The sequence below is a fragment of the Candidatus Enterococcus willemsii genome, from assembly GCF_009933335.1.
GTDB lineage: Bacteria > Bacillota > Bacilli > Lactobacillales > Enterococcaceae > Enterococcus_F > Enterococcus_F willemsii.
Genome location: NZ_MAEL01000017.1, coordinates 1 through 50,006 on the forward strand (window position 1 = coordinate 1; position 50,006 = coordinate 50,006).

Below are 50,006 nucleotides of genomic sequence, written 5' to 3' on the forward strand. Positions count from 1 at the left end.
TTCTTGTTTCCTTTATCTTTTTATTCTGCTAATCTTTGTTATTTTTCAATAGCAAGATGAAGCCTTTTGGTGCGATTTTCGCTTCCGCTACACCATTTGCTAATAACACTTCACCTGTATCTTTTATCGTATATACTTCAGAACCAGTGTTAAAGATTCCTTGAATGACCACGCCATCTAATTCGCGTGTAAAGATAATTTCGCCCGTCTCCTCAGAAACAGACTGCCAAATCATCTTCCCTTCTGAAAAGACTTTTTGATAGTCTTTTCGAATCGCAATCAACTCTTTGACAAATTGATGCAAATCAAGGTCTTGTTGCCCTTCTTCCCAAACCATACATTTACGACAATCAGGATCCATTTCACCCGTCATACCAATTTCATCACCATAATACAAGCAAGGCACACCTTGTTGAATATACGTAAACGCCATGACTTGTTTCATCAAGTCCTTGTCGCCTTTGGTTTCGGTTAACAGACGTGGTGTATCATGTGAATCTAAGACGTTGAATTGCATTTGATTGGTCTGCTCACGATACAACATTAATTGATTATTCATTTCAGAAACCATCTTGCTCATTGTCAATTCGTTTTTGACAAAATATCCCATAATCGCATCCGTAAAGGCATAATTCATCACTGCATGGAACTCATCTCCTTGCAACCAACTTTGTGAAGAATGCCAAATCTCGCCTAAAATATAAAAATCTTCTTTGGCCTCATCACAAACTTGACGGAATTTTTTCCAAAAGGCATGATCTACTTCATTGGCAACGTCTAAACGCCAAGCATCAATATCAAATTCTTCAATCCAATATTTGGCAATATTTAATAAATAATCCTGTACTTCTGGATTTGCTGTATTTAATTTTGGCATATGTGGTGTAAAGGCAAAAACATCATACGTGATATCTGTCGCTTCTTCAAAGAAATCCCCTTCTTTATAACTCGCCGGGAATTCATTGACGTGGAACCAGTCCGCATATTTTGATTGTTCCCCGTTTTCTAAGACATCTTGCCATTGCGGAGAAGTATCACCCATATGATTGAATACCGCATCTAACATCACTTTCATCCCACGCTTATGGCATTCATCGACTAACTTTTTAAAAGTCTCCGCATCACCAAACGCTGGGTCAATTTTTAAATAATCAATCGTGTCATATTTATGATTGGAGAATGCTTCGAATATTGGACAGAAATAAAGGCCGTTGATACCTAAATCTTCTAAATAATCCAAATGATCAATGACACCTTGCAAATCCCCACCAAAAAAGTCTTGATAATCAGGTGCTTGTGAACCCCAAGCAAGCGTTCCTTCTGGGTCATTACTTGGGTCACCATTCGCAAAACGTTCTGGAAAAATTTGATACCACACCGTTTGTTTTACCCATTCAGGCGCTTTGAAACGATCAATTTCTTGAAAGTACGGCATTCGAAAATAATTATTTGGCATTTCTAGGAACTCATCCTCTAACGGATACACCCCATGATCGCCATAAAAAGCGGATAATTCATCGTAACCAGTAACTGAAAAAGCATAAGATAATCGTTTAAACGGTGCAGTTACTGTCACAAACCAATAATCGTATAAATCAGTCGTTAAAATGCGTGTCATTGGCAATGACTGTTCGTACCATTTCTCTTCACTTAATTTATAAGGATCACCGTGAATCAACGAAGCTGCCCGAATATCTCCTCGAGCAGTCCGCAAACGGATATGCATGGTGTCTTTTGTATACAAATAGGCAAATTCACTGTCTGGGCGATGATAAATAGCTGCTGTGTTCATAGATAGTCTCCTTTATTTGTTGTCTTCTCAAAACCAATCATTTTCTTATTTTGCGTTGACTGCTTCATTCAACACAGTCCGTTTAAAGCGCGTTTTGACATAAAGTGTAAGGGACATCCCAATTAGCCACAAGGATTGGATGCCAAACAAAATAAAAATATCCGTCGTCAAAAATCCTACCAGCATCGCAAGTAAACTTCCGCCACTGACTAAGCTTAATGACAAAGTCACACTTTCTTTCAATGAATGAATAGCTGAAGCTTTTTTAGTTAAATAGAATAACACAGATATACCTAAAATTAGCAAAGCATTCATTGCAAAAAGAATCCCACCGATGTTTAAAATAGTCGATAAAAAGATTGGTCCTGAATTTTGATGATACATTTCGGTTTTTAATCCTTCATAAATCGTTGCTTCTTTCAATTTTCCAATAAATTCATCCGTATAGACTAACCGTAAATCGTAAAAAGCTTGATCTTTCTGAAGAGTTACTACTGCATAATCTTGGGTAAAATCAAGTGCTAATTTATCTTGGGTCAGCGCCTCTGGTAAATTTGTGCCAACAATCAGTGTGCTTGTTTGATATATAATCTTTTCACTGGTCTCTGCTAACTGCCCCTCATTAAAAGTCAGTTGCTGAATTTGTGTGCTTGCATCAGAATCAATTTGAGTAAACTCAGTAGGCAAAAAAGCATCGACCAATTCTGTCCCTCTTTGAACAAGTCCTAAAGACAGTGGAATCATCACTAATGATTGGATAAAAATGAAAATAATCCCCAATTGCCACCATTTAAATTTATTTCTATTTGAAAAAATTTGTTTCACTGAAAAAATTGACTGAAAAAAATTTATTGGAAAATGTTTGTTCATACTTACCTAACCTTTCGTACCTCCTGATGTTAATCCTGAAACAAAATTCTTTTGTAAGAAGAAAAACAGAATAACAATTGGCAGAGAAATTAATATTGCTCCTGCTGCAAATAACGCGACACGTTGATTACGAGCATCACTAATAAATGTTTGTAAACCGACGGCAACCGTGATTTTTTCTGGTGATCTTAGCAAGAAACGTGCAAGCATAAAATCACCAAATGGTCCCATAAATGCCCATAGCGCTTGAACTGCTAACATAGGTCTTACTAAAGGTGTAACAATCTGTGCGAAAATTCGAAAATGCCCTGCACCATCTAATTTTGCAGATTCATCCAAATCAATCGGTACCGTATCAAAGTATCCCTTCATTAACCACGTATTCATTGGAATCGCTCCACCAACGTAAATTAAAATCAAGAACCACGCACGGTCTAGCCCGCCAGATAATAATCCCATAACAAAGAATGCAGTTAACGCAGCCATTGTCGGTACCATTTGCACAATCAGAAACATTACTAAACTTTGTTTTCGACCGGCAAAACGGTAACGACTAAACGTGTATCCCGCAAGTGTTACGATTAATACTTGAATAACCATTGTCGAAACAGCAATAATTAACGTATTTTTGTACCACTGAGGATAAAGGGTGTCTTGAAACAATCGACGAAAATTGTCTAACGTCCAATTTGCGCTAAAGTCCAATCGAAAAGCAATCATATTTCCAGGTTTAAATGCGGATGTCACCGTAATCAATAATGGATAGATAATGATGACTGACATTAAAATCAACACAGCATATGTGCCTATTTTACCAAGCAGCTTTTTTCTTTTCTCTGATGAATAGTTTGTCTTCATAATCTAGTCCTCCATATTAAATGCATTGGTCCGTTTAAATACAATCATTGAAATCCCAATTACAATCGCTGAAATCATCAATGTGATCGCTGCAGCCACAGAGTATTGTGGTGAACCGCCAGTCGTTAATTTATAAATCCATGAAATAAGAATATCTGAGTTTCCGGCATTATTTCCTAAACTCCCTGGTCCCCCTTCATTGAAAAGATAAATATTAGCAAAGTTATTGAAATTCCCTGTGTATTGCGTAATAAAGGTTGGAGCAGCAACTAAAAAGATTGAAGGCAAAGTGATATTTTTAAAACTTTGAAGCGCGTTGGCACCATCCATTTTTGCTGCTTCATATAAATCATCTGGAATTGATTGAAGAATCCCTGTAACCATTACATAAATATAAGGGAAACCTAACCAACCTTGAATCATAATAATCGCTGTCTTCGTCCAAAATGGATCGGTTTTCCAAGGAAGAGCTGAAATATCAACAAATGGTAAATGATTCAAAAAGGGAATCACCTGTGTATTAATGGCACCCGCAGTGTCATTAAAAATATTTGAAAAACTCATAATTGTAATAAACGCTGGGACTGCCCAAGGAAGTAAGAAAATCGTCCCAAAAATACGTTTGAATTTAATAAATTTTTGATTGGCAATGACCGCCAAAAATACCCCCAATGAAATTTGCAAGGTCGTAGATAACACGGTCCAAATAATTGTCCATGAAAAAACTTTTCCAAAAGTCGCACGATACGAAGCTAATGTAAAAATGTTTTTAAAATTATCAAATCCAACCCAATCAATTAATGTCGCTGGTGGGATATGTTTGAAATCATAGTTTGTAAAAGCCATAAATAAAGTGACTAGTACTGGAAAAATAATTGCAACTGTCATCACAAAATATGCTGGAATCGTTAATAGATACGCAAAACCATTTTCATAAACGTTTGATAGTGCCTCTTTAATCGTTACATTGACTTTTAATCCATCTCGCCATGCTTTCGCTACTTTATTGGCATCTCGCAAATTAATAAACCAGAATAGTAAAAAGATTACTGTGATAATAATCTGCAACGTTCCATTAATTAATAAGAATAGGGAATGATCTTCCATCGGCGTTGTTCCTAAAGAAACAAACTCTTGAAAAGCTTGTATTCCGAATTGTAATAGTTCAATGACAAAGCCGATTGTAATTGCTAAAAAGACAATCCCTTTCCATAATTGGCGGTTATATATCTGACCAAGACCTGGAATGATTGATAGTAGCATGGCTATTCGAGGATTTTTTTCTGCTGTTTTCATTGCGTTACCTTGCCTTTCTACTAACTTTTTTATATGAGGAAATTGGGAATAAACTAATTTATCCCCAATTCCATCTAGTTAAAATTAATATTTTTGTTCGATTGATTCTTTAATTGTTTTTACTGCATTGTCTGCTGCTTCTTTTGGCGTCATGTTTCCTGAGCCAGCATCAAATAACATATTTTGTCCGCCAGCCCAAACTTCAGCCATTTCAGGAATATTTGGCATTGGTTCAGACACTTTGTATTGCTCAATAACAGCTTTTGATACTTCATCATCAGAATTCAAGATTTTTTCTTGTGATTTGCTATTTGCTGGTACTTCTGAACGCATTTCATACAATTTATCTTGGTTTTCTTCTGTTGTTAAGAATGTGACAAATTCTTGCGCAAGCTCTTTATTTTTCGAGAAGTTACTTACAACCCAAGCTTTTCCTCCACCAAATGAAGCATATTCACTACCATTTTTCAATGTTGGGATTTTTGTTACACCAATATTGATTCCAGCTTCTTTATAAGCATTGGCATCCCATGGGCCACTAATAATAGCTGCTGTTTTATTAGAAGTAAAGTAGTCGGTAATCAAATCATTGTTCGCAGTCACATCTAGCATTCCTTCTGGCCAGACATTTTGGAACCAATCCGTTGCATACGTAATTCCTTCAATTGCACCTTTGTTATTTAAACCAACGTCTTGTGAATTGGTACCTTCATCACCAAAGATGTAACCTCCATAACCAGATATTAAACCATACGTAAAGTACAAATCTGTCCATTTGGCTAAGAAACCTAAATTGTATTTGCCTTCATCATATTTCGGATCTTTTGACAATGCTTCTAAGTCAGCGAATGTTTCCGGTGCTTCTGATGTCAAATCTTTATTGTAAAATAAGACCAAAGCTTCTGCTGTAGCTGCTTGACCATATACTTTATCATCTAAAGTTACTTGACGTTTATCGATATCAGTATAACGACCGTCATCTGGCAATTCAATTTCTGCTAATGAGCCTTGAGAACCTCCTTGTCCTACTCTATCAAATGGCGACATCGTCACATCTGGACCTAAACCGGCAGGACCATCCAAAGGTAACGCGTCCATTTGCTCAAACATATCTTTTTCAGTTACTTTCACTTCTACATCATGTTCTTTTTCAAACTCATCTTTGACTTCATTTACATAATCGACATAGTCTGCTCCGACAGAAATATTCAATACACTTGAATCACTTCCGCCACCTGACGCAGCACTATCAGAAGAATCAGTACCTCCATTGCCACAAGCTGCCAACGCCATTAATGTTAATGCTGATACTCCCATAAAGCTCGCTTTTTTCCAAGTTGTTGTCATGATAGTTCCTCCTAGATTTTTTTCAGAATTAAATAACTAAATGCTGTCATTTCAAGTGTTTTATTTAATGCGATTATCTCTTCATTTATTAAGTTGATGAACGTTCCTCCTTCCAATTCTTTCGGAAGAGAAACCTGATTATTACCATGTGTATTGAATAGAAAATATAGTTCGTCATGGTCAGAGAATTTTTTGAACATTACAGTATTTTCTTCAGTTAGTAAAAATGTATAGTCTCCCGCATATCCAAATTCTGGGTATTGGTTACGTAATTTTATTAGTTGTTCCAGATTGCTTGTAGGCAATGATTTATCCCAATTCATACATCTTCGGCTATCTGGATCATCATGTCCTTCTAAATAAATTTCACTGCCATAATAGTAACAAACAGATCCAGGTGTCGTTGCCAACAACGCAAAACACATATCCACTTTCTGATAATTACCACCTGCTTGCGTGGTAATTCTTGGCGTATCATGGCTATCTAACAGCGTGAACATACCAGCATTTTGATTCTTAGTATAACGGGTATAGTTGTTCACGAATTGTTCGACAAATTCCTTACCGTTGATTCGGTTCGTTGCTATCCATTCTTGAATAGGCTTGGCTAATTGATAGTTCATTACACCATCAAATTGATCCCCATTTAACCAAGCGTTGCTGTCATGCCAGATTTCACCACAAATGTACGCATCTTCTTTCGCTTCTTTGACGACTTTCCTAAATTCACGCCAAAACTGATGATCAATTTCATTGGCAACATCTAATCGCCAACCATCGATATCAGCTTCCACTATCCAATAGCGAGCAACTTCTAATAAATATCTTTTGACTTCAGGGTTACTTGTATTTAATTTAGGCATATGATAAGAAAAATTTAAATAAGAATCATCTTCAAAATAGAACCAATCATAGTATTTCGATTTTTCTTTCTTTTCCATCGCATCCTTAAACTGGTAGGATGTCCAACCAATATGATTAAATACTGCATCTAGCATAATGCGAATCCCTAATTTATGCGCCTTATCAACCAATTCGCGTAAATCTTCTTTCGTACCAAAGTGAGGATCAATTTCAAAATAATCTTCCGTATCATATTTATGTGAAGTCGGTGATTTAAAAATTGGTGTCATATAAATACCTGAAATACCCAACTCTGCTAAATATGGTAATTTTTCAATAATACCTCGTAAATCCCCACCATAAAATTCATGCTCTCCAAGAATGGCGGTTTCTTCATTTGACCATTCATGAGTATTTTCCGGATCATTTGTTGAATCACCATTCTTAAAACGTTCGGGAAAAATTTGATACCAGACAGTTTTCTTAACCCAATCTGGCGCCGAAAAAATATCTTGTTCATGAAGGTACGGAAAAGCAAAATAGCTATTAATATCATTGGCAATGTATGAGTCATCTGGTGAGAAAAACCCCCGTTCTGTATAGATGAACTGCTCTTGTTCATCTTCAACTAAAAAACCATATCTCGCTTTTAATTCATAAGGTTCTACTTCTGTAAACCAATAATCATAAAGCTCTGTTGAAAATTCTTTTTTCATTGGAATTTGTTTCTTCTGCCACATATAAACGCCTTGTTCATTAGGAAGCCAGCCAGTCTCATGATCGATTTGTAGCGTAACAGCAGTCAAGTCATCTCGTTTACTTCTTAAACGCAAATGTAATGTTTTGTTATCGTAAGCGTATGCAAAATTGCTTTTAGATTTGTGTAAAATTGCTTGTCTCTCCACAAAATTCCTCCTAAATCTTAAATTCACAATAGGTTAATAACGTATTGTTACTTTCATATACATTATGCAATCGCTTGCTTTAATAGTCAATAGAAAATTTTATCTTTTTTATTTAATTAACATTAATTCATGTACAAAAAATAGCAAACTCCTTTATACGAAGCCATTTTCTCTTCATATAAAAAAACAGACATAACGCAACCGATTGCTAAAAGAAACACTTATCCAATAGAATTTCCTACAAAAAAAGCATTGAACATACATCTCTCATGTTCAATACTTTTTCATATATCTATTTTTTATTCACTATCCACTAGAATACATACACTTTGCGCAGAAATGGCAATTGTCGAACCATCCACTCTTCCTTTGGGTTCAATTCCCGCCGAATCATTATCCGCTACAATTTGCCAATTCATTGTAATATTCTCTTCAGTTGGCAACTCAATCTCCTGCTCTTCGTAGCTACTATTAACAATTACGAGCAGTTGACGCCATTTTTCATCTGGATGAGTATTAGGAATCACATAAGCAAGTAAATTTTCTGTCTTATCCAAGAAAATCATCGTTTGGGCTGTTTCATCCGTTCCATCTCGAAGTGGTGCATAGTGTTGTCTAATTTGCCACATACCTTTATAAAACTCAATTAAATCGTTGAAGTCGGCAACTTGTTGCCAATTCAATTGGTTAATTTCCAATGCTGACACATAAGAATTTTCATCACCGAACTTCGTACGTGCGAATTCTTCTCCTGCCTGAGTAAAGATACCTCCTTGACTAGTAAATAAAACCACAGCTGCCAGTTTATTCATCATGACAAGCTCTTCATTTCGTTCATATGAAGTTGCACCTGTCGTTGCTACTAACTTATCCCACAAACTTAAATTATCATGTGCAGAGATGTAGGCAATTACTTGTGAGGATGCTTTAGACCAACCAGTAGTTGCGATATCAGTAGACAAGGGCATGCCTTTAATTCCCGCTTCTAATTCCGAATCAAAAAATGTACGTACGCTTTGACGTTTGCCGTTTTGACCTTGAACAAAAGCACCATCCGATTCTTCAAAAACATAGCCTTTTAAGCTATCACGCAAATCATCATTAAAGACGGCAATTCGTTCTGAGAGTTGCGACACATTTTTCTTATTTGCTGGAAGATTGGGTGCCTTTATTTGATTGGACCCTGCATCCCAAGGTTCACCATACATCAATACATAACTTAAACCACGATTATCTAAAGCTTGACGAATTTGATTCATTGTTTCAACATCATGTAGCCCCATCAAGTCAAAACGAAAGCCATCTAATTGATATTCTTCCGCCCAGTAAATAATAGAGTCAATCATATATTTCCGAACCATCGCACGTTCAGAAGCCACCTCATTGCCACAAGCAGAGCCATCCGCAAATTGTCCCTTCTTATCTTGACGATAATAATAATCTGGTACCGTCAAATTAAACCATGAATGTTCCGTCAATGAAGTATGATTATAAACTACATCCAAAATAACACCGATATTTTCTTCATGGAGTGACTGAACCATTTGCTTAAACTCTTTAATACGCACATATGGATTTGTTGCATCTGATGCATAACGACCTTCCGGCACATTATAGTTTTTCGGGTCATACCCCCAATTATAATCTGTTGCCAATTCATGATTATCTGAATCAAAAGCCGGCAATAAATGCACATGAGTCACACCGAGTTCTTTTAAATATGCTACACCAGTTGCTATTTTTCCTTCACCATTCAATGTCGTTTCTTTCTCAGTAAACGCCAAATATTTTCCACGATTTTCGGCTGTGACACCGCTAGTTGGAGAAGCGCTGAAGTCCGCAACATGTACTTCCCAAATATATGCATCCGTCATTGATTTTCTTATCGGTTGCGTCGTTTGCCAACCTTCAGGATTTGTCTTATCCATATCAATAATTGCTGCTCGATTACCGTCTATCCCGACAGCTTTCGCATACAAGTCTACCGTTTCAACCGTTTGATTGCCACGTACAATCTCATAGGTATAAAACAATCCTTCCAAATCATTCGGGATGTCTACTTGCCAAACATTTTTATGCTTTGTCATCGCATACGTTTCAATCAATGAATCGTCATGCGCATCTCCTGTTTGATACAAACGTACACGAACTGCTTGTGCATCTGGTGCCCATAATTTAAATTTTGATTGTTCGGGAGTATAATGCAAGCCTAAATCAGAACCATCATAAGCTTGGGCCTCTAATGTAGCAAGTTTCTTCGTAATAGAATTTGCCGAATGCTTTTGCGTTCGTCGAAGAATCAAAGTACCTGCCCCAACCGTAGCGGCTGCCGTTAATCCCCAAAACCATTTATTCTTCATCTATAATCTCCTATTCAAATTTTTTAAAAATAGCTAGTAACAAATATGTCCGTAAAAAATGCCAAACACTGATACCGATAAAAATTCCTAAATACATACCCGACACAAATAAGTAAGGTGATACCATCAAACCGATTGGCAGAATGGATACAATTAACAATAAAAGACTCCGGAATGGATACTTGATTGAGATTTTCACCAAGTTCTGAATCATCTCTTTCAATGAATTTTGGTACCGAGCCAGATAAAAAAATACATATTGGCAACTATTTGCAACGAATAAAGTGACAATCAACACACCAATTGTCATCCAGTTATTTAATAATTGAAAATTAATTAAATACAGCCAATTCGTTACTAACACCCCTGAAACCACCATTAGCAATAGCCAAGTAATGGTGCTTTGCTTCAAATTTTTCCTAAAGGAGGCAAAAAAGGTGCTGACAATCTGGGTTTCATCCGATGAAATCATTCGAGTAGTTACCGTAAAACCTGCTGTTTGAGCAGCGCCAATTGTAATAATTGGCAAGCTGGTCAACAACATTAATAAATTTAAGACAAGTAAACACCAAACTTTCATCATCACTCGATAAAAAGGTCCTTCTACTCGAAAAAATGTTTGCATAGTTCTCTACTCCTTCACTGCACCAACCACAATTCCTTGGACAAAATATTTTTGTAAGAACGGATAAATCACTAACAACGGTACAATAGCGACCACAATTTTAGCCGCATTTAAATTCCGATCAGATACTGCAAGCAAGCTTTGCAATTGTTCAGAAGACATTCCTGTAGAATTTTGCAAGGTTTCTGCGATATTAACCGACAACGATTGAATATAGGTCATTAATGGATAATTAGCGGTTTTTGTCATATAAATCAAACCACTCATAAAATCATTCCAGTTGCCGACAATACTAAACAAAGAAACGGTCGCCAGCGAAGGCAATGAGATTGGAATATAGATTTTCGTTAAAATTTGCCACGGATTCGCACCATCTAACCAAGCTGATTCTTCTAAAGATTTTGGTACACCACGGAAAAAATTCATCACTAAAATGACACTACCGATTGGCACGGCCCCTGGTAAAATTAACGACCAGACACTATTAATCAATCCTAGATTACGGACAATTAAATACGTTGGAATCATACCACCGTTAAATAACATGGCAAAAATAATTAAACTCATAAAAAATTTACGTGAACGAAACACTTTCTTCGATTTAGACAATGGGTAAGCCATCGTCACAATAATCACGATATTAATTATCAAGGAAGCAACAACACGGAACACCGAAATCCCAAACGAACGCCAAAATTGAGTATCCCCCATGATCCGTTCATAAGCAGCCACGGTAACATCCACTGGCCACAGCGCTACGCGATTCCCTGCAACTGCTGTAGAACTACTTAGTGACAAAGCCACTACATTCAACATTGGTATCAAACAAGACAATGTTAATAAAATAACGATTGTGTAAATAATAAATTGACGGAGACCAAATTTTTCTTTCATCTACCTTTTCCCCCTTTGTTAGAACATGACACGGTTCGTTGATTTTTCAGCAATTTTATTGGACGTTAAAATTAAAATCAAACCAACAATCGAACGAATCAAACCGACAGCTGTACCTAAACTATAATCACGACCAATTAACCCAATTCGATAAATATAAGTGTCTAGGACATCACCACTTGCATAAACAGGTGGAGAATACAGGTTATACACTTGGTCGAAGCCAGCATTTAAAATATTTGGTAAAGCTAAAATTGTCATTAAAATAATAAATGGCATCATACCTGGCAGTGTCACATGACGAACCTTTTGCCCCCAGTTTGCGCCATCCATCGTAGCTGCTTCATATAATCCGGGATCAATTGACGTAATCGCTGCTAAGAAAATAATCGAATTATAACCAAACCCTTTCCAAACATCAGTCCAAATTAATAGATGTGGAAATACTTTGTTACTCCCCAAGAAATTAACGGCATCTAACCCAATACTCTCAAGAAGTTGATTGACAGAACCATCTAAATTAAATAGATTAACAACAACCGATCCTAAAATAACCCAGGATAAAAAATGAGGTAAATACACAATCGTCTGCATTGATTTTTTCAGCCATTTCAGACGAATTTCATTTAGTAAAATAGCAAAAACAATCGGAAGTATTGTATTTAAAATAATTTTACCGACAGCAATAAAGACTGTATTATATGTTACGCGCCAAATATCAGGTAAATTAAATAAGTATTTAAAATTATCTAACCCTACAAATTCAGACCCAAATACTCCCCGTGCTGGAACAAAGTCTTGAAATGCCATAAACAAACCAAACATCGGGCCATAAGCAAATACTAATAAAAACAACATTCCTGGAATCAACATTCCTAAATAAAATACTTGGTCTTTGGCAAACCATGATTTTTTCTTTTTCGCTTGTTTCATTGCGTCTCCTCCTTATCGAAAAAGGAGTATCTGCCAGATTTCACAGACACTCCTTCTGTCATTATTTTCGCTCGTCAACAATCGTTTGTGTTTCTTCTAAGATTGCCGTTCCTCCTTGATCATTCCAAGAAGAAACATATTTATCAAAGTTGTCTAATGATTCTTCACCCGTGATAAATTTGATAAACATTTCCTCTTCTAATTTATCAACTTGTGCGCCATTGCGTTCACGTGATTTCAAGGTTTGAGGAATAACAATTGGATTCACTTCATTGATTGTTTTTTCTTCACGAACCCCATTCATAATGTCATTAAGTGCAAGCACACGAGAGGAGTAAAGCGCCCAATCGCTTGGTTCAGCATCTGCTGGATTATCCATATAAGTTTTAATTTTCTGTGCATTATTTTTAACGATAAATTTCGTAATATCATCAATCGGTATTTCCCCTTTTGCGGCTTTGGTTGCTTCAACAGCATCACTAATCTCACTATAGTTCGGGAATAATTCAATATTGATTGGTTTTGCTGTTCCATCAACTGCTAGTTGCGCGTATTCGTATAGCTCTGGAAACTCATTTTCCATATCCTCTGAATAAGCGACTTCATCAAATAACAGGTTGACCATTTCAATTAATAGTTCTGGTTTTTCGAAATCTTTGCTGATAACGACAAATCCACCTGTCGCTGATTTATCAACCGCATTAATTTCGCCGTTTTCATCTTCAATTGCAAATGGTGTAAATTCAGCTTCTGGATTAGATGTTCGTGCTTGAACTAAGCCCCAATCTGGTATATGCCATGGTCCAGGTACAATCCCTAATTGTCCATTAACCATCATGGCATTAATATCATCATAAGTGCGTGTTCCAAACTGAGGATCCAACAAACCATCTTGGAATAATTTATTTAAATAGGTCAGCGTTTCTTTTGTTTCTTCAGAATTCGAACCATAGCTAACTTTGCCACTCTCATCTTCCAAATAAACTTTTGGATACGCATTAAAGGCATTAAACATCGGTGCAGCAGTATAAGCAGAGCCACCATGATCACCAGCACTTACCCAATTGGCTAAAGCAAGCCCCATTGATTTGCCAGTTTCACCTGGATCTTCTTCCTTGAAGCGTTTTGCTGTTGATTCCAGTTCATCCAAACTAATCGCATGATTCTTATCTTTATCTAATTCAATCCCTAATTTGTCTAACCAATCTTGACGAATCCACACAAGATTCGGACCAAAATCATTTGTCGTTCCTGGAATTGCCATTAAACGATCATCAATCGTTGCCATATCCAAAGTAAATCCATCATAAGAATCATATATTTCTTTGATTTTATCGCTCGCATGCTCTTCGTACACATCGGTTAAATCAGCAATCAAGTCATTATCTACCAATTCTTGCAGTTCATCTCTGGAAACGACCATCATATCAGGAATATCACCTGAAGCAATTGCCAAAGAAACTTGTCGATTGTAATCATCTCCATTGGCTTCAAATGCACTCTCCAATTCAATATTTAATTTATCTTGAATCACTCTGCGGTACGCATTGTCTTCATAAGAATCACCTTCAGGTAGCTTTGAATTAGGCGCTGTTTGTTGCCCAACAGTCATAATGATGTCGCCATCCGCATTAGTTTTTGCTTCCTTCGGCTCATCACTATTACCACAAGCAGCCAAAGCTAGTGGTGCAATAGCTAGCATCGATAGTAAGACTTTCTTCTTCCAGTTTTTCATTTTGTTCCCCTCCGTTGTTTGATAAATCTATTATACGCAATCGCTTTCATTAGTTGAATAGAACTTTTTCCACTTTCGTTGTCTAAATCCCACAATGTAAAGCGTTTACAAAACGTTGATAGATTCTTATTTGTATGTTTGTGAAATTCAAGCTATAATTTTAATGTTCATTTTTTTATTAGGAGGACGTATCTATGTATCATGTTTTACTTGCTGACGATCACTTTGATCAGCGTGAACTATTTCGTTTTTTATTAGAAAAACGTCAAGAACAATGGACAATTTATGAAGCTACCAACGGGAAAGAAGCCTTAGAATTTGTCGAAACACACCCAATCGATTTATTAATAACTGACGTCCAAATGCCTTTTATCTCAGGAATTGAATTAGCCGAAACAATTCGTCGGAAAAATACCACACTTCCGATTCTTTTCATTAGCGGATATGATGATTTCCAATATGCAAAAAAAGCCTTGGATTTGCAAGCAGTTAACTATCTTTTGAAACCGATTAATCCGCAAGAATTCCACACACAAGTTGATGAGTTAATTCATCGAGTCCAAGAGATTAAAAATAATATACGACAGCAAAAAAGAAGGCGCTATCAACCGATTCTACTAAAATTATTGAATGGGGTCTCCTTTGATCAACTGACACCAGAAGATCAAAAGACAATTGAAGAACTCATGGTAGCAAATACTTATCTGATGACTATTGATACGAGTAATTATGATACCGATGAGTTAAAGGACTATTTAGAAATCTATGAACCTCCTTTAATCTTCGTGCAAACAAATGTCACTCGTTTTGTGTGTCTACTCTCGAATGTTTCCAAACAGCAAGCGCAATTATTTCAACGAACTTTCACACAACAACTACAAGCAACACAAATAATTGATTGTACGGTGAGACTTTCTAAAAGTTGTCCTCATCCAACCGCTCTTTTTCGCACGTATCAGCAATTACATGCGCACATTACGCATGGGTTTTATCAAAAAACAGCAAATGAGCATTTAGCTCAAGAATTACCTACAAATGATAGCACGCAGGAAACAAAAGTAATGACTGAGTTACATGACTTATTACAACAACAAAACATGGAAGCTATCACGCAACTATTAGCAACGTTATTTACCCAATATGAGGAGTCTGCCACTGAATCTCCTAGTATTGTCAAATTTTTCTTTGCACGTTTGTATCGTATACTCATCGATTTTTTAGAATCAAATAATATAGAAGTGCAAAATGGCTTTCAATCCATTTTGGAAGCGACAGCATTTATTCAACTACCACCTATATTTGATGACATACTGACCGTGGTGCATCATCGATTTTTGAATCTAAATCAAACAACCAATGACTACGTCCGCGAAACGAAAAATTATATCTGGAATCATTATTCGGAAGAATTGAACTTAGAAGTATTAGCAACAAATGTCCACCTTTCTCCCAAGTACTTAAGCAATTTATTTAAACAAGAAGAAGCGATTGGACTCATTAAATATCTCAATAAAGTACGTATCGAAAAAGCACAAGAATTATTATTAACTTCTCACTACCGCGTACGTGAAATCAGTCAATTAGTTGGTTTTAATAGTTATTCTTATTTCATCAAAAGCTTTCAAAAATATACAAGCGTAACACCTGAACGTTACCGTAAAGCCAAAGGAATGATTACTCATGAAACATAAATTCGTTCATTTTTTCCAAAATCTTTCGTTTCAACGAAAGATTATTGCTATTTCTTTTCTAGCAAGCATCATTCCTTTGCTATTATTAACTTTCTTTAGTATTGGTATCATTCAACATTTTATTTTAGCCCGTGAGGAGAACAGTAACGAGGATAATTTAACTTCTGTCTATCAGCAAATTAATTTACGTTTAACGACCTATGAAGAAGCTATTTCTTTTTTAACAAGTTCGCAAGTTTTAACTGATGCACTAGCCATTGAAAACCCAACAAATTTTGAACAATATAATCTTTACAAGAATACCATTGTACCGTTTTTTGTCAGTATTTATTCCCAACAAGATTCTATTGCACAAATTACTTTATACACCACGATTAATTTATACAATCATGGAAAATATGTAAAAAAAATAACCCCTAACGATATTACAGAAAACTTTAAATTGAATAATACTACTAATATTTCCTATTATTACGATGCGCAAAAACAACAAATTTACCTTTATAGTCAGTTATTTTCAACAAAAAATCGTGACACAAATATTATTGTGTTTCAATTATCACCGAAAGCAGTGTTTCGCGAATTAGAAAATATTTCAAATGATCCTTACCGTTTATCTATTATTGATGAACACCGCAATGAGTTATATCATTTTTCAAATGAACCAAAACATGCAGATTTGCCTTTTTTAACACGAATGATTCATACGTTTAATCACTCCTATAGTGAAAGTAAAAAAACGTTAGCTAACGGTTGGACAATTACTTTTGCACGACCCATGTATTCAATTTACTTAGGTGTATTAATTTTCGGAACTGTTGCTTTTCTGATTTTTCTTTTTGCTATTGTCATGTTGAGTTTGTCTATCACTGGGTTATCCAAAACAGTTGTCGCTCCAATCAAAAAATTAGCTAATCAAATGAACGAACGCCCAGAAAAAACGTTACAAATTCAGCCAACTTATCAAACCAACGATGAAATTGGCCAACTATATACGAGTTTTTATCGTATGATTCAACAGATTCAAGAATTAATTGATGCAGTCTACAAAGGAAAAATCAATCAACAAAAACATGAATTACGGGCCTTACAAGCACAGATTAATCCGCATTTCTTCTATAATTCTCTGTCATTGATTAACAATAAAGCTGTTATGACTGGGAATGATGATATTAGCGAGATGGCACAACTTTTGTCACACTTCTATCGTCTTAGTTTGAATTCAGGAAAGAATAAATTATCAATTCGTAAAGAACTTGATTTGACAATTACTTACGCCAATATTCAATTAAAAATGCACCAACATTCTTTCGACTTAACTATTGATGTGGATGAAGAAATTTTAGACTATGAAATTATGAACTTACTGATTCAACCGTTTGTTGAAAATGCGATTTTCCATGGAATAGATCACATCGATGACCAACGCCGTGGCAAACTAACGCTGACAGGTTCCATTGTTGATGACAAGATTCAATTTCAAATCATTGATAACGGACAGGGAATGACAGCTGAACAAATGGCAACTATTTTCACGCAACCAAGTAAACACTATGGCATTCGTAATGTCCAGCAACGGATTCAACTCTATTATGGAGTCGAAAATGCCATTCAATATACATCAACCATTAATGAAGGAACAACGGTCAAAATTATTCTACCAACACACCCGATAAAACAATAAAGCATGCACCAGGTAGCTCTTAACACAAAGGAGACTCACCTGGTTCATGCTTTAGTTCTTTATATTTAGTTAAAATCGCCATTGCATCAGCGAAGTGCTCATTGACTGAAATATAATCTTCTTTAGTCAGGATAGATAACGTATCGGCTAATTTTTCTTTTACCTGATTTTCTTTTCGCTGAAATAATGCTTTACCTTCTTTGGTGGTATAAACATTGACGACACGACGATTGATTTCATTATGTTGACGTTGCACAATCTGACGCTTTTCTAAATTAGCAATTGAACGGCTGATTTGAACTTTGGATGTCCCTACTTGAGTAGCCAATTCGGTCATTGAAATGCCTTCTTTCGTTGCGACAATTAGAATGATTAGCACTTCCATTTTCGTTAGCTTTAAATCTTCTAAATTGGAATCAAAGTCTTGAAAAACTAGTTGGCTCATAAATGAAAAAATTTCCGTAAAGACGGTAATATCTAATGGTGATGATTGTTGATCCATGGACTCCCCTCTTTTCTTCTTTAGTGTAGCTGAAATTCACAAAATTATCAAATGTTGATTGTTGATTTTTGTTAACTATTGTGATACCGTTGAAAATGACTCAAAAGTGCGGGTTTGTTGGTAAATTCAAGCAGAGAAGAGTGTCTACATGTTAGAATTAAAAGAAATAAAAAAATATTATACCGTTGGTAGTACGACAACAAAAGCATTGGATGGGGTGTCCGTTGCTTTTCGTAAACAAGAATTCGTTGCGATTTTAGGGCCTAGCGGTTCAGGAAAAACAACGATGTTAAATGTAATTGGTGGCTTAGATAACTATGATTCTGGGGATATGATTATTAATGGGAAATCAACCAAAACATTTAAAGACAGAGACTGGGATGCTTATCGCAATAATTCAATTGGTTTCGTCTTCCAAAGTTACAACTTAATCAGTCATCAAGGAATTATTGACAACGTCGAATTAGGAATGACCTTAAGTGGTGTCTCCAAAGCTGAGCGTCGACAAAAAGCAGAAGATGCTTTGACTCGTGTAGGCCTAAAAGAGCATATGCATAAAAAACCCAATCAATTATCTGGTGGACAAATGCAACGTGTTGCAATTGCGCGAGCATTGGCTAATGATCCAGATATTCTATTATGTGATGAACCGACCGGCGCGCTTGATTCGGAAACAAGTATTCAAATCATGAAACTAATTCAAGAATTGTCAAAAGAAAAATTAGTTATTATGGTGACCCATAACCCCGAACTTGCTCATGAATACGCTGATCGGATTATTGAATTTTCAGATGGACGAATCAACCATGATTCTCATCCCCATATTGAAGGACAAAAGAAAGATGCCTTTAATTTAAAACAGACAAAAATGAAATTTACGACTGCTTTGCGTTTATCCTTTAACAATATCCGAACCAAAAAGGGACGAACTTTCTTAACGTCGTTTGCCTCTAGTATTGGAATCATTAGTATCGCTGTCGTCTTATCCTTATCGACTGGCTTCCAAAAACAGATTGATAAAACACAATCAGAAACACTCTCACAGTTTCCAATTACGATTTCGCAAGTCACAACCGAGCAAGACCCAGAAAACTTTGAGAATCGCTCAACAAAAGGAACCTTCCCTAATACCAAAGAAGTCACTGCCAAAATTAGCGATGCCGATCGTGCACAGCACACCAATAAAATTGATGAAGATTATCTGAACTACATTCAAGATATCGATCCGGAATTAAGCAACAATATCGGTTACACACGGCTTGTGAATATGAACTTATTGCGTGAAGTTGATGGTAAACCACAAATGGTGAAATTCTCGAACGATTCCGAAGAAGGTAGTCAAGCTGGTTCTATGATGTCAATGATGGCGGCTCAAACTGGTGTTGGTGTTTCTTCTTTCCCTCAACAATTAGACAAAGACAAAGGCAATTTTTTGAAAGACAACTATTCACTATTAGATGGTAGCTATCCTGAAAAAATGACCGATGTCGTGTTAATTGTTGATAACAATAATACGACCAATATCAATGCTTTGAAGAATTTAGGGTTTGATATCAAAGACGGCGAAAAATTACCTTTCTCTGAGATTGTCGGTACTAAAATCAAGTTAGCTTACAATGATGCGTTTTACTCAGAACTTCCGACAGGTAATTTCATTCCTAATCAAGATTTACAAACCGTTTATGATAATTCGAACAATGAAGAATTAACTATTTCAGGTATCTTACGCATCAAAGATTCATCGACAATGGACTTGCTATCACCGGGAATTGCTTATAGTGACGCATTAGTACAACAAGTAATTGATACCAACAGTCAATCAGCGATTATCAACGCGCAAAAAGACAGCGACACAAACGTCATGACCAACGAAGCGTTAGATACCACAGCCAAAGATAATTTGATAACTTATTTAGGCGGTAGCTCGATTCCTTACAGTATTATGATTTATCCAAATGACTTTAAGTCAAAAGATCAAGTCTTGGATTACTTAGATGCTTACAACAAAGGTAAAGATAAAGAAAATCAAATCATTTACAGTGATTTAGCTGGTACGATGACCCAATTAACTGGTGGCTTAATGGATGCTATTACCTATGTCTTAATTGCTTTTGCCGGTATTTCCTTAGTTACTAGTATGATTATGATTGGGATCATTACCTACACTTCCGTCTTAGAAAGAACCAAAGAAATTGGGGTTTTGAAAGCTTTAGGAGCACGTAAAAAAGATATTACTCGTGTATTTGATGCTGAAACAGCCATCTTAGGTGTTGCTTCAGGTACCTTAGGAGTTGTGATTGCTTATCTATTAACCTTCCCAATTAATGCCTTGTTATATAGCTTAACGGAATTGGAAAATGTCGCAACATTAAATCCACTGCATGCCTTGATTTTAATTATCATTAGTACAGTGTTAACGATGATTGGTGGACATATTCCTGCACGAATGGCAGCCAAAAAAGATGCCGCAATTGCGCTACGAGCAGAATAAAACGAAAGCAAGGACGAATGTTCGTCCTTGCTTTTTTATATTTCCAATGGTTGTTTAGTAATTTGTTCCTCAGCAATCAGTAATTGTTGATCAAAATTCTTCTGTAAAAAATAGCGGTCATGCGTCACTGCTAATAATGTACCCGTGTAATTTGTCAACAAGTCTTCAATTTCTTCACGAACATAAATATCTAAATGATTGGTTGGTTCATCTAAAATTAACAAATTAATCTCTTCTTGAACTGACACTCCACACGACTAAAGTCATGGGATTCTTAGGTAATGCCTCCTAATGGAAGCAAATTTACTAAGCTATCCCCGAAAGTCCTTCGGTTCTAATATTTATGCTTGCGTTAACATCTCTATCATGAGTTATATCGCAATTCGTACAAGTCCATTCACGAATATGTAGTTCTTTCTTACCGTCATTATGACCACAAGAAGAACATAGCTGTGAACTTGGGAAGAATCGGTCTATCTTGACTAATATTCGTCCTTTCCATGCTGATTTGTATTCTAATTGTCTAACAAATTCACTCCACGAAGCATCTGAGATTGATTTCGCTAACTTATGATTCTTCACCAACCCTTTTACATTTAAATCTTCAATACAAATGATTTGGTTCTCATCAGTCAATCTTGAAGAAAGTTTGTGTAAAAAATCTAATCGTTGATTTTGAATCTTTTCATGAATACGAGCCACTTTCACTTTTTGTTTTTGATAATTTCTAGACTCATCAAGTTTGCGTTTGTGAGACTTTGCAACCTCGAACCGCTTTGAAAGTTTGCGTTGCTCCATTACCAAACGTTTTTCCAATGAACGATAGAATTTTTTATTGTCTATCTTTTCACCTGCGGAAGTTATACAGAAATGAGTTAAGCCTAAGTCCAATCCAATTGTTTCTTTTACTGGCCTTTTTACAAAGTTCTCAGTATCCACTAAGAATGTCGCAAAATACTTTCCAGACTTAGATTGACTAATCGTCACATTCATTAATTTACCGTTGAATCGTAACGTTTCAGCCATTTTTACCCAACCAACTTTTGACACGTAGAAGTAATTCCCATTGACTTTCATACCCATCGCTGTGCGATATGATTTTTTCGAATACTTTTTACTTTTGAATTTAGGAAAACCAAAGTTAGATTTAAAGGTATTATTGTATGCTTTATTTAAGTCCATTGCGACTTGGCTAAGTGGTTGAGCTTCAACTTCCTTTAGCCATGCAAATTCTTCTTGCTTCTTCAATGTAGCATATGTTGTTTTATCTTCTTTGTCGTTTTCATTTTCCTTCTTCATTTTATAATTCGTGATTCGTTGGTTTAAAAGAAAATTCCAATAAAATCGGACACATCCAAATGTTTTTTGAAACTGAATTGCTTGTTTCTTATTTGGATAGATTCTAATTTTATGAGCCTTTTTCATTTCTGTACACCTCCTTCACACTATCAATAGCTTGTTCTTTGATTTTCAACATATCGCTTGATAGTTTCACTAGAATCGATAACAGTTGTCTTAGAACGTCTGTATTCATTAGTCCTATTATTATCATACGCTAAAAGTGGACGAAATTATTTTAGATATACATAAATATTAAAACTTTTTGATTTTATCGTGTGGAGTTTGTTCACGTAAGCTCGCTAATTCTCACGCAGTTCTCTTATGAACTTCTTACAGTTTCCTGCAAGCACAGACTATATCTTATCCGTTGGCTTTACCCAGTACGGCGAAACCACTTCGAGTCGCTTGACCCTACTTCCCTCAAGAGGAATAGTCGTTGAACCTTCCTATTTCTAGGCTTGGCTGCTGATTTCCGATTGTGTGAACACTTAGGATTTAACCTTATGCCATCTAACTTATTTTTTCTGCTTTCGCAACGTTTCACGCTTGAGTTTACTATCTCTACGTTGTAGTTAAGTTAGCTTTACGAGTTCCCAGCAATTCAGTTTCTTCATTGGACAATACGAGATTTTGTATTGTCACTAAATGCAAGTTTCCCTACATTCTTACAGTACGATGTGGGCTATCATCCACACGGTTGAAACCGTGAGTTTTCTCGCCCACAATGCTATAATTTCATCAGATACAAGCGGACTTGTTCCCCACCGGATAAATCTTGTAGCCGTTTGGCAACATCTTCTTTATAAAAACCATAATGCGCCAAGGTTTGTCGCGCTTTTTGTTCTTCGCCAATCAGCGACAGAGCATAAGCTAATACGCGTTGGGTAGGTTGTTCAAATGTTAACTGTTGCGGTAAATAGCCAATCCTTAAACTACTGCCTAATTTCAGTGTTCCTTCATCTAACGTTTGTTCCCCCAACAATAACTTGACTAGCGTTGATTTTCCCGAACCATTTTCGCCAACTATGGCAACGCGTTCCCCACGATAAATTGCAAATGAGCTATCCGTGAACAATAGTTTGTCACTGATTATTTTGCCAATGTGTTTCGCAACGATAATTTCTTTGCCCGATCGACTAGCTTGCTCTAACTCACTGAGGCGTTTTTTAGGGGTAACTGGTGGTTTTACCAGTTGTATTTTTTCCAATCGACGTTCAATTTCTTTGGCTTTTTTGAAGAAGGCTTCGTTGTCTCCTTCATTGCCCCATTGACGATAGCGGCGAATCATTTGTTTCATTCGTTGAATTTCTTTTTGCTGCAATTCGTAATTTTTACTTAATTCAGCCAAACGAGCTTTCTTCAATTCGATATAGCGGCTGTAATTTCCCGGATAATCAATCAGTTGCCCATCTTCAATCTCAATGATGCGATTGGTCACTTCATCTAAAAAGGCACGGTCATGCGAGATGACCACAAAGGCTTGCTTAGTTGCCCTCAAATAATTTTCCAGCCATTTAATCCCCGCTAAATCCAAATGATTGGTCGGTTCATCTAGCAATAACACATCACTTTCTTGCACCAAAATTTTTGCTAATTCTACACGCACTCGTTCACCACCACTAAGTGCGGATAACGAAGCCTGACTCTTTTCCTCTAACCCCACCCCTTTTAAGGTACTTTGAATATGATTTGCGAGTTGATAACCACCGTGCTCTTCAAATTGTTGTTGCAGCGTACCATATAACGTCATAACACGCTCTAAATCCACATCTGGTTGCGCCATTTTTTCTTCATAATTTCGCATTTGTTGCTGCATGCGTTGCAATTCTTCAAAGCTTTCCGCAATATAATCGACCACTGCTGTCTCGTTGGTGACTAAATTCTGAGGTACCCATCCAATCCGTAAACCTTTTTGACGGCTAATGGTGCCAGCATCAATCCCTTCATTTCCTAATAAAATATGAAATAAGGTCGTCTTGCCGGTGCCGTTTTGCCCAACCAAACCTATTTTTTCATGCGGGTGTATTTGTAACGATAACTCTTCAAATAGTGGTGTCCCACTAAAGTTTTTATTTATTTTATTTGCTTGAATATACATTTTGCTAGCTCCTTTTGAGACTATGCAAAAAAAGGTCTCGGAAAAAAATCCAAGACCTCACGTTATTTTATCTATTCATTAAAAAGCTGAAATAGGTTAACAGTTTGCATGGTCATTGATTTTTTTGTACAATTTGACTATTTTTAGATACACTTCTCCCGTAAACAGCCATTGTAAAACCAATCGCATGACTAAAACTAATATGATAGCGTTGAAACTCATCAACCGATGTTATTTTAATCAAGCATTCCATGACAATCTGTTCCCTCCTTTGACGTTCATTTCCTCAAGTATAACTTATTTTTTTAACATTGACAATTTGTTTCTAATGGTCACCTCTTTCATTCGACTATTTCTTCTTGTATTTTTTTAAAATAAGGAGTACAATATATACGAATTTAGGATAACCTAAAAAGGAGTCTTGGAAATGGATAAAAACGGAAAAAAAATCGTGTCCTATGCAAATGGACCGAGTTTAGAAGAAATTAACGGAACTGTAGACGTTCCTCAAACAACCAGTTTTTGGAAAAATTTAATTGCTTTTTCAGGACCAGGCGCATTAGTTGCTGTCGGCTATATGGATCCTGGTAACTGGATTACTTCGATTGGTGGTGGTGCTAAGTACGGTTATTTACTGATGTCAGTCATTTTAATTTCTAGTTTGATTGCGATGTTACTCCAATACATGGCAGCTAAATTAGGAATTGTGACTCATATGGATTTAGCACAAGCCACACGAAAATACACTGGTAAGAAACTAGGTTTTGTCTTATGGATTATTACTGAATTAGCCATTATGGCAACCGATATTGCAGAAGTTATTGGTGGGGCCATCGCATTAAATTTATTATTCGGTATTCCACTGTTAATGGGTGTAATTTTAACTATTTTTGATGTTCTATTACTATTGATACTAACACGTCTAGGCTTCAGAAAAATTGAAGCAATTGTCATGACTTTAATTCTAGTTATTTTTGTAGTCTTTTTATATGAAGTGATTATTGCACAGCCGAATATTCCTGACATGTTAAAAGGTTTCATTCCCCAAAAACAAGTCCTGCATCACGGGGAACTGACGATGGCCTTAGGGATTGTCGGTGCAACGGTCATGCCACATAATTTATACTTAGGTTCATCAATTTCCCAATCAAGAAAATATAACCTTCAAGATGAGGAACATGTTGCCCATACCTTACGTTTTGCGACTTGGGATTCAAATATCCAATTATCGGTTGCATTTATTGTCAATTGCTTATTGCTGATTTTAGGAAGTGCCTTATTTTTCGGACATGGTGATGAGTTAGGTACTTTTTCTACGCTCTATAATGCGTTGCAAGATTCATCTATTGCTGGTGCCGTTGCGAGTCCGTTATTAAGCACTTTATTTGCTGTTGCCTTGCTTGCATCTGGGCAAAATTCAACAATTACCGGAACCTTAGCTGGACAAATTGTAATGGAAGGTTTCATTCATATGAAAATTCCAACTTGGGCTCGTCGGGTCATTACACGTGGGTTGTCAGTTATTCCAGTATTGATTTGTACGATTTATTTTGGTGCGAATGAACAGGCATTAGACAATCTTTTAATCTATTCCCAAGTATTCTTAAGTTTAGCACTACCTGTTTCCATGATTCCTCTCGTTTATTTTACAAGTTCGGAAAAAATTATGGGCAAACGATTTAAAAATAAACCCTTGATAATTGTTGCAGGCTGTCTATGCACAATTATCCTAACCATTTTAAATATTGATTTAATTATCGAAACTCTCATGCATATCTAACAAAAGACGGAAACTAGGCTTACCCAGTTTCCGTCTTATTAGTATTCATATAATTTAATCTCGCCTGAAATATATTCCCCTAAATAAATATCTGAGACTTCTTTACCTGTCAGCTCACGTACCTGTTCAACTAACCATTGTTCATCGCGATTAATAATATCTAATAAATCCTCATTTGCTTGCCCATCCATAATAATTGGATAACGAATGTTTTCGTCCCCCTGCTCAATAATCGTCAACTGGCCATTTTGTTCTAAAACAACCCGCTTTAGTTTAGATATTTCATAAATACCATTACTGCGCAGCTTAAACATCAACTCGTTGGCAGAAATTCCATGCTGCAAACACGTCGCAATATCCACATTCCCATTATGAATCAAAGTTGTCGGTTTTCCATCAATGATATTTTTGACGAAACGATTGTGTTCCTTTGAAAACTTGACTGTTAACACAAGTGTTGTCCAAACAATTAATACCAAAACAAACTGCAACACACTAATCGCATCATTATAAATAACCCCACCAATAATCCCACCGAGCACATAGTTTTGAACCTGATCCATGGCAGAAGATGGGGCAAGATTGCCTTTTCCCATAATATTAATTTGAACAATTAAACATAAAATACCTAATGCGAGTTTAATAATAATTGGACTGTATAAGCTCATTCTTGTTTCTCCTATTCTTCAATCGTTGTATTCGTATTTGTTAAATACGTCGGCTCTAAACGAAAAGAATTCCGATCATTGCTCAAATGCAACACATAATATTGATCATCAATTAAAAATAACGCTTCGTCTGTCAACGTCAAACTATTCACATACACCTTATCGACTGAAACACCTCGCTGGTCAGCTACCGTATGTAAAAATCCAGCCATTTGAGAAAAGCTCTCATCTTGTGCTTCTGCTTGACGGTACTCTGAATATTGCATCCCGATTAAAAACAATAAGCTCAAAAATAAAATCAAACTTAAATCACGATATTTACTTTGAATGCGCGAACGTAAATAACGAATAAAAACAAATACAAAGAAAATCAAGACAGCAAAAATAACAATATATTTAATCATATCACTAATATTGCCTCGATTCTCTAAATAATGGATTCCATAAAAACTCATCTTTGATCACCTCATGTATTGAATACATTTAGTTTACTTGATATTCCCTAATTTATAAACAAAAACACCTAACCTAAGCTAAAATGCCAAGGTTAGGTATTTTTCATCTATTTTTTAATAGGTAATTTCGGTATTTTCAATCACACGTACCCGCATGATCTGTTCGCCTGCTTCCAATTGAGCAACGACATCAGCGATTTTTTGTTGATTGGATTCATTAATATCTACTAAGGTGTAGGCATAATCTCCGCGACCACGATTAATCATATTCTCAATGTTGATATCTGCTGATGCAATCGTTGAAGAAATTTTTCCTAACATATTTGGTATATTATTGTGTACAATCGTAATTCGATAAGGTGAGTGGAAAGACATATCAACGGTTGGGAAATTCACCGAATGTTTAATAACTCCAGTCTCTAAAAAGCGTTTCAACGTACGAGCAGCCATTTTTGCACAATTGATTTCCGCTTCTTCTGTTGATGCCCCTAAATGAGGTAAAACAACAATTTTTTCGTTATTTAATAAGCGTTCATCGGCAAAATCAGTCGTAAAACCTGCTAAGTAGCCATCGTTCACGGCTTTTAATACCGCTTCTGTATCCACAATCTCCCCACGAGAGAAGTTAAATAATTTGGCTGAAGGTTTCATCATGGATAATTCTTTGTCACTAATTAAATGACGCGTTTGTTCAAGCAACGGTACATGCACCGTAATGAAGTCACACGTATTGTAAATTTCACTAACTTCTTTTGCACGTTTTACTCGGCGAGAAATGCTCCATGCTGTATCAACAGAAACATGCGGATCATAACCAATGACTTCCATCCCTAAGCGATAAGCATCATTGGCAATCATCGCCCCGATTGCACCTAAGCCAATCACACCTAATTTTTTGCCTTCCAATTCATTACCTACAAATTGCTTTTTATGAGCTTCCACTTGTTCTTCTACATCTGGACCACTTAAATTTTGAACCCACATCGCTCCTTGTAAAATAGGACGCACACTTAATAATAAATTCGCAATGACTAACTCTTTGACCGCATTGGCATTTGCGCCTGGCGTATTGAAGACGACAATGCCTTGCTCTGTGCATTTATCAACAGGAATATTATTCGTCCCTGCCCCTGCACGAGCAACGGCTAAAACTGATTCTGGAAATTCATAATCGTGCAACTTTTGACTACGTAAAATAATACCATCTGGGTTTTCACTTTGATTGATAGCATACGTTTCTTTGTCGAACCGATTCATCCCTTCTGGTGCAATCGCGTTGAATGTTTTAATTTGAAACATCTATCTCTCTCCATTCTCTTCTTCGAATTTTTTCATGAAAGCAACGAGCGCTTCGACGCCTTCTTTTGGAAAAGCATTGTACAAGCTTGCACGCATTCCACCAACAGAACGATGACCTTTTAAGTTTTGGAACCCTTGCGCTAAGGCTTCTTGATTGAATTTCTTATCTAACGCTTCATCACCAGTAATAAAAGGAATGTTCGTAATCGAACGGTCTGCTTGATTTACTGGACTCTTGAACAGTTGTGAGGCGTCAATTGCATCATATAATAATTGCGCTTTATCTCGGTCTTGTTTTAAAATTTCTTGGGTGCCACCCAATTCTTTTAACCACTCGAAGACTAATTTCGCGATATAAATCGCATAGGTTGGTGGTGTATTGTATAACGAATCATTAGCTGCTTGTACTGCAAAATCAAGCATTGGTGAAAAAATCGGTTCTTCATTTAATAAATCTTCACGAATAATAACGACAGTGACTCCAGAAGGACCAATATTTTTTTGGGCCCCTGCATAAATTAAACCAAAATCTTCTACGTTATAATCATTGGCTAAAATATTTGAAGACATATCCGCAACGATTGGAACATCACCGACATCTGGAATTGTTTGAAAAGCAATCCCACCAATCGTTTCATTGGTCGTAATGTGAACATAAGCTGCGTCTTGGTCGATCATTTCTTTTGTTATTTCAGGAATATAGGTGAAGTTTTGGTCTTCACTTGAGGCAATGACTTCCACGTCCACACCTGCAACAGCTTTGGCAGCGCTAATGGCTTTTTTCGCCCAAGCCCCGGTATTCACATACAAAGCTTTTTTGCCAACAGCCAGGTTTAATGGAATCATTGAAAATTGTAGACTGGCACCACCTTGTAAAAATAACACTTTATAGTTATCAGGAATCGCCATTAATTCTCGTAATAATTGTTCCGCATCTTTAATGATTTGATCGTACAAGGAGGAGCGATGACTCATTTCCATCACGGACATTTCACTACCTTGGTAATTCACTAGTTCAGCTTGCGCTTTTTCTAAAACAGGTTTTGGTAACACGGCAGGGCCGGCAGAAAAGTTATAAACAGTCATTCTTTTTGTCTCTCCTTTTAATGTAAGATGTGAATTTCATTATAGCAGAAGCCTTTAAGATTAAAAAGATTTAACCAAGTTTATTTTCATTTTTTCTGAAAAAGTTCGGCATTTCATTTTTTCAAGAAAAAAAGAGCGAAACCAGTTTTGGTCTCACTCTTTTACATCCTATAATTCTTCCTGGACTAAAGTCACTGCAGTTGGTTCGTCGGATTCTTCTAATCGATGGATGATATTTGTATTTTTCGTCTTCTCAATAATATATTGAAGTTGATCTAAGTGGGTCACAATATCACGAACCATCAAAATAAAAATCGTCTTTGCTTGTATCGTTTTTTCTTTATTACTACCCATTTCATAAAATTCTAAAGGCGTTTCATTCAAAATACATAAAATGACATCTTCATTTGCGTACGTACCATCACTATGCGGAATGGCTGATGGCGGATTTGTTGGCAAACCTGTTGGAAAACGTTCTTCTCTTTGAATTAACGCGGCTTCAAATTCAGCTGTTGCATATCCCTTTGACACCAGATATTCCGTAGCGCCTTTAAAAAGTTCTTCTTTCGTCTGAAAATTTGTATGATACATAAGCTCTTTTTTTACCATGATCGTATTCGCTACACGTTTACCAAAAGTAGCTTCCTCCTTTTTCCTTTTTAGTGATGTAAACGTTAACATAAATGTAGCATAATTTATCTGATTTTGGAATAGGTATCAGCTGAAATTTACGTAGAATTAATGCTTTTTCCTAGTTTTTATAACATTCGTTTATTCTCAATAACTAGCCTACATAAAAAAAGTCGCCACCCTAAAGATGACGACTTTTTATTATTCACTATATAAATCTCATTTAATTTCTAAAATTGGCGTATCTACTTCAACTTCATCAGTTGCGACTGGTACGATTTCTGCATAATTTGCAGTATTTGTGACTATCACCATGACCGTATCATCATATCCTGCCTCTTGAATTGCTTGACGGTCAAATGTACCTAACAAATCGCCTTTGCTGACTTTGTCGCCATTTTGTTTATTGGCAGTAAAGTGTTCACCTGCTAAATTAACTGTATCAATCCCAATATGAAGTAAAATCTCCACGCCTTCATCTGAGACAATACCATACGCATGTTTTGTATCATACACAACGGTTAACGTGCCGTCTACTGGTGCGTAGATTTCACCTACTGCAGGTTTAACAGCTAGGCCTTTCCCCATCATTTCACTAGAAAAGACAGGATCATTGACTGTAGATAGGGCGACAGCTTCTCCTTTGACTGGTGAATTGACTTGTTCAATTACTGCGCTATCTACTGTTGTGGGTTGTACTGTTTCAGCAGTCATTGGTGCCTCGGTAGGTTCCACCATTTTCTTCTTACCATAGACATAAGTTAAGACAAACGCTATGATAAAACTAATCAACGCACTCACAAAAAAGCCAACGTAACTTTGAGGCGGGACAGAAATAAAACCAATAATTCCGGCTGCACCTAATGCTGTGGCTAACACATGAAATAAACCAATCGATACACTTGCCACCCCTGCTGCAATCATCGCACAGACAAACGGGAATTTTAATTTCAAGTTAACCCCAAAAATAGCTGGTTCCGTAATTCCTAACATTGCTGAGATTCCGGCAGAAGAAGCTAAACTCTTTTGCTTTTGATCTTTCGTAATGAAGAAAACAGCGAAAGTTGCTGCACCTTGGGCAATGTTTGCCATAGCTGCAATTGGGAAAATAAAGGTTCCGCCTGTTTTGGCTACCTCTGCTAACAAGGTTGTTTCAATTGCCGGGAAACTTTGATGCAAGCCCGTAATGACAATACTTGAGTAGAACGTCCCAAAAATTCCTAATCCCACAGCGCCTGCTGTACTATACAACCAAACTAAACCGTCTGTTAAACCATCTGATACTGTACGCATTACCGGACCAACAATCGTAAAGGTTAAAAAGCCCGTAATAATAACTGCTAACATCGGTGTAAAAGTAAAATCTAAGACTTGAGGAATTCGTTTATGGAAGAATTTTTCTAAGTTTGCCAAAATATAAGCAACCGCTAAGACTGGTAACACCGAGCCTTGATAACCTGCTTGAGCTACTTGTAAACCAAAAATATTCCAATACGGCATGGTACCTTCAGCAATGGCATTCGCTACGCCATAACCATTGACTAAATCTGGCATCACCATCGCCATAGCCATCGCTGCTCCAAGATAACCATTACCACCAAAACGTTGTGTTGCTGAATATCCAACTAAAATCGGTAAGAAAGCAAACGGAGCCGATGCTAATAAATTAACAATACTCGCAAAATCTTGAAAGGCTGGAAACATTTCAATCACTGACAATTCACCGAATAAACCTGGTGATGTCAACACATTGTTAATCGCCATCAATAAACCACCTGCGACTAAAGCGGGAATTAATGGAACAAAAATATCAGATAACACTTTTGCTAAAGCCATAAATGGATTTGTTTTTTTCCCTTGATTCGCAATTTCTTTTAACGTATCGGTTGATGCTTCTTTAACCCCTGTTGCTTGCACGATTTCTGCATACACTTTGTTTACGTCACCTGGTCCGATAATAATTTGATACTGACCATTGGTTTCGAAGGTACCTTTCACATCATCGTTACTGTCTAATGCAGCTTGATTAATTTTACTCGAATCTTTCAAAACTAAACGCAAACGTGTCGCACAATGCGCAGCTGCAATTAAATTATCTTCTCCAACAGCATCAATTACCTCTAACGCGACTTTTTTGTGATCCATTTTGTAGCCTCCTCTGTTGTAATCGCTTTTCTTTTTTTCATTATAACGCATCGTTCAAAAATGTCAAACGTTTATCAAAATAAAAATCAAAATATATTTAAAACGCTTAATTGATTGATATAAAAACAAAAACAGAATTGTTATTCGTTTGACATAACGAATAAAATAAGCTATCTTTAAACACAAATAACTAGTAAAAAAGGAGTTTTTTTATGTCTACAGAATGGACGACTGAAATGCGTTACCGCCCCTATCATCAATGGGATGAGGAAACGCGTCAACAATTAATTACCCAACAAAAACAATCGCCATGGCATTTGTCTTATCATATTCAGCCAAATTCCGGCTTATTGAACGATCCGAATGGTTTTTCTTATTTTAATGGACGTTGGCATTTATTTTATCAACTTTATCCATTTGGTCCAGTTCATGGGCTGAAATCTTGGTATCATCTTTCTTCTACGAATTTAGTCGATTGGCAAGAGGAAGAACATGGCCTACTACCAGATACACCTTACGATAGTCACGGCGTTTATTCAGGAACTGCAATTCCTGTGGACGACCGTCTGTTATTAGCTTATACCGGAAATGTCCGCGACGAGGAGTGGACGCGTTATTCCTATCAGCTCGGTGCTTGGATGGATCAAGACAATCAGATTAGTAAAATAGAGGCACCGCTGATTCCTGCACCACCAGCTGGTTATACAACACATTTTCGTGACCCGCAAGTGATTGCTTACGAACAAGGTTATTTATTAATCATTGGCGCACAAAATGAACAAGAAGAAGGAAAAGTTCTTGTCTACCAAGGACCTTCTGTGACTGATTGGACGTTAATCGGTGAATTGAATTTTACAAAAGATTCCATGGGTTTTATGGTTGAATGCCCAAATCTCGTTTTTATCGACCAACGACCCGTTCTGATTTTTTGCCCACAAGGAATGGACAAAACAGTTGCCTACTATGACAACATCTATCCAAATATGGTTGTGATTGGCGACAAACTAGATGTTGAAAATGTCGCAATCACTAACCCAACACCTTTGCAAAATTTAGATGCTGGCTTTGATGTGTATGCGACCCAAGCTTTTAATGCACCTGACGGCCGTGTGTTGAGTGTCGGTTGGGCGGGTTTACCTGAATTGGCTTATCCAACGGATGCAGAAGGTTGGGCACACTGTTTAACGCTAGTTCGTGAGTTATCGATAAAAGATAATCGCCTCTACCAGCAACCGGCCATTGAACACCAAGAATTACGCCAAGAAGCACTGAACGTTCAAGGGACCCTAAATAAAGCACAAACAGTTGTGCAAGAAAACAAAGAAAATTGTTACGAACTATCTATCCGCTTATCAGCCAATAGCCAAGGAACCCTTTCTTTATTTGCTGATGAGCAAAAGAATCATTGTTTCGCGCTTCATTTCGATGCAAAACATGGTAAGATAAGCTTAGACCGTTCCCAAGTAAGTCTGCCATTAAATACAGAATTTGGACAAACACGAACCGTTGCGCTTCCCGAAAATCAAGCCATCGATTTACACATTTTTGTCGATCAATCGATTTGTGAAATCTTCGTGAACGACGGACAACACGTGTTGACCTCTCGCGTTTTCCCTCAAGCAGGCGAAACAAACTTATTTATTGAAGGGACAGGGGAATATACTGGCACTTACTGGAAATTGCGGTCATCTTCTCAAAATTAAGGAGTTTGAACGATGACAATCAAATTAACCGATGTAGCGAAAAAAGCTGGCGTTTCAGCAACGACTGTCTCTCGTGTCATTAATAATTACGGATCACTTAGCCAAAAAACAATTGATAAAGTCCACGCAGCAATGAAAGAATTGAACTACCAACCAAATTCCTTGGCACGTTCTTTGCAAGGAAAAAATACCCAATTGGTCGGCATTATCTTTCCTTCTGTGAGTCATCCTTTTTTCGGGGAATTAGTTGAAAAAATCGAAACCAATCTATTCCAACAAGGCTATAAAGCGATTCTATGCAACAGTGCCCACAACAAAGAAAAAGAACGCAATTACCTTAATATGCTTACCGCCAACAAAGTCGATGGGATTATTGCTGGTGCTCACAATCTAGGCATTCAAGAATACGAAGATATTCAATTACCGATTATCTCCTTTGACCGAGAATTAGCGGCAACCATTCCAATTGTAGGTGGCAACAACTACCAAGGCGGCGCATTAGCTGCGGAAACGCTGTTCTTACGCGGCTGTCGGAATATTGGTATTATCACTGGAAGTAATGCGTCCAATTCACCAACTAACGACCGATTGAATGGCTTTTGCGATTTTTTAAAAGCCCAACAAATCGAACCGCATGTTTTTCGTTTCGAATCGTTTGAACATACGACGGCACTAAAAAACATCAAAATCAAGCAAATTTTAGCAAAAAAAATGGACGGACTATTTTGTACGGATGATTTTACTGCTTTGTTAGTTCAAAATAATTGCCAGTTAGAAGGCATCTCTATTCCGACTGATTTGAAACTAGTCGGTTATGACGGGACTGCCTTTATTCAAAATCATTTCCCGCAATTGACAACGATTGTTCAACCGATCGATGAACTGGCAAAACTACTCGTCGATTTACTTATTCAACGGATTACGCATCCCGAAAAAGAGTTGGCGCATACGTACCAACTTCCTGTGCGATTAGCACAAGGACAGACAACCTAATCAAAAAAACGACGCGAGAAAGACAGGTGAGACTTTCTCGCGTCGTTTTTTGTTAAATGAATGTCCCGTATGGATTAAACAGCCCTAGTGCAAGATACCCACTACTGCCATCTTGTCGTGTTTGTTCGCCCCACAAGTAGCCTTCAGAACTCTGCACTTGCTTCAAAATAACTTGATCGCCTTTGCGCAATATAGCCATTGACGCTGCTGTTGTTTTCGGTGCTTTTCGCAAGTAAACGGCTGTTTGCAATTGAAAACGTAAGCCGAAAGCAGTTGGTTTGGGAACTGGTTTTGACGCAGCACCAAAGAAATCTGCGAAATCTCCTTTAGCTAGCCGATTCAAATCGAGTGGTCCAGCGTAACCTTTTAATTTTCCGGCAGATGTGTATTGATGCAGATTGTATTTCTTAGAAGCGGTCGGATTTGCGCCTTGATAGCTACCAGTATTCTGGCCATACGTCGGTAACCAAATGCCATCAAATTTGTCCGTATCTAATTGAAAAGAGGCGTACAAGTGATTGGCAATATACGCCCCCACTTTCTTTGCACCGAGTGCCTTTAATTTCTTTCGAAAGGCTTCACAACCTGCCCGCATATTAGCCATCGAATGTTCCTCGACATCCAACCACCAAAACGTCGGTTGAAATGCTTTGGCACGCTGATAAAAATCAGCAGCTTCTTGTTCCATATCGGAAATGGACGTACCTCGCACCCAAGCATAGACACCTACTGGAATCTTATGCGCTTGAAAAGCACGGATATGCGTTTGATAATGTTTATCCGTGTACAGACTCCCATACTGTACACGGACAATCACACCATCAATTTGCTGACTAAGCTGATCGTAATTGATTTGACTAGGCGCTTGCCATTCGCTAATGTCAAGAATGACTGGTTTTGGAATCATTGGCGCCTCCTTCTTAGAACAAGATTGTTTCAATTGTTTCAACGTACTTCGCGCCAATAGCTTCTTGATACAAAGCAACCTGCTCTTTTTCAAACATATTCAATGCCGTAATGTCTTGCATCGCTTGTTGGACTTGTTCTTTCGTTAAGTTCTCATCTGCTACTTTTGGAACTAATTTATGCTTTTTAGCCTCACCATTCATAAAGGTTAAGTGTAGTCTTTTCATATAAATTTCCTCCCCATGCTTATTTATTGTATTCATATTCAACTGTCTCAATAACTGATGCTGTTTCAACACTTGTCGGCGCTAAACGCTCCACAATGTCTCCCAACGCTAAAATGGTTGCTTCTTCCACCCCTGCTTTGACATTTGCAAACGTTTGCTTCACTAATTTTTCTGACCCTTCCTCTGCTAATTGGACCGTAACTTTAGTTTGCTTGTGACTTCTCATCATACTTCCTCCTAATCTATTTTTTGTAAGTGCGCCTTACACTTCTACTAACGGAATCGGCTTAGCTTTTGTCACTCTTTTTTGAAAAAAATGTGTTTTTTCTTTCTAAAGTATTGGCGATAACGACTTCTATTCTGCCGAGAGAGCTGATTGTCAAACAATAAAGCTAGCACTTTCTTTTGATCTTTTGGCAGTAATCGATGGTAAAAGGCATCAAATGCAGCCATAGTCTCCACATCTTCAAACCGTTCTTCCATTTGACCACGCAACGTTTCTTCTTGCACTTCCTCTAGCTGTGGCACAAATTTACGTTTTTGGTCAACCACATACCATAATAAATACTTAAACAAATAACTAATATTGTTCTCCGCTTCAAAAGTCCCTCGTGACGGGTACTTTTTTGCACGTACATAAAACAAAATCCGCAATTCTTGCAAATAATCGTCAAAATCATTTTGCCCTGGAAAAATACTACATCTTCTTAATACTTTATAAAACAAACGTTGATAATCATTCACTAACTCTGTTAATTCTTGTTCACTCATTTTCGGTTATCCTTTAATTGAATTCCTCGAGGTAGCTTGATTATAGGAAAACTATCAAAAAAATAAAAATTCAATAAATGTATCTTTTTTCACAATAAGGGTTAAAATTTCTAAAAAAATTAGGTATAATCAAACCAGAACATCATGTTCTTAATATATAATTTAGGAGTTGATTTTATGGACAGAGAGAAAAAGCACCATCGACGTATTCCCCCTGAACAGTTAGCATACCGCCCCCAATTGGAAGATTTGCCTGCGTTTCACGTTGCAAATGAACAATCTGCTGTTGATATTTTAGAACTAAGTAAACGAATTCGCCTAAGTGCCTCGGCAGATTTTTTTGAAGAAATTTATGCTATTATTCCGGTAGTATGGCCGACAAGGACGGTTAGTTGTATTGTTTATCGTACCACTGTCCTTTTAGTCGAAAAAGAGCCTTTTCAAATCATTAAGCAGTTACTAGAAACATTGGAATACTTGAATTTCACGATTTATAAAAGAACTTTAGAACGATTACTTCATGCCAAACAACGTCTGACTCCTGTAGGAACCAAAAACTTTAGTTTATTCCCAACAGGTGGCGCCCTGCGTGCAGATACTTGCTGGATTAACCCCGGTCGTATTTATGCTCTACATACACGACATATGGACACAATTATTTGTTTAGATAATTTATTTACAGTTCGTAACTCACGAAACAAAAAGTCCATTCGAAAAAACATGGAAAAAGCTTTTTTAACCCATGCACTTATGAAACGCGAACATGATTACAATACGCCTAAATTGAATATCAGTTTATTGGAATATCTAGGTGTGACTTCTTCTTATGAAACTCGTGAAGTCTTAAAGAAATTCCAATTTCAGCACATTCCCAATTATCAACACGCATTTTTGAAACTCTATAGAGAAGTTCAACAAGAACAAATTATCAAAGAAACACGCCGTCAATTAACCAAAGAATGGAATATTGAGTACTGATTTGCTTATTATAAAATATTTAAAAGTTAAAAATATAACATTTTAAACGCGCTTTATTGACAAGCTTATCGGAGACTGCTAGATTTAAATTATCACCCTTTTTACAAACAAATAACGGATTCGTTCCCTCACAATGAACGTTTTTTAAGGAGTATTTATGGAAAAACTAGCATTGCTCTTACTTGTTTTACCCGTCGTTTTTTTAAGTTGTGTGATTATGCTAGCATTCTGTCTTTATCGATTCTCTAAATCAGAGATATCTACACCAGTCAAGACATCTATCTTAGGTTTGCTCTATATCATCTATATCTATGTAACCTTATCATTCTCCTATAATTTAATGGGATCTTATAGTTATTCCTTTGTGTTAGAGACTGTCCTATCCTTTTATTTCTTTCCTCAGTACGGACATTTACTCTACCTTGCAACGCCGATATTAACCATATGCTACTATGTCCTTACCGGAAGTTACAGCGGAGATATGGAGTTTCAGTTTATTTTCCTAGGTTCTTGTCTCTTTATCTTCACTTCTTTGCTTAAAGCACTGTCTAAGTTAGACATTTTATACAATGTAATCGTAACTTTTGTCTTTAAATATATTGTGTTAGTTCTTTTCTACCTATGTTTTAAAGATTATTTATTAACCAAACTGATTGATGATACGCTTGTATTGTTCGGCTCTCTAACGATGACATTTATTTTATGGCAACTGTATCGTTTAAAACTAAATGATGAAGCCCAGATTCAGCAAGCAATTGAACAAGGCCAAATCGATGCGTTAACCAATACGTATAACTTTCATAAATTACGTAATGATTTAAATGAATTTCAGCAAAATAAACAGTTTTATTCTCTTGCGATGATTGATTTAGATCATTTCAAAAAACTCAATGATACCTTTGGACATACAGAAGGAAATGAAGTCTTAAAAGATTTTGCGCGCTGTCTGGATGACGTCTTTTCTCAACGCTTCACACGTGATCGTTACCGCATCTATCGTTTTGGTGGAGAAGAATTTTGCGTCCTTTTGCTTGATTTTCAGAAAAAAGCAGCCTTTAAAGAACTCTCTTTTTTCAAAACAGCTTATGTTAAACGACAACGACTGCTACAAAAGGCTTATGAAGTAACTTTTTCCGTTGGGATTGAATCCAATCAAGTCCATCAATATGACGGCATGAAAACCATGCACTGCGCAGATGAAGCACTTTATGATGCTAAACGTTCAGGACGTAATCAAATAAAACTCTATGCAAATAAACACTAAAAAAGCTCTCTACCATGTTATGTGGTAGCAGAGCTTTTTTTCATAAATTGATTTTTTAGTTTTAAACAGATTAGATAACCGATAATACAGCCAATGAAATTCAACAAAATATCGCTTAGAGCGAACGTCCCGATATAAAAAACATATTGAATCGTCTCAATGCCGACAATTGTCAATAAAGCGACAAGGATAAATTCCCACCATTTCGTCTTCAATCCATACAAACCACCTAAAGGAATAAAGTAGACCACGTTTAACATCGCCTCTAAAATGGTTTTCTTGTCTTTCACGACAAAATCAAATATTTCCCAGCTAAATGTATGATACTGCGGGGCTTTCGTAAACAAAACCACAAACAGTAAGAATAAATAAACACTATAAAATAAATACAAATAAATGGCTGAAAAACGTTTGAATTCAATTTGCAGATAAAATAACCAACAGCTCATTAACACAAAGACCATTAAAGTTTCTTTTGTGTATGCAAATCGATCCATCATATGAATGAAGCGATCATATTGCGACAATGTTGGATAGGCAATATATTGAATTAACTCAACCCCAATCACTGCTGATAAAACAAAGGCAACAACACAACGTAGTAAGCGAGCCATTTCATCCCCCCTCATCTCATTTATTGTAGCAAAAATCCCCACAAAATAACGTGATGACAGGCGCTTTTAGTAATTTTTTAGAATCTAACCAATAAAATTGTCATTTTCAACCAATCGTTGTAGCGTAAACATCGATTTTTTTAATGATTGTTGCTGCGTATCAATGTCGTAGGTATTTTTTTCAATACCATCTAGTTTTTGATTCATTTCATTTAATGTCTGTAAGGTTTGTTTCAATACTTCTAGTAATTGTTCATTCATTTCCATTAGATTTCCTCGTTTCCTTTGCGATAAAATAAAGCATACAAAATTAGACAAACAATCGGTAAAATACCTGCTACCAAATAAATCCCTTGGAAAGAAAGCACGCTGCGTAATTCGCCTAAGACATATGGACCGACACCCAAACCTAAATCCAAACCAACAAAATAAGTCGATAAAGCAATCCCAATATGATGACCGTCCACTTTTTTCAAACAAATCGCTTGCCCATTTGACATGAACGTACCATAACCTAAACCAATAAACGCACCTGCCAGCAATAGCATCCAACTCGTCTGTGTGACGCTTAATAGCCCCAAACCTGCAGTTAAAAAGAGATAACTTGGATACATCACCGCATTTTCCCCATAGGCATCAAAAATACGACCAGATAACGGACGCGTAGCCGTAATAACTAAAGCGTAAACAACAAAGAAAAAGGAACTGGCTTCCACCAAATCAATCATTTGCGCATAAGACGATAAAAAGGACAAGACACTCGAATAAGCCAAGCCCATCAAAAAGGCGATGAACGAAATAAACAAGACACGTTTCTCAATAAAACTATCGATTGACCAAGAATTTAATAATTTTCGATGTTCTTCGGTCACGACGATATTCTTGACTGGAAACATAAAACTAGCAATCGTTGTTGCCACAATCAAACCAATTGAAAATAGAATGATAAAATAAAAATTCGTGGTATTTAATAAAATCATCCCTAAGAAAGGCCCTACAGCAGCTGCTAGACTCGTGCTTAAACCATAGTAATTAATTCCTTCTCCATTCCTAGACTTCGGAATAAAGGCGGTCACAATCGCATTCGTAGCCGTTGATACGGTTCCGTAACCAAACCCATTCAAGAAACGCACCAGATACAACATCCCCATCGAAGGAATAAATAAATAAGCAATCGTCGTTAGTAAATAAAACAACGAACCGTAACGTAAAACAGCTTTACGACCGTAGGCTTCCAATTTTTTCCCCATGAACAAACGGGCAAATAAGGTCCCAATAATATAAATGCCAGATGCTAACCCCGCTTGTCCTAATGTCGCATGCAACTCATCTTGGGCAATTACCGCAATGATGACCATCAACAAGTAATACACCAAATACACCACAAAATTAATCAGCGTAATCCCAATAAACCCTTTGTTAAACAACTTTTCCTGTTCTTCCACAACTCTTCCCACTTTCAGAAAATTTTCTATTACAAATGAAAGTATATAAAGATTTATCAGACAAAAAATGCAAAATTGTCACAATAAAATTATATAAACATTCAACAATTGCAAAAGTTATTAACATTTGTTATTGTTTTTTGTGCCTATTTACGATTAAATACCTAAGAACACTAAATCCAAAGGAGGATACAAGGTGGAAAAACAAATACTACAAACCTATTTAGACAACCATTCCTTCCCGATTATCACGAAAGAAAAGAAAAAGTATATTATGTACGAAGGCTTGCAAGACAGCTCAGCATATATTCTAAAAGACGGCATTATTAAAACCAGTGTCATCACCCGTGATGGCCGTGAATTCAATCTACGATACATTACAGGATTAGAAATCGTTTCACTCTTAAAAGATGAATATTCCAAATTTACCGATGCACCTTTTAATATCCGCATTGAGTCACCCACTGCGCAACTATATAAAATTAATCGCGTCCAATTTTGGCAAGACATCAACCGCAGCCCTAAACTACAAAATTATGTCAAAGAATACTACCGTGTGAACCTATTACAATCTATGAAACGCATGCAACAAATGCTCATGAACGGTAAATTCGGCGCTGTCTGCACCCAACTTTATGATTTATCAGAAACCTTTGGCGTCGACACCGAAGACGGACGACTCATCGACTTTATCGTTACCAATGAAGAAATTGCACGCTTTTGCGGCATCACCTCTGCCAGCAGCGTCAATCGCATGCTCCAACAACTCAAAGATAGCCATGCCATTGAAATCCAACAACGCAAAATCTTAATTAAAAACATGGAAGCCATCACCGAGAATATTATTCTATAGCACAACAAAGGACCTTGCAGCCGCAAGGTCCTTTACTCTATCACTTCTTAAACAACTGACTCAACGCACCAGCCAAGAAACCTGTTCGTCGACGTTGAATACTCTTTTCTTCTTCGGTTAGTTTTTTCTTTCCACCGAGTCCACTTTTTTTCTTACCTGTACGCAACTCTTTCGAAGCTTGGGCATACGAATTAACAAAACTTGATTTTCCGCGAATTTTCATGGCAGTCACGTCCTCTCAGTTAAATAAACTTCCTCTCAATGTAAGCATACACGGAATCCATCATTCTATCCAGTTTTAACCGTTGAACGAACCACAAACGCAGTTTATCTAATAACACACCCGCAACAAAAAAGAACACGGATAGTAACAAGACACTCCCTAGCAAGAGCAAACTCGTCCAATCAGCAATTTTCGTAAACATTCCCGGTAAGACCAGATTGTAGAATAAGGGATGCGTTTGAAATAGATACGCTGCTAGTGCACTCGTTGAAAAGAAACCAATTATCTTATGCATACGTTTCGGAAATTTCATACTAATTAAGTAAAGAAATAACGCCACCGACATAATAAAAATCGTTGGAAACGAATATCGACGAACCCACCAGTCTTGCCCTTCAAACCCATCAAAGTAAACCAAATATAAATTACGCAAATCGTGCGCAACGACCGTCAACATACCAAACAGAAAGTAAATCGATAACAACCATTTACGCTTACGAACCAAGTTAGGAATACCGTGAATCTTGATATACGCACCCACAACATACATATAAATCAACCAAATCGGTGAATACCCACCTTCAACATACATCGCATCTTTTTCTGCAAAACTACTCACAATTGATAAAACAAAGAATGCTATCACAAGCAGTTGGAACAATTCTTTTTTCCTCAACGCTTTCATACCTTTATTTAAAATCGGCGTAAATACATACAAAATCAAATACGCATTAAAGTACCAATAACCATGATGAATCGTTGGAAAGAATGATTCAATCACCTGATCAAAAGAAATCTGATAAAGAGGACCTATAATTAACATCATCCCAACAGAAAAGAACATCATCTGCAGCCATAAACCAATCAAGCGTCGTAGCTTAAACTGTGAATTTATTGCCACAAAACCACTAATCAAAGCAAAAATATTCACCGATACCACACACAAATATTCCAAATAGACTACAGCTTGACCTTTTAACGAATTATAGCCCAATTCACCCAGAACGCCACCTTGACCTAGAACATGAAGCCCCATAATCATCAGCATCGATAAAATTCTGCCAAATTCTACGCCATAATTTTTTTCTTTCATAAACACACCATCCTACTAAGTCAGTGCTAGATTTATCATTGCACCATTTGACTAATAAAAGTCTAGCATTGGACGAATTAGATAACAATGACTATGTAAGGATTGTAAGTGAAACGTGCATTAGTTGAAATATTTGCAATAATTTGAAAAACGAGTTGTAAAAAAACGCCTTACACTAGAGAGTGTAAGACGTTTACAATAATTATAATTTACCTACCAAATCTTTCAAGTAAGCACGTAGCTCATCTTTAATTTCAGGGTGTTTTAAACCATATTCAATATTTGCTTCAAGCATGCCCATTTTATTACCAACATCATAACGTTTGCCAGTAAATTCATGTGCGAATACACGTTGTGTTTTATTCAAGGTATCGATAGCATCGGTTAACTGAATTTCGCCACCTAGACCTGGTTTTTGATTTTCTAAAATACCAAAAATTTCAGGTGTTAGTAAGTAGCGACCAATGATTGCTAAATCGCTTGGTGCATCCTCTGGTTGTGGTTTTTCAACGAATGATTGAACATCATACAAGCCTTTAGAAATCTCTGAAATAGGGTCAATTACGCCATATTTAGATGTATCTTCATGCGGAATTGGCATTACTGCTAATGTAGAAGCTTTTGTTTTGTCATAATCAGTGATTAATTGCTTCGTCAATGGTACGTTATCTTCCATAATATCATCGCCAAGCATAACAACGAAAGGTTCATTTCCTACAAATGCTTTCGCTTGTAAAACAGCATCTCCCAATCCTTTTGGACGTTTTTGGCGAATGAAATGTAGACGAATACCAGTTGTTTCTTCAACTAGTGCCAGTAATTCTTTCTTACCAGATTTTTCTAAATTATATTCTAATTCAAAATTTGAATCGAAATGATCTTCAATTGGGCGTTTTGCTTTCCCTGTTACTACCAAAATGTCTTCAATTCCTGAAGCAATTGCTTCTTCTACAATAAATTGAATACTTGGTTTATCAACAATTGGCAACATTTCCTTCGCAATTGCTTTTGTTGCTGGTAAAAATCTTGTTCCTAATCCCGCTGCTGGGATTACGGCTTTACGTACTTTAGTCATTTGAAAAACTCCTTAAAAATTTTAGTCAGTACCGAAGATATCTCTAGTATAGACCTTTTCTTCCACATCTTTTAAAACTTCTTCTAATCTATTTGACACAATCACATCAGAAATTTCTTTAAATTTATCTAAGTCTTTAATTACTTTAGAATTATAAAAATCTTCTGCATCTAAAGTTGGTTCATAGACTACAACTTCAATTCCTTTTGCTTTGATACGTTTCATAATCCCTTGAATTGCTGATTGACGGAAATTATCTGAATTTGCTTTCATAGTTAAACGATAAATTCCCACTACTTTAGGTTGTTTCCTTAAAATCATTTCTGATATATGATCTTTTCTCGTTCTATTTGCATCAACAATTGCTGACATAATATTTTGTGGAACATCTGCATAATTTGCCAATAACTGTTTCGTATCTTTGGGCAAGCAATATCCGCCATAACCAAATGAAGGGTTGTTGTAATGCGAGCCAATCCGTGGATCTAAGCCTACACCATCAATAATTTGTTTCGTGTTTAATCCACGAATTTCCGCATAAGAATCTAATTCATTAAAATATGCGACACGCAAAGCTAAGTAAGTATTTGCAAATAACTTAATTGCTTCTGCTTCAGTCGAATCAGTGAATAAAACTGGAATATCTTCCTTAATTGCTCCTTCAGCTAATAGGTTAGCAAAAACTTCTGCACGCTCACTTTGCTCACCAACAACAATTCGAGATGGATGTAAATTATCGTATAATGCTTTCCCTTCTCTCAAAAATTCTGGTGAGAAAATAATATTTTCGGTATCAAATTTTTTTCTAATTTCTTTAGTATACCCAACTGGAACTGTCGATTTGATAATCATGATAGCATCAGGATTGATAGACAAGACGTTTGCAATAACGGCTTCGACTGTACGAGTATTAAAGTAATTAAGTTCCGAGTCATAATTAGTAGGTGTTGAAATAATGACATATTCCGCATCTTTAAAAGCTTTCAAATTATCTGTAGTCGCTTCTAAATTTAATTCTTTATTTGCTAAATAATCCTCAATCTCAGCATCCACAATTGGCGATTGATGATTATTAATCATATCGACTTTTTCTTGAATAATGTCTAAAGCAATCACTTCATTATTTTGTGCTAATAAAATTGCATTAGACAATCCTACGTAGCCTGTTCCTGCGACTGTTATTTTCATTTTATTTATATTCCCTCCAATTATCTACTTATCTAATCTAATATTTATTTTAAAACAATTAATCATTTAATAAATACAATGCTTCTTTCCAAGTTGGGCTATTAAATCCTAATTCCTTCACTTTATTCAAATCCATTACAGAATATTGTGGACGCTTCGCTTTCTGTGGAAACTCAGTTGAACTCACGGGCAGTACAGTAATATTTTTATTGTCTTTCAATATTTCTTTCGCAAATTCATACCACGTACAACTTTCTTCATTTGACAAATGATATATGCCATAAGCCGCTTTGTGCTCAACAACAAAGTTCATAAATTCAGCCAAGGTTCTAGTCCATGTAGGACGACCAAATTGATCATTCACAACGGTTAGAGTATCTCTTGTTTCAGCCAATTTTTGCATTGTAAATACAAAATTATGTCCGTATTGACCAAATACCCATGAGGTACGGATAATGTAGTATGCATCCAAGACTTCTTGTACCACTTGTTCCCCCAATAGCTTTGTTCGTCCATACTCATTTTGTGGATTAGTCGGTGCATCTACAGTATACTCACCATCTTTTAACGTACCATCGAAAACATAGTCAGTACTAATATAGACCATCGTTGCACCGACTTCTTTCGCTGCTAAAGCAACATTTCGAGTGCCTTCGACATTTACTTGCTCAGCACGTTCTTTTCCTTCGTCTTCCGCTTTATCTACAGCTGTATAAGCTGCACAATGATAAATCACTTTAGGCTGTATTTTTTTTATAACTGACATCGTTACTTCGGCATCTGTAATATCCATTTCTTGAGAAGTCATGGAAACATAAGCTTTATTTTTTTCATCTAAAAGATATCTGACTTCTGTACCTAGTTGTCCGTTACCACCAGTAATTAAAATCATCTGAGTCTTCCTTTCAAAAAAGCAGGATTTCTCCTGCTTTTATTTTTATTGACCTTGTTTGGCATACGTACTTTCAACTGCTTCTTTTTCAGCTTTCCACCAGTCTTGATTCTCTGTATACCATTGAATTGTATCCGTTAAACCTTCACGGAAATTTGTAAATTCCGGTGCCCAGCCTAATTCTTCACGTAATTTAGTTGAATCAATTGCATAACGTAAATCATGTCCTGAACGATCATTAACATGCTCGTAAGCATCTTTAGGTTGTCCCATCAATTCCAAAATTAATTCAATGACTGTTTTATTGTCTTCTTCTCCATCAGCACCAATTAAATACGTCTCACCAATGCGACCTTTAGTCAAAATAGCCCATACAGCAGAAGAATGATCGTTCGTATGAATCCAGTCACGAACATTTTTTCCTTCACCATATAATTTCGGTGTAATACCGCTCAATACATTGGTAATTTGTCGTGGAATAAATTTTTCAATGTGTTGATACGGACCATAGTTATTTGAACAATTTGAAATTGTTGCTTGTAGACCAAATGATCGTACCCATGCTTTTACTAGTAAGTCAGAACCCGCTTTTGTTGAAGAATATGGACTTGATGGATTATATGGTGTTTCGGCTGTGAATTTTTCTCCTTCACCTTCACCATGTCCTGGTAAATCTTCGCGCAAAGGTAAATCCCCATATACTTCATCAGTCGATACATGATGATAACGAACATTGTATTTACGACAAGCTTCAATCAATGTATACGTCCCAATAATATTTGTTTGTACAAAAGGAAACGGATCTTTCAACGAATTATCATTATGAGATTCAGCTGCATAATGTACCACTGCATCTGTTTCTTGCACAAGTTTATCGACTAATTCTGCATCTGCAATATCTCCCACAACAAGTTCGACACGATCAGAAGGTAGTCCGCTAAGATTTTCTTTATTTCCAGCATAAGTTAGTTTATCTAAGACAGTTACATGAATTTCTGGATGATTGTTCACTACATAATGAACAAAATTCGATCCAATAAAACCTGCGCCACCTGTTACAATTATACGTTTCATTCCAATATCCTCCAAAATTAAATTTCACCATAGATAAATGGGTTTTCAGCTTCAAATTCTGCAAAAGCAGGTTGTTTTGCATCTTTTTCAGAAGTAATTGCTTTGTCAATATCAATTGGCCAATCAATATTTAATTCTGGTGATAAGAAACTAATTCCGCCATCAGCTTCAGCGTTATAATAATTGTCACATTTATATAAGAAATTTACATTATCTGTCAATGTCACAAACCCGTGCGCATAACCTTTAGGAACTAGCAATTGACGATGGTTCTGTTCAGATAAGATATATCCTTCCCATTTTCCATAGGTCGGTGAACCTTTACGCATATCTACAATCACATCTAGGACTGCTCCTGTTACCACACGAATAAGTTTGGTTTGTGCTGCTTTCCCTTTTTGAAAATGTAACCCACGTAGCACGCCTGCTTGCGTAGATAACGAATGATTATCTTGGATAAAATCAAAATCAATACCCGCTTCTTTAAAATCTTTCTCAGAATATGATTCTGTAAAAAATCCTCGATGGTCACCAAAAACGGCAGGTTCAATAATTTTAACATCTTTTAGTTTTGTTTCAGTTACTTTAATTTTTCCCATATCATAACTCTCCTGCTAAACGTAATAAGTATTGGCCGTATTGATTTTTTTTCAATGGCTGCGCTAATTCGATTAATTGTTCTTTCGTAATATAACCCATTCGATAAGAAATTTCTTCTAAACACGCTACTTTTAAGTTTTGTCGTTTTTCAATTGTTTCGATAAAAGTTGATGCTTCTAATAACGATTCATGTGTACCTGTGTCTAGCCATGCAAATCCACGTCCCATGACCTCAACAGATAACTGTCCTCTTTCAAGATATGCTTGATTAATATCCGTAATTTCTAATTCCCCACGTGGCGAAGGTTTAATATTTTTAGCGATTTCTACCACATTATTGTCATAAAAATACAAACCTGTTACAGCATAGTTTGATTTTGGTTGCACAGGTTTTTCTTCAATTGTGATAGCTTTCATATTCTGATCAAATTCAACTACACCAAAACGTTCTGGATCTTGGACGTGATAGCCAAAGACAGTAGCACCTGATTCTTTGGACGCGGCATTCTGTAATATTTTCGATAAGCCCCCACCATAATAAATATTATCACCCAATACCAAACAAACACTATCGTCACCGATAAACTCTTCTCCAATAAGGAAAGCTTGTGCTAATCCATCTGGACTAGGTTGCACCGCATATTCAATACGAATCCCCAATTCAGCTCCATCACTAAGTAGTTCTTCAAATCTTGGTGTATCTTGAGGTGTTGAGATAATTAATATTTCTGTAATTCCCGCCAACATTAACACTGACAATGGGTAATAAATCATTGGTTTGTCATAAATCGGCATTAATTGTTTCGATGTTGCTTTGGTTAGAGGATAAAGGCGAGTGCCTGAACCTCCTGCTAGAATTATTCCTTTCATCTATATTTCCTCTCTAAGCAATTTAATTAATATATTTTTTGATAAGACCAATTAAAGGGTTTGTCTGCAAAATAGTAGTTAGACATAAATATACACCTATTCCTAAAGTAACTTGAATTATTGTAGTTACTAAACTAGATCCTAAATTATTAGTTAACATACGTATCATCACAAACATAATTGCACCCGACAGTACGTTCAATATAATACCCCTATAGTCAATTTCAAATTGAGTTTCTTTTTTAAATGCTCTGAACCTTGTTAGAGTTACAAAAAATTCAGATGCAATAGTTGCTATTAGCGCACCATAAATTCCATATATAGGTATTAACACTACATTAGTAACAATGCTTATAAAAGCTCCCATAATTACAGCAAAATTATAGACCTTCATTTTATTGTAAGGAACCAAATACTGCCTTCCAACGGCCATCCCTATCGGTATAACTATGATTAGTGGAGCTACGATAGGAATTGTTTTTTCTATAAATAAAAATTTATCCCCAAAAAACCATGAAACAAATTTAGGAGTTATACTCCAAACCCCAAACATTATTGGAATTGTAAAATAGAGCTGTAAACCTAAGGTCTGTTTAATTACTTTTAATACATTTTTCGCATTACCATGGGCAACTAAATTACTTAGTTTAGGTAATAATACTAAATCCATCGTAGTTATCAATGTAACTAAAATACTATTAATTGTCATTGTATTGGCATAATAACCTACTGATTCAGCAGAATCTAACCATCCCAACAAAGTTTTATTTAAATTTGTATACAAAACAATTGCAATTTTTGGAATAAAAAAACTTAATGCTGGCATAAAATGTTTCAGAGTATCTGATAATGTAACTTTTATAAAAATAATTTTCTTCCTTATATATATCCACATAATAACTTGAGAGA

The 50,006-nt window shown here is 36.4% G+C and carries 46 protein-coding genes and 1 pseudogene; 9 read left to right on the forward strand and 38 right to left on the reverse strand.

Going from position 1 to position 50,006, the window contains the following annotated elements; translation table 11 throughout:
• Window positions 1-28 precede the first annotated feature (28 nt).
• From BAU17_RS02665 to BAU17_RS02715, 11 genes are all read right to left on the reverse strand, one after another.
• Window positions 29-1,792, reverse strand: coding sequence for a glycoside hydrolase family 13 protein (locus BAU17_RS02665; RefSeq protein WP_081116899.1), 1,764 nt, complete (start codon window positions 1,790-1,792; stop codon window positions 29-31).
• Between the two features lie 45 nt (window positions 1,793-1,837).
• Window positions 1,838-2,572 (reverse strand): hypothetical protein, encoded by a 735-nt coding sequence (locus BAU17_RS02670; protein WP_161901275.1) that lies wholly within the window; start codon window positions 2,570-2,572, stop codon window positions 1,838-1,840.
• 96 nt (window positions 2,573-2,668) lie between these two features.
• Entirely contained in the window at window positions 2,669-3,520 is an 852-nt protein-coding gene (locus BAU17_RS02675; RefSeq protein WP_161901276.1) for a sugar ABC transporter permease, read from the reverse strand.
• Window positions 3,521-3,523: 3 nt separating this feature from the next.
• Window positions 3,524-4,816 (reverse strand): sugar ABC transporter permease, encoded by a 1,293-nt coding sequence (locus tag BAU17_RS02680; protein ID WP_161901277.1) that lies wholly within the window; start codon window positions 4,814-4,816, stop codon window positions 3,524-3,526.
• 84 nt (window positions 4,817-4,900) lie between these two features.
• The gene (locus BAU17_RS02685) at window positions 4,901-6,163 is read right to left on the reverse strand and encodes an extracellular solute-binding protein (RefSeq protein ID WP_161901278.1); all 1,263 of its coding nucleotides are present in this window, start codon (window positions 6,161-6,163) and stop codon (window positions 4,901-4,903) included.
• An 11-nt stretch (window positions 6,164-6,174) separates the two neighbouring features.
• Window positions 6,175-7,911: a glycoside hydrolase family 13 protein gene (locus BAU17_RS02690; protein ID WP_161901279.1), complete on the reverse strand. Its 1,737-nt coding sequence runs from the start codon at window positions 7,909-7,911 to the stop codon at window positions 6,175-6,177.
• Window positions 7,912-8,210: 299 nt separating this feature from the next.
• Window positions 8,211-10,271 (reverse strand): type I pullulanase, encoded by a 2,061-nt coding sequence (gene pulA, locus BAU17_RS02695; RefSeq protein WP_161901280.1) that lies wholly within the window; start codon window positions 10,269-10,271, stop codon window positions 8,211-8,213.
• A 10-nt stretch (window positions 10,272-10,281) separates the two neighbouring features.
• Window positions 10,282-10,896 (reverse strand): DUF624 domain-containing protein, encoded by a 615-nt coding sequence (locus BAU17_RS02700; RefSeq protein WP_161901281.1) that lies wholly within the window; start codon window positions 10,894-10,896, stop codon window positions 10,282-10,284.
• A 6-nt stretch (window positions 10,897-10,902) separates the two neighbouring features.
• Window positions 10,903-11,790, reverse strand: a complete 888-nt coding sequence (locus tag BAU17_RS02705; RefSeq protein WP_161901282.1) for a carbohydrate ABC transporter permease — start codon at window positions 11,788-11,790, stop codon at window positions 10,903-10,905.
• An 18-nt stretch (window positions 11,791-11,808) separates the two neighbouring features.
• On the reverse strand, window positions 11,809-12,723 hold the full coding sequence (locus tag BAU17_RS02710) for an ABC transporter permease (protein ID WP_161901283.1): 915 nt from the start codon (window positions 12,721-12,723) through the stop codon (window positions 11,809-11,811).
• Window positions 12,724-12,784: 61 nt separating this feature from the next.
• Window positions 12,785-14,458 carry an extracellular solute-binding protein gene (locus BAU17_RS02715; protein WP_161901284.1) on the reverse strand — a complete coding sequence of 558 codons (1,674 nt, stop codon included), beginning with the start codon at window positions 14,456-14,458 and terminating at the stop codon, window positions 12,785-12,787.
• Window positions 14,459-14,652: 194 nt separating this feature from the next.
• On the opposite strand from BAU17_RS02715, the gene BAU17_RS02720 reads away from it, so the two are divergent.
• Together BAU17_RS02720 and BAU17_RS02725 are read left to right on the forward strand one after the other, a co-directional pair.
• Window positions 14,653-16,149, forward strand: coding sequence for a response regulator (locus BAU17_RS02720; protein WP_161901285.1), 1,497 nt, complete (start codon window positions 14,653-14,655; stop codon window positions 16,147-16,149).
• Complete coding sequence (locus BAU17_RS02725) at window positions 16,139-17,833, forward strand: sensor histidine kinase (RefSeq protein WP_161901286.1); 1,695 nt, start codon at window positions 16,139-16,141, stop codon at window positions 17,831-17,833. The genes BAU17_RS02720 and BAU17_RS02725 overlap by 11 nt, the downstream gene beginning before the upstream one ends.
• A 19-nt stretch (window positions 17,834-17,852) precedes the next feature.
• Here BAU17_RS02725 and BAU17_RS02730 read toward each other — a convergent pair whose 3' ends face one another.
• Complete coding sequence (locus BAU17_RS02730; RefSeq protein ID WP_161901287.1) at window positions 17,853-18,335, reverse strand: MarR family winged helix-turn-helix transcriptional regulator; 483 nt, start codon at window positions 18,333-18,335, stop codon at window positions 17,853-17,855.
• Between the two features lie 148 nt (window positions 18,336-18,483).
• On the opposite strand from BAU17_RS02730, the gene BAU17_RS02735 reads away from it, so the two are divergent.
• The gene (locus BAU17_RS02735) at window positions 18,484-20,826 is read left to right on the forward strand and encodes an ABC transporter ATP-binding protein/permease (RefSeq protein WP_161901288.1); all 2,343 of its coding nucleotides are present in this window, start codon (window positions 18,484-18,486) and stop codon (window positions 20,824-20,826) included.
• Window positions 20,827-20,861: 35 nt separating this feature from the next.
• Here the strand turns inward: BAU17_RS02735 and BAU17_RS02740 are convergent.
• The 4 genes and pseudogenes from BAU17_RS02740 to BAU17_RS14090 all read right to left on the reverse strand — a co-directional run.
• A pseudogene (locus tag BAU17_RS02740) lies at window positions 20,862-21,062 on the reverse strand (ribosomal protection-like ABC-F family protein); the annotation flags it as partial.
• A 70-nt stretch (window positions 21,063-21,132) separates the two neighbouring features.
• Window positions 21,133-22,251: an IS200/IS605 family element RNA-guided endonuclease TnpB gene (gene tnpB / locus BAU17_RS02745; RefSeq protein WP_161901289.1), complete on the reverse strand. Its 1,119-nt coding sequence runs from the start codon at window positions 22,249-22,251 to the stop codon at window positions 21,133-21,135.
• Between the two features lie 643 nt (window positions 22,252-22,894).
• Window positions 22,895-24,265, reverse strand: a complete 1,371-nt coding sequence (locus tag BAU17_RS02750; RefSeq protein ID WP_161901290.1) for an ABC-F family ATP-binding cassette domain-containing protein — start codon at window positions 24,263-24,265, stop codon at window positions 22,895-22,897.
• Window positions 24,266-24,377: 112 nt separating this feature from the next.
• On the reverse strand, window positions 24,378-24,518 hold the full coding sequence (locus BAU17_RS14090; RefSeq protein WP_202622266.1) for a hypothetical protein: 141 nt from the start codon (window positions 24,516-24,518) through the stop codon (window positions 24,378-24,380).
• Window positions 24,519-24,692: 174 nt separating this feature from the next.
• Between BAU17_RS14090 and BAU17_RS02755 the strand changes: the two genes are divergently transcribed.
• Window positions 24,693-26,045, forward strand: coding sequence for an Nramp family divalent metal transporter (locus tag BAU17_RS02755; protein WP_161901291.1), 1,353 nt, complete (start codon window positions 24,693-24,695; stop codon window positions 26,043-26,045).
• 38 nt (window positions 26,046-26,083) lie between these two features.
• Here the strand turns inward: BAU17_RS02755 and BAU17_RS02760 are convergent, their stop codons facing one another.
• The 6 genes from BAU17_RS02760 to BAU17_RS02785 all read right to left on the reverse strand — a co-directional run bounded on the left by BAU17_RS02760 (window position 26,084) and on the right by BAU17_RS02785 (window position 32,328).
• The gene (locus BAU17_RS02760; RefSeq protein ID WP_161901292.1) at window positions 26,084-26,713 is read right to left on the reverse strand and encodes a DUF421 domain-containing protein; all 630 of its coding nucleotides are present in this window, start codon (window positions 26,711-26,713) and stop codon (window positions 26,084-26,086) included.
• 11 nt (window positions 26,714-26,724) lie between these two features.
• Complete coding sequence (locus BAU17_RS02765) at window positions 26,725-27,168, reverse strand: DUF3290 domain-containing protein (RefSeq protein ID WP_161901293.1); 444 nt, start codon at window positions 27,166-27,168, stop codon at window positions 26,725-26,727.
• 114 nt (window positions 27,169-27,282) lie between these two features.
• A complete protein-coding gene (locus BAU17_RS02770) occupies window positions 27,283-28,467 on the reverse strand; it encodes a 3-phosphoglycerate dehydrogenase family protein (RefSeq protein ID WP_161901294.1) in 1,185 nt (394 codons plus the stop codon).
• On the reverse strand, window positions 28,468-29,553 hold the full coding sequence (serC, locus tag BAU17_RS02775) for a 3-phosphoserine/phosphohydroxythreonine transaminase (protein ID WP_161901295.1): 1,086 nt from the start codon (window positions 29,551-29,553) through the stop codon (window positions 28,468-28,470).
• Between the two features lie 168 nt (window positions 29,554-29,721).
• The gene (locus BAU17_RS02780) at window positions 29,722-30,144 is read right to left on the reverse strand and encodes a PTS sugar transporter subunit IIA (protein WP_237579072.1); all 423 of its coding nucleotides are present in this window, start codon (window positions 30,142-30,144) and stop codon (window positions 29,722-29,724) included.
• A gap of 258 nt (window positions 30,145-30,402) precedes the next feature.
• Window positions 30,403-32,328 carry a sucrose-specific PTS transporter subunit IIBC gene (locus BAU17_RS02785; RefSeq protein WP_161901297.1) on the reverse strand — a complete coding sequence of 642 codons (1,926 nt, stop codon included), beginning with the start codon at window positions 32,326-32,328 and terminating at the stop codon, window positions 30,403-30,405.
• A gap of 212 nt (window positions 32,329-32,540) precedes the next feature.
• On the opposite strand from BAU17_RS02785, the gene BAU17_RS02790 reads away from it, so the two are divergent.
• Both BAU17_RS02790 and BAU17_RS02795 read left to right on the forward strand, forming a co-directional pair.
• Window positions 32,541-34,031 (forward strand): sucrose-6-phosphate hydrolase, encoded by a 1,491-nt coding sequence (locus BAU17_RS02790; RefSeq protein WP_161901298.1) that lies wholly within the window; start codon window positions 32,541-32,543, stop codon window positions 34,029-34,031.
• Window positions 34,032-34,043: 12 nt separating this feature from the next.
• Window positions 34,044-35,024 carry a LacI family DNA-binding transcriptional regulator gene (locus tag BAU17_RS02795; protein ID WP_161901299.1) on the forward strand — a complete coding sequence of 327 codons (981 nt, stop codon included), beginning with the start codon at window positions 34,044-34,046 and terminating at the stop codon, window positions 35,022-35,024.
• A gap of 52 nt (window positions 35,025-35,076) precedes the next feature.
• On the opposite strand, the gene BAU17_RS02800 is transcribed toward BAU17_RS02795, so the two are convergent.
• The 4 genes from BAU17_RS02800 to BAU17_RS02815 form a co-directional block, all read right to left on the reverse strand.
• Entirely contained in the window at window positions 35,077-35,931 is an 855-nt protein-coding gene (locus tag BAU17_RS02800) for a glycoside hydrolase family 25 protein (RefSeq protein WP_161901300.1), read from the reverse strand.
• Between the two features lie 13 nt (window positions 35,932-35,944).
• Window positions 35,945-36,157, reverse strand: a complete 213-nt coding sequence (locus BAU17_RS02805) for a DUF2922 domain-containing protein (RefSeq protein WP_161901301.1) — start codon at window positions 36,155-36,157, stop codon at window positions 35,945-35,947.
• 19 nt (window positions 36,158-36,176) lie between these two features.
• Window positions 36,177-36,386, reverse strand: coding sequence for a DUF1659 domain-containing protein (locus BAU17_RS02810; protein WP_237579073.1), 210 nt, complete (start codon window positions 36,384-36,386; stop codon window positions 36,177-36,179).
• 68 nt (window positions 36,387-36,454) lie between these two features.
• On the reverse strand, window positions 36,455-36,928 hold the full coding sequence (locus BAU17_RS02815) for a sigma-70 RNA polymerase sigma factor region 4 domain-containing protein (RefSeq protein ID WP_161901302.1): 474 nt from the start codon (window positions 36,926-36,928) through the stop codon (window positions 36,455-36,457).
• Window positions 36,929-37,105: 177 nt separating this feature from the next.
• Here BAU17_RS02815 and BAU17_RS02820 point away from each other — a divergent pair, with 177 nt between their 5' ends.
• Together BAU17_RS02820 and BAU17_RS02825 are read left to right on the forward strand one after the other, a co-directional pair.
• Window positions 37,106-37,906, forward strand: coding sequence for a hypothetical protein (locus tag BAU17_RS02820; protein WP_161901303.1), 801 nt, complete (start codon window positions 37,106-37,108; stop codon window positions 37,904-37,906).
• A gap of 157 nt (window positions 37,907-38,063) precedes the next feature.
• Window positions 38,064-39,170, forward strand: a complete 1,107-nt coding sequence (locus tag BAU17_RS02825; protein ID WP_161901304.1) for a GGDEF domain-containing protein — start codon at window positions 38,064-38,066, stop codon at window positions 39,168-39,170.
• Between the two features lie 17 nt (window positions 39,171-39,187).
• On the opposite strand, the gene BAU17_RS02830 is transcribed toward BAU17_RS02825, so the two are convergent.
• The 3 genes from BAU17_RS02830 to BAU17_RS02840 all read right to left on the reverse strand — a co-directional run bounded on the left by BAU17_RS02830 (window position 39,188) and on the right by BAU17_RS02840 (window position 41,229).
• On the reverse strand, window positions 39,188-39,784 hold the full coding sequence (locus BAU17_RS02830; RefSeq protein ID WP_161901305.1) for a VanZ family protein: 597 nt from the start codon (window positions 39,782-39,784) through the stop codon (window positions 39,188-39,190).
• Between the two features lie 84 nt (window positions 39,785-39,868).
• The gene (locus tag BAU17_RS02835; protein ID WP_161901306.1) at window positions 39,869-40,051 is read right to left on the reverse strand and encodes a hypothetical protein; all 183 of its coding nucleotides are present in this window, start codon (window positions 40,049-40,051) and stop codon (window positions 39,869-39,871) included.
• Window positions 40,051-41,229 carry an MFS transporter gene (locus BAU17_RS02840; protein WP_237579074.1) on the reverse strand — a complete coding sequence of 393 codons (1,179 nt, stop codon included), beginning with the start codon at window positions 41,227-41,229 and terminating at the stop codon, window positions 40,051-40,053. The genes BAU17_RS02835 and BAU17_RS02840 overlap by 1 nt, the downstream gene beginning before the upstream one ends.
• A 196-nt stretch (window positions 41,230-41,425) precedes the next feature.
• On the opposite strand from BAU17_RS02840, the gene BAU17_RS02845 reads away from it, so the two are divergent.
• Window positions 41,426-42,082, forward strand: coding sequence for a Crp/Fnr family transcriptional regulator (locus BAU17_RS02845; protein ID WP_161901308.1), 657 nt, complete (start codon window positions 41,426-41,428; stop codon window positions 42,080-42,082).
• 40 nt (window positions 42,083-42,122) lie between these two features.
• Here the strand turns inward: BAU17_RS02845 and BAU17_RS02850 are convergent, their stop codons facing one another.
• The 9 genes from BAU17_RS02850 to BAU17_RS02890 all read right to left on the reverse strand — a co-directional run.
• The gene (locus tag BAU17_RS02850; RefSeq protein WP_161901309.1) at window positions 42,123-42,305 is read right to left on the reverse strand and encodes a hypothetical protein; all 183 of its coding nucleotides are present in this window, start codon (window positions 42,303-42,305) and stop codon (window positions 42,123-42,125) included.
• Between the two features lie 19 nt (window positions 42,306-42,324).
• On the reverse strand, window positions 42,325-43,398 hold the full coding sequence (locus BAU17_RS02855; RefSeq protein ID WP_161901310.1) for an acyltransferase family protein: 1,074 nt from the start codon (window positions 43,396-43,398) through the stop codon (window positions 42,325-42,327).
• 202 nt (window positions 43,399-43,600) lie between these two features.
• A complete protein-coding gene (gene galU / locus BAU17_RS02860) occupies window positions 43,601-44,473 on the reverse strand; it encodes a UTP--glucose-1-phosphate uridylyltransferase GalU (protein ID WP_161901311.1) in 873 nt (290 codons plus the stop codon).
• Between the two features lie 21 nt (window positions 44,474-44,494).
• Window positions 44,495-45,661, reverse strand: coding sequence for a nucleotide sugar dehydrogenase (locus BAU17_RS02865; protein ID WP_161901312.1), 1,167 nt, complete (start codon window positions 45,659-45,661; stop codon window positions 44,495-44,497).
• A gap of 58 nt (window positions 45,662-45,719) precedes the next feature.
• Window positions 45,720-46,553, reverse strand: coding sequence for a dTDP-4-dehydrorhamnose reductase (rfbD, locus tag BAU17_RS02870; protein ID WP_161901313.1), 834 nt, complete (start codon window positions 46,551-46,553; stop codon window positions 45,720-45,722).
• Between the two features lie 45 nt (window positions 46,554-46,598).
• Window positions 46,599-47,627, reverse strand: a complete 1,029-nt coding sequence (rfbB, locus tag BAU17_RS02875; RefSeq protein WP_161901314.1) for a dTDP-glucose 4,6-dehydratase — start codon at window positions 47,625-47,627, stop codon at window positions 46,599-46,601.
• Window positions 47,628-47,644: 17 nt separating this feature from the next.
• Window positions 47,645-48,217, reverse strand: coding sequence for a dTDP-4-dehydrorhamnose 3,5-epimerase (gene rfbC, locus BAU17_RS02880; RefSeq protein ID WP_202622268.1), 573 nt, complete (start codon window positions 48,215-48,217; stop codon window positions 47,645-47,647).
• A gap of 10 nt (window positions 48,218-48,227) precedes the next feature.
• Complete coding sequence (gene rfbA / locus BAU17_RS02885) at window positions 48,228-49,097, reverse strand: glucose-1-phosphate thymidylyltransferase RfbA (RefSeq protein ID WP_161901316.1); 870 nt, start codon at window positions 49,095-49,097, stop codon at window positions 48,228-48,230.
• Between the two features lie 22 nt (window positions 49,098-49,119).
• Window positions 49,120-50,006, reverse strand: an 887-nt coding sequence (locus BAU17_RS02890) for a lipopolysaccharide biosynthesis protein (protein WP_161901317.1), incomplete at its 5' end; no start/stop codon positions are given.

Excerpts from the sequence above, each read along its gene's own strand:
- BAU17_RS02665 (WP_081116899.1), bottom strand. The coding sequence starts at position 1,792 with ATGAACACAGCAGCTATTTATCATCGCCCAGACAGTGAATTTGCCTAT.
- BAU17_RS02675 (WP_161901276.1), bottom strand. The coding sequence starts at position 3,520 with ATGAAGACAAACTATTCATCAGAGAAAAGAAAAAAGCTGCTTGGTAAA.
- BAU17_RS02680 (WP_161901277.1), bottom strand. The coding sequence starts at position 4,816 with ATGAAAACAGCAGAAAAAAATCCTCGAATAGCCATGCTACTATCAATC.
- BAU17_RS02685 (WP_161901278.1), bottom strand. The coding sequence starts at position 6,163 with ATGACAACAACTTGGAAAAAAGCGAGCTTTATGGGAGTATCAGCATTA.
- pulA (WP_161901280.1), bottom strand. The coding sequence starts at position 10,271 with ATGAAGAATAAATGGTTTTGGGGATTAACGGCAGCCGCTACGGTTGGG.
- BAU17_RS02700 (WP_161901281.1), bottom strand. The coding sequence starts at position 10,896 with ATGCAAACATTTTTTCGAGTAGAAGGACCTTTTTATCGAGTGATGATG.
- BAU17_RS02705 (WP_161901282.1), bottom strand. The coding sequence starts at position 11,790 with ATGAAAGAAAAATTTGGTCTCCGTCAATTTATTATTTACACAATCGTT.
- BAU17_RS02710 (WP_161901283.1), bottom strand. The coding sequence starts at position 12,723 with ATGAAACAAGCGAAAAAGAAAAAATCATGGTTTGCCAAAGACCAAGTA.
- BAU17_RS02715 (WP_161901284.1), bottom strand. The coding sequence starts at position 14,458 with ATGAAAAACTGGAAGAAGAAAGTCTTACTATCGATGCTAGCTATTGCA.
- BAU17_RS02720 (WP_161901285.1), top strand. The coding sequence starts at position 14,653 with ATGTATCATGTTTTACTTGCTGACGATCACTTTGATCAGCGTGAACTA.
- BAU17_RS02725 (WP_161901286.1), top strand. The coding sequence starts at position 16,139 with ATGAAACATAAATTCGTTCATTTTTTCCAAAATCTTTCGTTTCAACGA.
- BAU17_RS02730 (WP_161901287.1), bottom strand. The coding sequence starts at position 18,335 with ATGGATCAACAATCATCACCATTAGATATTACCGTCTTTACGGAAATT.
- BAU17_RS02735 (WP_161901288.1), top strand. The coding sequence starts at position 18,484 with ATGTTAGAATTAAAAGAAATAAAAAAATATTATACCGTTGGTAGTACG.
- tnpB (WP_161901289.1), bottom strand. The coding sequence starts at position 22,251 with ATGAAAAAGGCTCATAAAATTAGAATCTATCCAAATAAGAAACAAGCA.
- BAU17_RS02750 (WP_161901290.1), bottom strand. The coding sequence starts at position 24,265 with ATGTATATTCAAGCAAATAAAATAAATAAAAACTTTAGTGGGACACCA.
- BAU17_RS14090 (WP_202622266.1), bottom strand. The coding sequence starts at position 24,518 with ATGGAATGCTTGATTAAAATAACATCGGTTGATGAGTTTCAACGCTAT.
- BAU17_RS02755 (WP_161901291.1), top strand. The coding sequence starts at position 24,693 with ATGGATAAAAACGGAAAAAAAATCGTGTCCTATGCAAATGGACCGAGT.
- BAU17_RS02760 (WP_161901292.1), bottom strand. The coding sequence starts at position 26,713 with ATGAGCTTATACAGTCCAATTATTATTAAACTCGCATTAGGTATTTTA.
- BAU17_RS02765 (WP_161901293.1), bottom strand. The coding sequence starts at position 27,168 with ATGAGTTTTTATGGAATCCATTATTTAGAGAATCGAGGCAATATTAGT.
- BAU17_RS02770 (WP_161901294.1), bottom strand. The coding sequence starts at position 28,467 with ATGTTTCAAATTAAAACATTCAACGCGATTGCACCAGAAGGGATGAAT.
- serC (WP_161901295.1), bottom strand. The coding sequence starts at position 29,553 with ATGACTGTTTATAACTTTTCTGCCGGCCCTGCCGTGTTACCAAAACCT.
- BAU17_RS02780 (WP_237579072.1), bottom strand. The coding sequence starts at position 30,144 with ATGTATCATACAAATTTTCAGACGAAAGAAGAACTTTTTAAAGGCGCT.
- BAU17_RS02785 (WP_161901297.1), bottom strand. The coding sequence starts at position 32,328 with ATGGATCACAAAAAAGTCGCGTTAGAGGTAATTGATGCTGTTGGAGAA.
- BAU17_RS02790 (WP_161901298.1), top strand. The coding sequence starts at position 32,541 with ATGTCTACAGAATGGACGACTGAAATGCGTTACCGCCCCTATCATCAA.
- BAU17_RS02795 (WP_161901299.1), top strand. The coding sequence starts at position 34,044 with ATGACAATCAAATTAACCGATGTAGCGAAAAAAGCTGGCGTTTCAGCA.
- BAU17_RS02800 (WP_161901300.1), bottom strand. The coding sequence starts at position 35,931 with ATGATTCCAAAACCAGTCATTCTTGACATTAGCGAATGGCAAGCGCCT.
- BAU17_RS02805 (WP_161901301.1), bottom strand. The coding sequence starts at position 36,157 with ATGAAAAGACTACACTTAACCTTTATGAATGGTGAGGCTAAAAAGCAT.
- BAU17_RS02810 (WP_237579073.1), bottom strand. The coding sequence starts at position 36,386 with ATGATGAGAAGTCACAAGCAAACTAAAGTTACGGTCCAATTAGCAGAG.
- BAU17_RS02815 (WP_161901302.1), bottom strand. The coding sequence starts at position 36,928 with ATGAGTGAACAAGAATTAACAGAGTTAGTGAATGATTATCAACGTTTG.
- BAU17_RS02820 (WP_161901303.1), top strand. The coding sequence starts at position 37,106 with ATGGACAGAGAGAAAAAGCACCATCGACGTATTCCCCCTGAACAGTTA.
- BAU17_RS02825 (WP_161901304.1), top strand. The coding sequence starts at position 38,064 with ATGGAAAAACTAGCATTGCTCTTACTTGTTTTACCCGTCGTTTTTTTA.
- BAU17_RS02830 (WP_161901305.1), bottom strand. The coding sequence starts at position 39,784 with ATGGCTCGCTTACTACGTTGTGTTGTTGCCTTTGTTTTATCAGCAGTG.
- BAU17_RS02835 (WP_161901306.1), bottom strand. The coding sequence starts at position 40,051 with ATGGAAATGAATGAACAATTACTAGAAGTATTGAAACAAACCTTACAG.
- BAU17_RS02850 (WP_161901309.1), bottom strand. The coding sequence starts at position 42,305 with ATGAAAATTCGCGGAAAATCAAGTTTTGTTAATTCGTATGCCCAAGCT.
- BAU17_RS02855 (WP_161901310.1), bottom strand. The coding sequence starts at position 43,398 with ATGAAAGAAAAAAATTATGGCGTAGAATTTGGCAGAATTTTATCGATG.
- galU (WP_161901311.1), bottom strand. The coding sequence starts at position 44,473 with ATGACTAAAGTACGTAAAGCCGTAATCCCAGCAGCGGGATTAGGAACA.
- BAU17_RS02865 (WP_161901312.1), bottom strand. The coding sequence starts at position 45,661 with ATGAAAATAACAGTCGCAGGAACAGGCTACGTAGGATTGTCTAATGCA.
- rfbD (WP_161901313.1), bottom strand. The coding sequence starts at position 46,553 with ATGATTTTAATTACTGGTGGTAACGGACAACTAGGTACAGAAGTCAGA.
- rfbB (WP_161901314.1), bottom strand. The coding sequence starts at position 47,627 with ATGAAACGTATAATTGTAACAGGTGGCGCAGGTTTTATTGGATCGAAT.
- rfbA (WP_161901316.1), bottom strand. The coding sequence starts at position 49,097 with ATGAAAGGAATAATTCTAGCAGGAGGTTCAGGCACTCGCCTTTATCCT.